Here is a 55,561-nt window from a genome sequence, read left to right on the forward strand (position 1 = left end):
CGGTGAAATATTTCATCTCGCGCCGGGTACCCAGGAAGCCGGCCAGCGAGGTGCGGTTGGGCAGCAGGTGCTTGCCCAGAAGCGCGAAATAGACGATGCCGGCCAGCGTGATGGCGATGCCGACAGGCGCGATCTCGAAGATGGTAAAGGGCACCATGCCCTGCTCGCGCGCCACGCCGTCGACCAGCAGGTTGGTCGAGGTGCCGATCAGCGTCATCATGCCGCCCAGGATGGTGAAATAGCTCAGCGGCATCAAGAGCTTGGAAGGCGAGAACCCCAGCCGCAGCGCCAGCTGGATGAAGATCGGGATCATCACCGCCACCACCGGCGTATTGTTCATGATTGCCGAGGCCAGGATCACGAACAGGAACAGGGCGCCGATGGTGAAACGCGGATGGCTGGTCGCGCGCAGGGTGACGAGGCGCGACATCATCTCCAAGGCACCGGTGCGCAGAAGCCCGCCCATGATCAGGAACATGAAGGCGATGGTCCAGGGCGCGGCGTTCGACAGTACCCCGGCCGCATCCTTGATCGGCAAGAGGCCCAGAAGCATCATCACCGCGGCAGTGCCGATGGCGACGACTTCGGGCGGGTGCTTTTCACGGACGAACTCGATGAACATGATGGTCACGATGATCAGCATCGCCACCGCCGCATTGGTTCCGGTCAGTTCAAAGCCCAGCATGCAATCCTGTCCCGTGCGCCGTTAAATCACGGCCCTTTCGATGGGTAATAGAATTATTTTCCCCGCCGCCGCAAGCAAAAGCGCGGGGCGCGCGCGCCCATCAGGCGGGAAGCTGCGTGGCGCCCAGCCTGCCGCCCTGGCGCAGCGGCTGCACCGCGACCGCCTTGCCCGTGCGGTCCTCGGTGGTGACCAGCACGCCCGACAGCGTCGCCTCGCCCTCGGCCGGGGTGAAGCGTTCCGAGGCCATGCCGGTCAGGAAGCGGCGCAGCGGTTCGGCCTTTTCCATGCCGATCACGCTGTCGTAGTCGCCGCACATGCCGGCATCGGTCTGGTATGCGGTGCCGCGGTTCAGGATCATCGTGTCGGCGGTCGGCACATGGGTATGGGTGCCCACGACCAGGCTGGCGCGGCCGTCGCACCAATGGCCCATGGCCATCTTTTCGCTGGTGGCCTCGGCATGGATGTCCACGACCGACGCCTGCACCAGCCCGCCCAGCGGATGCGCGCGCAAAACCGCGTCGATGGCCGAGAAGGGATCGTCGAAGGGCCGCTTCATGAAGACCTGGCCCAGCACCTGCGCGACCAGCACCTTACGGCCGCGCGTCGCCTCGAAGACCCGCGCGCCATGGCCGGGCGCGACCTTGGAATAGTTCAGCGGCCGGATAATGCGCGGCTCGGTCTCGATGAAGGACAGCATTTCCTTCTGGTCGAAGGCATGGTCGCCCAGGGTGATGCAATCGGCGCCGGCTTCCAGGATCAGCTTGGCATGGCCGCCGGTCAGCCCCATGCCGCCCGAGGCGTTTTCGCCGTTCACCACGGTGAAATCGACGCCCAGCCGTTCCTTGAGAGGGCCGAGCCCTTCCGCAATCGCGCGCCGGCCGGCGCGGCCCATCACATCGCCAAGATAGAGAATCCGCATGGGACAGCGTTAGGCGAAAGCCGGGGCACGCTCAAGCCCCGGCGGTGGCAGGAGGGCTCTTACCCCAGCCATGCGCCGAAGGCCGCGCCTGCCAGCGCGACGACGGCGCCCAGCGCCATGCCCGCGGCAAGGCCCGGACGCCGGCGCGGCTCGGGCGGCGGCGGCGGTTCGCGCAGCAGCTCGGGCATGCGGCGCTCCAGGTATTCCGGCAGAAGCGGCGCAAAGCGGCCCAGCACCTGCGCCGCCCGCGTCAGGTCGCGCACCGCCGCATGGGGCCCCAGATTGTCGCGGATATAGCTTTCCACCACCGGCTTGGCGACCTCCCACATGTTGATCTGCGGATCGAGCGAGCGTGCCACGCCCTCGACCACGACCATGGTGCGCTGCAGCAGGATCAGCTCGGTCCGGGTCGCCATGCCGAAGCGTTCGGTCACTTCGAACAGATAGGCCAGCAGGTTCGCCATCGAGATGCGGCTGGCATCGGCACCGAAGATCGGCTCGCCCACGGCGCGCAGGGCGCGGGCGAATTCCTTGATGTCACGGTCGCGCGGCACGTAGCCCGCCTCGAAATGCACCCGCGCGACGCGCTCGTAGTCGCGGCGGATGAAGCCCATCAGGATCTCGGCATAGACGTGGCGGGTATATTCGTCGATCTCGCCCATGATGCCAAAGTCATAGACGATGATGTCGCCGTTCCTGGCCACCTTCAGGTTGCCCTGGTGCATGTCGGCGTGGAAATAGCCGTCGCGCAGCGCATGGCGCAGGAAAAGCTGCAACACCCGCGCGCCAAGCGTCGGCAGGTCATGTCCGGCCGCCCGCAGCGCCGCGACATCGCCCATCGGCACGCCTTCGGCCCAGTCGGTCGTCAGCACGCGCCGGGCGCTGAGGTGCCAATAGGGGGCGGGCACCGCCATCCCCTCGTCGCCCGCGGTGTTCTCGGCAAATTCCGAGGCCGAGGCGGCTTCCAGCCGCAAATCCAGCTCTCCGGTCACCACCGATTCGAAATGGGCGACCACGTCGCGCGGCCTCAGCCGGCGGGTCGATGGCGACAGCCGCTCGATCATGCCGGCGGCGAAATGGAAGGCGTCGATGTCGCGGCGGAAAGCGGCTTCGATGCCGGGGCGCAGCACCTTGACCGCGACCTCGCGGCCGTTGTCGATGCGCCGCGCGCGGTGCACCTGCGCGATCGAGGCCGCCGCCACCGGTTCGGAAAACTCGCTGAACAGCGTCTCGACCGGCCGGCCCAGCTCGGCGGCGACGGTACGGCGGGCCTGGTCTTGCGCAAAGGGTGCCAGCCGGTCCTGGAGCATGGAAAGCTGGTCGGCCAGTTCCACCCCCACCACATCGGGCCGGGTCGACAGGATCTGGCCGAATTTCACGTAAGCCGGCCCCAGCGCGGTGATGGCGCGGGTGACGGGCGGCAGCGCCGGGTCGCCCTTGTAGCCGAGCCAGGCGAAGGGCCAGCCCAGGATGCGGGCGGCGACGCGGATGCCCGCGGGCGCGTTCGCGGCGTCCAGCGCGACCTTCATTGCGCCCGTGCGCTCGAAGGTGGCGCCGGTGCGGATCAGGCGCCAGATGTTGTGGGGGCCGCGCATCGTTACAGCTTCCAGCCCGAATGCAGCGCCGCGATGCCCATGGACAGGTTGCGCCATTGCACGCGGCCGAAGCCCGCCTCGCGGATCATCGCGGCAAAGGTTTCCTGGTCGGGGAACTTGCGGATCGATTCGACCAGGTACTGGTAGCTGTCGCGGTCGTTGGCGACGATCTGGCCCATCACCGGGATCACGTTGAAGCTGTAGCGGTCATAGAGCCATTGCAGCATCGGCACCGGCATCTGGCTGAACTCCAGCACCATCAGCCGGCCGCCGGGACGCAGCACGCGCCGCGCTTCGGCCAGGGCATCGGGGATGCGGGTAACGTTGCGGATACCGAAGCTGATCGTGTAGCGGTCGAAGCTGTTGTCGGCAAAGGGCAGTTGCATCGCATCGCCCGTGACCCAGGCGAGATGCCCGGCCAGCTTGTCGGCCTCGGCGCGCTTGCGGCCCTCGACCAGCATCGACTCGGTCATGTCGCAGACGGTGACGCGGGCGCCCGGCGCGCGCTCCAGAAAGCGAAAGGCGATGTCGCCGGTGCCGCCCGCCACGTCCAGCAGATGCTGGCCGTCGCGCGGCGCCAGCCAGTCCATCATCGCGGTCTTCCAGAGGCGGTGGATACCGCCGCTCATCAGGTCGTTCATCACGTCATAGCGCGAGGCCACGCGCGAGAAGACGCCATGGACCAGCCCGGCCTTGTCCGTCTCGGCCACGGTGCGAAAGCCGAAATGGGTTTCCTTTGGCTCGTCAGGGGTCATGTCGCTTGTCCATCCGTCGTTTCGCGCCCAGATAGTCCGAAAGCGCGCCGCGCGCCATAGCAAGGCCGCGGCGGCACCATGCGACGAACGGGAAGAAAATGCCAGAACTGCCAGAGGTCGAAACCGTCCGGCGCGGCCTTGAGCCGCATCTTGAAGGCCGCGTGATCGCCCGCGCCGAAGCCCGCCGTCCCGACCTGCGCTGGCCGCTGCCGCCCGACCTGGTGCAGGTGCTGACCGGCGCGCGGGTCGTCGCCTTGCGGCGGCGCTCGAAATACATCCTGGCCGAGCTGGAGCATCGCGGCAGTCTGCTTTTGCACCTGGGCATGTCGGGCCGGATGCTGATCGAGGACGAATCACAGGGCGCGTTTCACCGCGACCCGGCCATCCTGCCGCGCCACGACCATGTGGTCTTCTGGACCGACCGGGGCACCCGCATCACCTTCAACGACGCGCGGCGATTCGGCATGGTCGACCTGGTGGCGCCGGGCGCGACCCATCCGCTGCTGGCGCATCTGGGGCCCGAGCCGCTGTCGGACGCCTTTACCCCCGAGGCGCTGGCGGCCGCCCTGGCCGGGCGGCGCATGCCCATCAAGGCGGCGCTGCTCGATCAGCGGATCGTGGCCGGGCTGGGCAATATCTACGTCTCCGAGGCGCTCTATCGCGCCGGCATCGACCCGCGCCGCCTGGCCGGGACGGTCTCGGCACCCGAGACGGCGGCGCTGGTCGGCCATATCCGCGCCGTGCTGGAGGAGGCGATCGCCGCCGGGGGGTCATCCTTGCGCGACCACCGGCAGGCGACGGGCGAGCTGGGCTATTTCCAGCACGCCTTCCGCGTCTATGGCCGCGAGGGCGCCCCCTGCCCGGCACCGGGCTGCGCCGGCGTGGTGCAGCGCATCGTGCAATCGGGCCGGTCGAGCTTTTTCTGCCCGCTCTGCCAGCAGTGAAGCGGCCTTCGGCCGCTGCCTCCGGCGGGGATATTTGGGCAAGAAAGAAGCGGCGCTGGCCTTGGCCTCGCGCTTTTGTTACGAGTCGCGGTCAACTTGCTTGCGAAAGGCGAAGAGTCGATGGCTTACCAGACCCTCACCGTCGAGATCGACGATTATGTGGCGCTGATCCGGCTGAACCGGCCCGAGGCGCTGAATGCCCTGAACGCGCAGCTTCTGGGCGAGTTGGGCGATGCGCTGGCCGAGGCAGACCGGAACGAGAAGGTGCGCTGCATCGTCCTGACCGGCAGCGAGAAAGCCTTTGCCGCCGGGGCCGACATCAAGGAAATGGCCGGCAAGAGCTTTGTCGACGTCTATACCGACGACCTGTTCGGCGCCGAGATCGACCGCATCACCGCCACGCGCAAGCCGATCATCGCCGCCGTGTCGGGCTATGCGCTGGGGGGCGGGTGCGAACTGGCCATGGCCTGCGACTTCATCCTCTGCGCAGACAATGCCAAGTTCGGCCAGCCGGAGATCAACCTGGGCGTCATCGCCGGCATCGGCGGCACCCAGCGGCTGACCCGTTTCGTCGGCAAGTCCAAGGCGATGGAGATGCATTTGACCGGCCGGTTCATGGATGCGGCCGAGGCCGAGCGTTCCGGGCTGGTCAGCCGCGTCGTGCCGGCCGCGAAGCTGATCCCCGAGGCGCTGGCCGCGGCCCGCAAGATCGCCGAGAAGGGCCAGATCGCCGTCATGGCCGCCAAGGAGGCGGTGAACCGCGCCTATGAGACCACGCTGCGCGAGGGCATCCTGTTCGAGCGCCGCAGCTTCCAGGCGCTGTTCGCGACCGAGGACCAGAAGGAGGGCATGGCCGCCTTTTTGGAAAAGCGCGAGCCGCAGTTCCGCGACCGCTGATTTGGCGCTTGGCATCAAGGCCGGTCCGCTGTATAGGGCCGGGCTACATGCGCGTGGGCCCGCTTAAGGCAAGAATCATGACCGTCCGTTTTCGCGGACGGCGCCATGGGCTTTGCGCGACCGAGACATGAAGAACAGATAGGACCGCACCCATGGCCAATACGCCCCAGTCGAAGAAACGCGCCCGCCAGATCGAGCGCCGCACCGCCGTCAACAAGGCCCGCCGCTCGCGCATCCGCACCTTCCTGCGCAAGGTCGAGGAAGCCATCGCCGGCGGCAATGCCGAAATCGCCCGCGAGGCGCTGAAGAACGCCCAGCCCGAACTGATGCGCGGCGTGACCAAGGGCGTCATCCACAAGAATACCGCCGCGCGCAAGATGTCGCGCCTCGCGGCCCGCGTTAAGGCCCTGGGCACCGCCTGAGCCGCTGCGGCATTTTCGCAACTATCGGTGGAATACGCCAGGGGCGCGCTCTATCCAGGCGCGCCCTTCCGCATAAGGAAACCGTGGTTTTTTCCCGGTTTTACAGCAATTTCCGCAAGGGCGTCATCTTGCCGTCACGTTGCGAGATTCGATCAGGCAAAGTGACTGTCAAGCGCGAAGATCGGTTGCTGGCCGGGCGGGGTTCTTGCTAGCTTGTTCCCTGCGATTCACCGTCGCGCCTGGGGGACATGCCCTGAACCGTCGGCCGTGCCGCCGACAGGCAGGGTGGCAGCAGGATCGGACAAGATCCGCTACCGATGAAGCGCAAGCCGGCTGCCACCGGCCTGTGCCGCGTGTCTGCAAGTTTCGGCCGCAAGATGGCCCATGCGTCGCCTTGGCGGCGGGGTCTTCTTGTTGCCGAAACGTATTGCGTTCAGGCCGTGACGTCCGAATCGCCTCACGCCGGAAAATGCCGGCGGCATGTGGGGACAAGAGACGGAACTGGGCGAGATGGACAGACTTTGGGGGCAGGCGCGTGAAGAACTTCAGAAGATCGTCGGAGCCGACAGTTTCTCGACCTGGATCGAGCCCCTGCGCCTGACCGGCGTCGAGGACGGCACCGCCACCATCGCCTGCCCGACCCGTTTCCTGTCCGACTGGGTCTCGCGCCATTACAGCGACGACATCCTGAAGGTTCTGGACCGCATGGGCGGCCCCGTGCAGCGCCTGAGCTTCGAGACCCGCAGCCAGACCGCCCGCCAGGTTGCGGCCCCCGCCGTCAAGTGCCCCGCCCCCCGTCCCGCCGGCGAGGAGGAGCTGGCCGCGCCGCTCGACAGCCGCTTCACCTTCGAGAACTTCGTCGTCGGCAAGCCCAACGAGCTGGCCCATGCCGCCGCCCGCCGCGTGGCCGAGGGCGGTCCCGTCACCTTCAACCCGCTTTTCCTTTACGGCGGCGTCGGCCTGGGCAAGACCCACCTGATGCATGCCATCGCCCGCGAGATCCAGATCCGCCAGCCCGAGGCGCGGGTGCTTTACCTGTCGGCCGAGCAGTTCATGTATCGCTTTGTCCAGGCGCTGCGCGACCGCACGGTGATGGATTTCAAGGAACTGTTCCGCACCGTTTCGGTGCTGATGGTCGACGACGTGCAGTTCATCGCCGGCAAGGATTCCACGCAGGAGGAATTCTTCCACACCTTCAACACCCTGGTGGACCAGGGCAAGCAGATCGTCATCTCGGCCGACCGCGCGCCGGGCGAGATCAAGGACATGGAGGAGCGCATCAAGTCGCGCCTGCAATGCGGCCTGGTCGTGGATCTGCACCCGACCGATTACGAGCTGCGCCTGGGCATCCTGCAAAGCAAGACCGACAGTTTCCGCGCCCAGTATCCCGGCTTGCAGATCGCGCCGGGCGTGCTGGAATTCCTGGCCCATCGCATCACCTCGAACGTCCGGGTACTGGAGGGCGCGCTGCAGCGGCTTTTCGCCTTTGCCAGCCTGATGGGGCGCGAGATCACGCTGGACATGACCCAGGAATGCCTGGCCGACATTCTGCGCGCCAACGACCGCAAGGTCTCGATCGAGGAGATCCAGCGCAAGGTTGCCGAGCATTACAACATCCGCCTGGCCGACATGATCGGGCCCAAGCGGGTGCGCACCGTTGCCCGGCCGCGGCAGATCGCCATGTACCTGTCCAAGCAGATGACCTCGCGCAGCCTGCCCGAGATCGGGCGCCGCTTCGGCGGGCGCGACCATACCACCATCATGCATGGCGTGAAGAAGATCGAGGAGCTGCGCAGCGCCGACCGCAGCCTGGCCGAGGATATCGACCTGCTGCGCCGCCTGCTGGAGGCGTGAACGCATCCGCTTGACCTTGCGCGGGATTGTGCCACATTGGCGCCCCGCGTCGCCGGGTGCGGGAGAGGCCAGAACGACATAAGGGTTGACCATGAAATTTTCGATCGAACGTGCCGATCTGGTGAAGGCCGTTTCCCAGGCCCAGTCCGTCGTCGAACGCCGCAACACCATTCCGATCCTGGCCAATGTGCTGATCGAAGCCACGCCCGAAGGCGTCAGCTTCCGCGCCACCGACCTGGATACCGAGATCGTGGACCGCGCCGCGGCGCAGGTCGAGCGGCCCGGCGCCACCACCGTCTCGGCCGGGATGCTCAACGACATCGCCCGCAAGCTGCCGGACGGCGCGCTGGTGCAGCTTAGCCTGGATGCCGCCTCGGGACGGCTTTCGGTGCAGGCGGGACGGTCGAACTTCAGCCTGGCGACGCTGCCGCGCGAGGATTTCCCGGTCATGTCCTCGTCGGAATACAGCGCGAATTTCTCGGCCCCCGCGGCGGTTCTGCGCCGGCTGTTCGACAAGTCGAAATTCGCCATCTCGAACGAGGAGACCCGCTATTACCTGAACGGCGTCTACATGCATGTCGCGCAGGCCGAGGACGGGCCCAGCCTGCGCTGCGTCGCGACCGACGGCCACCGGCTGGCCCGGATCGACGCGCCGCTGCCCATGGGCGCCGAGGACATGCCGGGGGTGATCGTGCCGCGCAAGACCGTGGCCGAGCTGCGCAAGCTGCTGGACGACGACGAGGCCGAGATCGCCGTCTCGGTCAGCGAGACCAAGGTGCGCTTCGCCACGCCCACCATCACGCTGACCTCGAAGGTGATCGACGGCACCTTCCCGGATTATTCCCGCGTGATCCCCGCAGGCAACGCGCGCAAGCTGGAAGTCGATGCCGGCGATTTCGCCAAGGCGGTGGACCGGGTGGCCACCGTCAGCAGCGAACGTTCGCGCGCCGTCAAGCTGTCCCTGGACGAGGACCGGCTGGTGCTGTCGGTGAATGCCCCCGACGCCGGCGCGGCGGACGAGGAACTGCCGGTCGCCTATGCCGACGAGCCGCTGGAGATCGGCTTCAACGCCAAATACCTGCACGAGATCGCCAGCCAGATCGAGCGCGAGAACGCGGTGTTCCTGTTCAACGGCTCGGGCGACGCGGCGCTGATCCGCGAGGGCGGCGACACCAGCGCGGTCTATGTCGTCATGCCGATGCGCGTGTGACGCTGACCCGGCTGCACCTGACCCAGTTCCGCAGCTGGGCCAGGCTGGAGATCGAGGCCGACCGCCGCCCCGTCGCCATCCATGGCCCGAACGGGGCGGGCAAGACCAATATCCTGGAAGCCATCTCGATGCTCTCGCCCGGGCGGGGCATGCGCGGCGCCGCGCCCGGCGACCAGGCCCGCAAGGGGCCGGATGTCGGCTGGCAGATCCGCGCCCGGATCGGCGAACAGGAGGTCGCGACCCGCGCCCTGCCCGGCCAGCCGCGCGAGGTGGTGATCGACGACAAGCCCGCGACCCAGCTGGCGCTTGGCCGGCTGATGCGGGTGATCTGGCTGACCCCCGCCATGGACCGGCTGTGGACCGATGCGCCCGAACAGCGGCGGCGTTTCCTGGACCGGATCACGCTCAGCTTCGCGCCGGGCCATGCCGAGGATGCGCTGGCCTATGACAAGGCCATGCGCGAGCGCAACCGGCTGCTGCGCGACGAGGTGCGCGACGCCGGCTGGTATCGCGCGCTGGAGACGCAGATGGCCGAGGCGGGCGCGGCGCTGACGCGCAACCGGCTGGAGGCCATCGCCCGGATCATGGCGGCGCAGGATGGGGCCGGGACCACCTTTCCCTCGGCCAGCCTGGCCCTGCTGCCGGGCGAAGGCGCGGCCGACGACCCCGACGCACCGAGCATCGCCGCCCGCCTGGCCGAGGGGCGCAACCGCGACATGGCGGCCGGCCGCACGCTGAACGGCCCGCATCGCGCCGATCTGGGCGCGCATTGGGGGCCGCAGGCCATGCCCGCCGCGCTATCCTCGACCGGCGAGCAAAAGGCGCTGCTGCTGTCGCTGATCCTGGCCAATGCCCGCGCGCTGGAGGGTGAAAGCCCGGTGCTGCTGCTGGACGAAGTCGCGGCGCATCTGGATGCCGACCGCCGCGCAGCACTTTACGACGAGATCTGCGCTCTCGATGCGCAAGCCTGGCTGACCGGGACCGGGCCGGAGCTGTTCGAGGCGCTGCGCGGCCGGGCACAGACCCTTGCGGTCGCGCGCGAGGGCGACATGTCGCTGCTGATCGGGGACGGCATGTGAGGGGCCGGACCCCATGCGGACGGCCCTCAATCTGCCGGCCCGGCTGCCCCGGCGCGATGGACAGCCAGGCGCGAGAACGGGCTCTCCGTCCCGGCCGCCGAGGGGTCGCCGAGGTTCTTTTGGGTATTTGTCAAACGGTGAAGCGCATCAGGCGTCGAGATCGATCCAGACCGGGACATGGTCGCTGGGCTTGTCCTTGGCGCGTTCGTCGCGGTCGATGCCGACGTCGATCAGCAGGTCGGCGGCTTGCGGCGACAGCAGCACATGGTCGATGCGGATGCCGTTGTCCCTTTGCCAGGCGCCCGCCTGGTAGTCCCAGAAGGTGAAGGGACCGCGCGTGCTGCCCGGATGGCGCAGACGCACCGCATCGGCCCAGCCGTCAAAGAGGATGCGGCGCAACGCGGCGCGGCTTTCGGGCTGGAACAGCGCATCGTCCAGCCATTTTTCCGGGAAAGCGGCGTCGCGGGGTTCGGGGATGACGTTGTAATCGCCCAGCATCACCGCCGGCATCTCGGTCGCCAGCAGCGCCTTGCCCCGCGCGCGCAGCCGCTCCATCCAGGCCAGCTTGTAGTCGAATTTCGGCCCCGGCTGCGGGTTGCCGTTCGGCAAATAGAGCCCGGCGATGCGCAGCGCGCGATGGCCGACCACAGTCGCCTCGATATAGCGGGCCTGCTCGTCCGTCTCGTCGCCCGGCAGGCCGCGGCTGACATCCTCCAGCGGCAGCTTGGACAGGATGGCGACGCCGTTGAAGCCCTTTTGCCCGTGGGTTTCGATATTGTAGCCCAAGTCGGCGATGGGTTCGCGCGGGAAGCCCTCGTCCTGGGTCTTGATCTCTTGCAGGACCACGACATCGGGCTGGGCGTCGGCGAGCCAGCCGGTCAGGGTCTCGATACGGGCGCGGACGCCGTTGATGTTGAATGTCGCGATCTTCATGCGCGCGAGACTAGCCGGCCCTGCGCGCCCGCGCCAGACCGGATCGAAAACCCGCGGTCAGATCGAAAACGAGGTGCCGCAGCCGCAGGACGAGCTGGCATTGGGGTTGTCGATGGTGAAGCGGGCGCCGATCAGCTCGTCGGCGAAATCGATGGTGGCGCCGGCCAGGAAAGGCAGCGAGACCGGATCAACCACGACGCGCTGGCCGGCACCGCTGAGCACCAGGTCGTCCTCGGCCGCCTCGTCCAGGCGGATGTCATACTGGAACCCCGAGCAGCCGCCGCCCGCGACCGCGACCCGCAGGGGCCGGGCAGGGCCGCCCTCGTTGATTTCGGCCAGGCGCGCAAACGCGCGTTCGGTGACCCTGGGGGGCAGGTTCAGACCTGTGTTCATGGGGCGTTCCCGTTTCCGTCGTCCGGCATGGAATATAGGGTTCGCCGCGAAGCCCCGCAAGGAAGCGACAAGATGATGGCACCCTATGCCTGCCAGCCCGAAGACAGCCGCGGCCGCCGCTGGCCCGAGCGCATGTCCACCTTTCGCAGCCCCTGGCAGCGCGACCGCGACCGCATCATCCATTCCAGCGCCTTCCGTCGGCTGAAGCACAAGACCCAGGTCTTTGTCGAGCACGAGGGGGATTACTACCGCACCCGCCTGACCCATACGATCGAGGTGGCGCAGGTCGCCCGCACCATCGCCGGCGCGCTGGGGCTGAACACCGACCTGGCCGAGACTGTGGCGCTGGCGCATGACCTGGGCCACCCGCCCTTCGGCCATACCGGCGAAGATGCGCTGGCGGCGCTGATGGCGCCCTATGGCGGCTTCGACCACAATGCCCAGGCGCTGCGCATCGTGACCCGGCTGGAACGGCATTATGCCGATTTCGACGGGCTGAACCTGACCTGGGAAAGCCTGGAGGGCATCGCCAAGCACAACGGGCCGGTGACGGGCGAGCTGCCCTATGCGCTGGCCGAGGTGAATGCAGAATGGGATCTGGAGCTGCATACCAATGCCAGCGCCGAGGCGCAGGTGGCCGCGGTGGCCGACGACGTGGCCTACAACCACCACGACCTGCATGACGGTCTGCGCGCGGGGCTGTTCACCGAGGCGGATCTGGCACAGCTGCCGGTGGTCGGCGAGGCCTTTGCCGAGGTCGATGCGCTGCATCCCGGACTGGAACCGATGCGGCGCCGACACGAGGCGCTGCGCCGCGTCTTCGGCGTGATGGTCGAGGATGTGATCGCGGTCGCGCAGAACCGCCTGGCCGGCCTGCAACCGCAAGGCGTCGACGACATTCGCGGCATGGAGGGGCCGATCATCCGCTTTTCCAAGCCGCTTTACCAGAATCTCAAGGCGATCAAGCTGTTCCTGTTCCAGCGCATGTATCGCGCCCCCTCGGTGGTGGTCGAGCGCCGGCGCGTGACCGAGATGCTGAACGGGCTGTTCCCGCTGTTCCTGGCCGATCCGTCGAAAATGCCGCAGAACTGGTTCGAGGCCGCCGAGGCCGCCGGGGACGAGACCGGGCGCGCGCGGGTGGTCTTGGATTACGTCGCCGGCATGACCGACCGCTTCGCCATCCAGGAGGCGCAGCGCCTGCTGGGCTGAGCGCGGGGCCTGTCCGGCCGGCTGCGCGCCGGCCGGCGCTTTCTGTTCCCGTCCTTCGTCGGGCGGCGGGCTTGCGATTGAACCCGCGCAAGGGATCGCGCGTTCGGCCAGCAGGTCACGGCAGAAAAGGAGAACGGCGATGATCGTGAATTCCGGTTCGGCGAAATGGGAAGGCGGGCTCAAGGACGGCAAGGGGGTGCTGTCCACCAAGTCCGGGGCGCTGAGCAGCCAGCCCTATGGCTTCAACACCCGCTTCGAGGGCCTGCCCGGCACCAACCCCGAGGAACTGATCGGCGCGGCCCATGCGGCCTGTTTCAGCATGGCTCTGTCGGCGATCCTGCAAGAGGCGGGGATCGGCAATGTGCGGATCGAGACGACCTCCGAGATCGGGCTGGCCAAGGAGGGCGACGGCTTCGCCATCAAGACAGCGCATCTGAACACCCGGATCTGGGGCGACGGCGACAGGGCGGTGATCGAAGAATGCGCCCGCAAGGCCGAAAAGGGCTGCCCGGTCAGCAGGGTGCTGAATGCCGAGGTGACGATGGACGTGACGGTGGGGTAAGGTCGGCCATGCCATGCGGCGCGGCTGTGCGCCGCATGGTCGCGGTCATTGGCTCCACCGGCATGCCGCGGGCCTGCGCCCGGAGCCGCCTTACGATTCGACCAGAAAGGACAGGCCGTCCCTGGCATCCCAGAACTGGAACCTTGCCGAACGCGCGGGCGTCTTGACGGTGATTACCGAATCGGAATGCGCCTGGACCGTGCCGCCGTTCCGGGCAGCGTAAGCCTCGGCAAGCGCCCTCAGCTCGGCCTTACCGTTCGGCGCCTTACCTTGCGACGACGTGACCATGCAGCCATTGCGGCGCGTGTCGAATTGTACGCCGATGTCCTCGGCATTCCGGTCCAGGCTGACCTTGAGCGCGCCGAGCGGTGGAATCGGGCTCGCCTTGTAATAGACATTGGCGAGGTCCACCCCATCCGGCTTGCCGCCAATGCTAGCGATGCAGAACTGATCGAAGCGTTGGGCGGCAAGGCTCATGATCCTGGTGTCGAGCCTTGCAGCCGCCGACGGCGGCGCAACGCTGGGGGCTTCACCGCAAGCCGCCAGCATCAGGGTCAGCGTAAAGGCGGCAAGCAAGCGATTGCGATACATGAAACGACCTCACTGATTAAACAAAGCAGACATAATAGCGGGTTGGCGCGACATGCAAGCTGCGACGTAAGTGCCGGAACTCGACAAGATGCCTATCGAGAAGGCCAGGGCTCTTTCTGGACCGTCACCAATCTTTGGCGATAAAGGCTTACACCATCATTTCCTTCGTCGCCGTCAGCTTCAATTCGGGGTGGTCGCGCCCGACGCGGTCGATGTCCCATTGCAGGCGGGTCAGGTAAACCAGGTCGCCGTCGTGGTCCTGCGCCATGTGGCCCTTGTTGGCATTGGCAAAGGTCTCGACCTTATCCTTGGGCCCGGACACCCAGCGGGCGCTGGTGAATTGCGAGGATTCGAAGCGCACCGGCAGGCCGTATTCCAGCTCGATCCGGCTCGCCAGCACCTCGAATTGCAGCGCGCCCACCACGCCGACGATGAAGCCCGAGCCGATCATCGGCTTGAACACCTTGGCCGCGCCCTCCTCGGCGAATTGCATCAGCGCCTTTTCCAGATGCTTGGCTTTCATCGGATCGCCCGCGCGCACGGTCTGCAGCAGTTCCGGCGCAAAGCTCGGGATGCCGGTGAAGCGCAGCGCCTCGCCCTCGGTCAGCGCATCGCCGATGCGCAACTGGCCGTGGTTGGGGATGCCGATGATGTCGCCGGCCCAGGCCTCCTCGGCCAGTTCGCGATCGGCGGCCAGGAACAGCACCGGGTTCGATACCGCCATCGGCTTTTTCGAGCGCACGTGCAGAAGCTTCATCCCCCGCTCGAAATGCCCCGAGGCCAGGCGGACGAAGGCCACACGGTCGCGATGCTTGGGATCCATGTTGGCCTGCACCTTGAAGACGAAGCCGGTCACCGGCTTTTCCTCGGGCGCGATCTGGCGCTCGGCGGCGTTCTGCGGCTGCGGCTGCGGGCCGAACTCGCCGATGCCGGTCATCAGCTCCTTGACGCCGAAGCTGTTAATGGCCGAGCCGAACCAGATCGGCGTCATGTGCCCTTCCAGAAAGGACTTGCGGTCGAAGGCGGGCAAGAGTTCGCGCGCCATCTCCAGCTCTTCGCGCAGCTTCTCCAGCAGTTCGGCGGGGACGTGATCGGCCAGCTTCGGGTCGTCCAGGCCGGAAATCTGGATCGACTCGGCCACCTTGTTGCGGTCGGCGCGGTCCATGATCTCCAGCCGGTCGTGCAAGAGATCATAGGCGCCGATGAAGTCGCGGCCCATGCCGATGGGCCAGCTGACCGGCGCCACGTCGATGGCCAGGTTTTCCTGGATCTCGTCGATGATCTCGAAGGTGTCGCGGCTTTCGCGGTCCATCTTGTTGCAGAAGGTCAGGATCGGCAGGTCGCGCAGCCGGCAGACCTCGAACAGCTTGCGGGTCTGGCTTTCGACGCCCTTGGCGCCGTCGATGACCATGATCGCGGCGTCCACCGCCGTCAGCGTGCGATAGGTATCCTCGGAGAAATCGCTGTGGCCGGGCGTGTCCACCAGGTTGAAGCGATAGGGCCCGAAATCGAAGCTCATGGCCGAGGCGGAAACCGAGATCCCCCGGTCCTGCTCCATCTTCATGAAGTCCGAGCGGGTGCGCCGCGCCTCGCCCTTGGCGCGGACCTGGCCGGCCATCTGGATCGCGCCGCCGAACAGCAGGAACTTCTCGGTCAGCGTGGTCTTGCCCGCGTCCGGGTGCGAGATGATCGCAAAGGTGCGGCGGCGGGCGATTTCGGGCGGAAGATCGGGACGGTTCATCATGCCCCGCGCTTTAGCGCGCGGCGCGCGCAGTCTCAAATGGAATCGCGGCTCAAACGGAATCCGGCCTCAGACGAATTGTTCGCGGATCAGCCGTTCCTCGAGCCCGTGGCCGGGATCGAAAAGCAGCCGGTGCCGGATGGTGTTCTCGGAACGGATCTCGACCCAGAGCACCGAGTCGACGCCGCGCGAATCGGCATCGGCCATCACCGGGCGCTTGTCGGGGTCGAGCACGTCGATGCGCACCGTCGCCGACTTGGGCAGGATGGCGCCGCGCCAGCGCCGCGGCCGGAAGGGCGCGATGGCGGTCAGCGCCAGCACATCCGAACCGAGCGGCAGGATCGGCCCGTTCGCCGAATAATTGTAGGCGGTCGAGCCGGCGGGGGTGGAGAGCAGCGCGCCGTCGCAGATCAGCTCCTCCATGCGCACCCGGCCGTTCACGCTGATGCGCAGCCGCGCCGCCTGCGGGCCGGCGCGCAGCATGCTGACCTCGTTGATCGCCAGCGCGCAATGCTCGTGCCCGTCGGTGGTGCCGGCGGTCATGGCCAAGGGGTTGACCACGGTTTCCTCGGCGGCGCGGATGCGGCCGGGCAGATCGTCCTCGCAATAGGCATTCATCAGAAAGCCCACCGTGCCCCGGTTCATGCCATAGACCGGCAGGCCGCGGTTCTGGTGCATGACCGACAGCATCAGCCCGTCGCCGCCCAGCGCCACGATCACCTCGGCCTCGCGGATCGGCACATGGCCGTAGCGCGCCGACAGCGTCTCGGCCGCGGTCACGGCGGTTTCGGTACTGGAGGCGATGAAATGCATCTTCATGCGGCCATCATGGCCAGCCGCCGGGCGGAAGCAAGTCCCGGCGACGCATGGGATATCTACCATCAAGGCGTCGCATCCGTCCTAGCGGGGCGCGGCGAAAGGCGCTAGAAGGCCGGCGAGCCGCTTTTTGCATGAGGACCAGATGACCGATACCGGATTCTTCACCGAGACGCTGGACAGCCGCGACCCCGACATCTTCGGCGCCATCCGCAAGGAACTCGGCCGCCAGCGCGACGAGATCGAGCTCATCGCCTCGGAAAACATCGTCTCCAAGGCCGTGCTGGAAGCGCAGGGCTCGGTGCTGACCAACAAATATGCCGAGGGCTATCCGGGCAAGCGCTATTACGGCGGCTGCCAATATGTCGACATCGTCGAGACCCTGGCGATCGAACGCGCCAAGGAACTGTTCGATTGCGCCTATGCCAACGTCCAGCCGAACTCGGGCAGCCAGATGAACCAGGCGGTGTTCCTGGCGCTGTTGCAGCCGGGCGACACCTTCATGGGGCTGGACCTCAATTCGGGCGGGCACCTGACGCATGGCTCGCCGGTCAACATGTCGGGCAAGTGGTTCAACGTCGTCAGCTACGGCGTGCGCCAGCAGGACCAGCTGCTGGACATGGACGAGATCCGCAAGTCGGCGCATGAACACAAGCCCAAGCTGATCCTGGCCGGCGGCACCGCCTATTCGCGCGTCTGGGACTGGGCCGAGTTCCGCAAGATCGCCGACGAGGTCGGGGCCTGGCTGATGGTCGACATGGCCCATATCGCGGGCCTGGTGGCCGGCGGCCAGCATCCCTCGCCGCTGCCGCATGCCCATGTCGTGACCACCACCACGCATAAATCGCTGCGCGGCCCGCGCGGCGGCATGGTGCTGACCAACGATGCCGAGATCGCCAAGAAGATCAACTCGGCGGTGTTCCCCGGCCTGCAGGGCGGCCCGCTGATGCATGTCATCGCCGCCAAGGCCGTGGCCTTCGGCGAGGCGCTGCGCCCCGAGTTCAAGGACTATGCCGCGCAGGTCGTCGCCAATGCCCGCGCCATGGCGGACGAGCTGATGAAGGGCGGCATCGACATCGTCTCGGGCGGCACCGACAACCACCTGTGCCTGGCCGACCTGCGCCCGAAAGGCGTGACCGGCAAGGCGACCGAGGCGGCGCTGGGTCGCGCCCATATCACCTGCAACAAGAACGGCGTGCCCTTTGACCCGGAAAAGCCCTTCGTGACCTCGGGCATCCGGCTCGGCGCACCCGCCGGCACCACCCGCGGCTTCAAGGAAGAGGAGTTCCGCCAGATCGCCCGCTGGATCGTCGAGGTCGTCGACGGCCTGGCCGCCAATGGCGAGGAAGGCAATGCCGAGGTGGAGGCCCGCGTCAAGGCCGAGGTCGAGGCGCTTTGCGCCCGTTTCCCGCTTTATAACGGCATGTGATCCCGGCGCGGGGCGGGTTCACCCGGACCCGCCCCGCCCAGCGCCCTGCCCGACGTTGCGGGCGGGGTCTTGATGCGCACGGGACCAGCCGTTGCGGCTCTGCTCCGGGCTTGTCGCGGGGAACAGGTGCAGGTCGGAGCAAGGCCGCATCGCATGACCCGCGGCGCCGATATTCCGGCGCTGGATATTCCGGCGCCCCCGGCCGTCGCTGGTGCGGCTCCATGATGGCCGCATTCCCTGCCTGGGGTCGCTTCCGGCGCGCTTGACCGCTGCGCCGCTCCAGCCGCCAAGCAACCCGTCGGCCCGGCGCGGGTATGGAGGCTGCTGCGATGCCGGGCCCATATCACGACGGAGCCGGCAGCCGCGCTTTTCCGGAATGCCGGCAACAGCTGGCTCCCGCACGGCGCATCCCTGTGGCGGCCTTCAGATCAGCCCGCGCCGCATCATGATCCAAATGGCGACGGCACCCAGCAGCAACAGGCCGAACAGCACGCTTGCCGCGATGCTGGCCGCCCCGCCCCGCAGCCGCATCCCCTGGCCCAGCGGCCGCAGATAGGCCGTCAGCGCCTTATGCGCATGCTCCAGCCGCGCGAAATCCACCTGGCGCGCCAGCTTGGGCTGGCCGGCCTTGCGATCGGCCTCGGCCAGGATGCGCGCCTCGCGCCGCAGCCGCCGCGGCAGCGCGGCGCCGCGCTTGCGCAGCATGCTTTCCAGATCGGCCTGCTGGCCGCGCCTGAGACCGCCGAACCGCGCCGCCATCAGGCTGGCCACCTCGTCCGCCATCGGCCGGATGCTTTCGATGCCCATCGCCCCCATCCCGTTTTCGCCAAGGCTAGCGCCTCTGGCGCCGCTTCGCCAGTGCCGCTAGGGTGCGCGCATGATGCTGAACATGACCATGACTGGAATGGATTCGGATCGGCCGCCGGTGCTGCTGGCGCATGGGCTGTTCGGATCGGGGCGCAATCTCGGCGGTCTTGCGCGACGCCTGGGCGAAAGCCGGCGGGTGATCTCGGTCGACATGCGCAACCATGGCGACAGTTTCCACGACCCCGACCATGGCTATGCCGCGCTGGCCGGCGACCTGGCCCAGGTGATCGCGGCGCAGGGCGGGCGGGCGGATGTGCTGGGGCATTCGATGGGCGGCAAGGCCGCGATGATGCTGGCGCTGACGCAGCCCGACCTGGTGCGCCGCCTTGTCGTCATGGACATCGCCCCCTTCGCCTATGGCCACAGCCAGAGCGGGCTGATCGACGCCATGGAGGCGGTGGACCTTGCCGGGCTTCGCCTGCGCTCCGAGGCCGATGCGCGGTTGGCCCGGCATGTCGCCGATCCGGGCGTGCGGGCATTTCTGCTGCAATCGCTGGACTTGAAGGCCGATCCGCCGCGCTGGAAGTTCAACCTGCCGGCGCTGCGGGACCAGATGCCCCAACTGGTCGGCTGGCCGGTGGCGCCCAGGGGCGGTTTCACCGGTCCCGCGCTGTTCCTGGCGGGCGAAGATTCGGATTACTGCCGCGCGCCGCAGCTCGAGGCGATCCGCGAATATTTCCCCCAGGCCGAGATCCGCCTCATTCCCGGCGCGGGGCATTGGCTGCATGCGGACCGCCCGGCCGAGGTCGCCGAGGCGGTGGCGGCATTCCTGGACTGACCGGCCGCCGCGCGAATCTCAGCCGCCGGGACAGCGCAGCGACAGCCGCGCCTCGCCGGTATCGCCGGGGATGCGGCTGCGCAGGCTGTTCGGAACCGCCTGGCATCCGGTCGTCCGCTCGGCGGCGATCACCATCAGCTCCGGCACCGCCGCCCGCGCATCCCGGCCAAGATATCCCAGGCGGATCACCTCTGCCTGGCTGGCGTCGTGGAAGACGGCAAAGCGGATGCCCTCCAGCGTGATGTCATGCCGCTGGGCACCGAAAAACTGCGGTGCGGGCGAGGCACAGGCGGAAAGGAACAGCACAAGAAGCAGAATCACACGCATGGCACCTGTCTAGCGGCCACCGGTTAAGAAACCCTTAATGGGCGGGGAACCGCGGCCAAGGGCAGGCGTTGATCCCAAGGGAAAACCCGCAGGAGATTGAATATGCGTAAAATTATTCACGTTTCGCCCCTGCTTGCGCTGCTGGCCCTGGCCGCCTGCCAGACGGTGCAGGGCGCCGGGCGCGACCTGCAAAGCGCCGGGCAGGCGATCAGCCGGGAAAGCCAGGAAGCCCAGGCGGGCATGTGAACCGCCTCAGGCGGCGCTGGCGCAATCCCCGCAAACCGGCGTGTCAGGCAGCAGGTCCAGCCGCGCCGGCGCAATGGTGGTTCCGCAGCCGGTGCAAATCCCGTAATCGCCGCTTTCCATGCGGCGCAGGGCTGCCTCGATACGCGCCACCTCGATGCGCTGAACCTTGCCGAGCGCCTGCAAGATATTCTCTTGCGCGCCGCCCGCCCTGCGCGAATCGGGGGCCGGGGCAACCCGCAGCGCATCCCCGATGCAGGCAAGATCGGCAAGAAGGGCCTTGCGGCGCATCAGCAGCATGGTCTTGCGCATATCTGGAACCATGGATTTTCCCCTCTTGACCGTCTTCCTTCTGCCCCGGTCGCGCCGCGCCCGATATGACTTGCGTCAAGTTGTCACGGTGCCGCGACCGCCGCGGCAAAGCGGCCATCCCCTGCACGGGACGAAATCGGCCGGGATCCGCCGGCGGGGTCGCCGATTTCAAGACATTCCTTGCCGATCGGTCGCCGGCAGGCCCGGCTCCGGCTTGAGCGGCCTGTCGAGCAAGCTAGGCTTTGCCGGCAACGAGCAGGAAAGAAGAAAGGAACAAGGATGCGTCGGATGATCACGGTCGGCCTTTGCCTGGCCGGAATGGCAGTCGCGGGTTGCGAAACGATGCAGGGCGCGGGGCGCGACATGCAGACCGCGGGGCAGTTGCTGAGCGAACAGGCGGCCAACAGCCAGGTGCAGATGGGGCAACCGGCCCCCTATGGGGCCGCGCCCGCCCCCTATGCACCGCCGGAAGCGGCACCCGCGCCCTATTGACCGGCAAGCGCCCCGCGCCAGGCCGTCCCTGCGGGGCGTTCCGGGCCTTGGCGCTACAGGCTAGGGCGTGCCGGTTTCCGTGCCGGCCAGCCGCGACAGGAGCCGGTCCAGGACGCCGGCCTCCGGCCCCAGTCCGGCCAACAGCTTGGCCCGGAAGGCCTGGGCGATGCGCCCGAGCCGCGCCATCAGCGCCCGGCCCTCGGGCGCCAGCTCCAGCACGACCGGGCGGCGGTCGGCCGCGTTTCCCGATTTGCGCACCCATCCCGCCTCTTGCAGCCGCGACGCGGCTGAGTACCGACTTGTCCAGGTGCACACGGGCATGGATGCGCGCACGCTGACCGCGCCGCAATGGGCCAGATGCGCCAGCAGCCGCCATGCGGTCATCAAGTGGTGCGGCCGGTTCCACGAGACCTGGATCGACCACAGCCCGCTGGACGTGGTGGCCTGGCACGGCAATTACTGCCCCTGCAAATACGACCTGCGGACCTATGCGCCGGTGGGTGCGGTGCTGTTCGACCATCCCGACCCGTCGATCTTCACCGTGCTGACCGCGCCCTCGGGGCAGGAGGGGACGGCGAATATCGACTTCGTGCTGTTCCGGGAACGCTGGCAGGTGGCCGAACACAGCTTCCGCCCGCCCTGGTATCACAAGAACATCATGTCCGAGCTGATGGGCAATATCCACGGCATCTATGACGCCAAGCCGCAGGGCTTCGCGCCGGGCGGCATCAGCCTGCACAATTGCATGCTGCCGCACGGCCCGGATCGCGACGCCTTCGAGGGGGCCTCCAACGCGGAACTGAAGCCCGAGAAGCTGGACGACACCATGTCCTTCATGTTCGAGACCCGCTTTCCCCAGCACCTGACCGAATTCGCCGCCCGCGAGGCCCCGATGCAGAAGGACTATATCGAGGTCTGGAAAAAGCTGGAGAAGAAGTTCGACGGCACGCCGGGCGGGAAGTGAAAGCCCAAAGCCAAGCGGGATACCTTAAGTACAGCTTAACAATCTATCAATAATCCATACAAGACTCGGGATAGGGCGCATTGCTAGGTTTCTTCCACGGCACGAGCCGATGGGAGGAACTCATGACAGTTGCCAGCCGCGCTTCTGCGGCGTCCAACGTTTCGTTGGCGCTGCGGGCATGGAATATTCGTCGCAAGGCCCTGCTGATGGGCGAGGTGCAGAGACAGGGCTATATCGGCCAGGCGCTCGGCGTGGCCGATGTGCTGGCCGCATCCTATTTCCACGCGTTGAAATACGATCCGAAGGATCCGGAATGGGAAGGCCGCGACCGCTTCCTGCTGTCGATCGGGCATTACGCCATCGCGCTTTACGCCGTGCTGATGGAAGCCGGCATCCTGCCCGAGGAAGAGCTTGAAACCTACGGCATGGACGATTCCCGCATGCCGATGTCGGGCATGGCCTCCTATACGCCGGGGATGGAGATCACCGGCGGTTCCCTGGGCCATGGCCTCGGCATCGCCGTCGGCATGGCGATGGGGCTGAAGCGCAAGAACAGTTCGGCCTTCGTCTACAACCTGATGTCGGATGGCGAGCTGGGCGAGGGATCGACCTGGGAGGCGGTGATGTCCGGCGTCCAGCATAGGCTGGACAACCTGATCTGCCTTGTCGATTTCAACGACCAGCAGGCCGACGGAAAATCGACCGCCGCGCTGGCCCAGGGCGACGAGCGTGCCAAATGGGAAACCTTCGGCTGGCACGCGCAACGGGTCGACGGCAACGATCTGGATGCCGTGGTCGCCGCCTTCGATGCGGCGCGGTCCACCGACCACCCCGGCCCCCGCGTGATCATCTTCGACACCACAATGTGCAAGGGCGTCGATTTCCTGGAGAAGCGCGAGATCACGCATTTCGTTCGCGTCGAAGCCGATGAATGGGCCAAGGCCCTGGCCGTTCTGGAAGAGGGGAAACCGCAATGACGCTGGCATCCATGAAGCGCAAATACGAACCGCGCAAGCTGCCCGAGGGGCCGCGCGTGGCGACCACGGCGATGATCGCCTCGCTGGCGGCCGAGGGCTATGACACCGTGGCGGCACCCTTCGGCCATGCGCTGGTCGAGGCGGCGAAGCGGGACGACAGGATCGTCGGCCTGTCCGCCGACCTGGCCAAATATACCGACCTGCACATCTTCGCGCAGGCGATGCCCGACCGTTTCTACCAGATGGGCATGGCCGAGCAGCTGCTGATGTCGGCCGCCGCCGGGTTGGCGCGCGAGGGCTTCAACCCCTTTGCGACGACCTATGCGGTCTTTGCCAGCCGCCGCGCCTATGACTTCATCGCCATGGCCATCGCCGAGGAGAACCTGCCGGTCAAGATCGTCTGCGCCCTGCCGGGCCTGACCACCGGCTACGGCCCCAGCCACCAGGCGACCGAGGATCTGGCGATCTTCCGCGGGTTGCCGAACATGACCGTCATCGATCCCTGCGACGCCGACGACATCATCGGCATGGTGCCGCAGATCGCCGCCCATGACGGCCCGGTCTACAGCCGGCTGCCGCGCGGCAAGGTGCCCTCGGTGCTGACCCGCCACAAGCCGGACTACAGGTTCCAGTTGGGCAAGGCGCAGGTGATCCGCGAAGGCAAGGACGTGCTGATCGTCTCGACCGGGTTCATGACCATGCGCGCGCTGGATGCCGCCGAGGCGCTGGCCCGCGATGGGGTCGATGCGGCGGTGCTGCATGTGCCGACGATCAAGCCGCTGGATACCGAGACGATCCTGGTCGAGGCCCGCAAGGGCGGGCGGCTGGTGGTCACGGCCGAGAACCACACCGTCGTCGGCGGCCTGGGCGAGGCCGTCGCCACCACGTTGCTGCGCAATGGCGTCACGCCGGCCTTCCGCATGATCGGCCTGCCGGACCAGTTCCTGGAGGCCGGCGCCCTGCCGACCCTGCACGAGATGTACGGCCTGACGGTCGGCAAGATCGCCGAACGCATCAAGGGCTGGCTGTAAGCCTGCCTGTCACTCAATCACGGAATCAATCAGGAGGAGAAGGCCATGGGCCTGCTGGAAGGAAAATTCGCGGTGGTGACGGGCGCGGCTTCGCCACGCGGCCTGGGCAAGGCCACGGCACAACTCTTTGCCGAACATGGCGCCACCGTCGCCATTCTGGACCTCGATGCCGATCAGGCCAGGGCGGCTGCAGCGGATCTGGGCGAAGGCCATGTCGGGCTGGCCTGCGACGTGACCGACCTCGACGCCTGCAGACGCGCGGCGGACGCGTTGCTGCAACGCTGGGGCCGCATCGACGTGCTGGTCAACAATGCCGGCATCACGCAGCCGCTGAAGGTGATGGATATCGCGCCCGGAAACTATGACGCGGTTCTGGACGTGAACCTGCGCGGCACGCTCTACATGAGCCAGGCGGTCATTCCCGCCATGCGCGAACGGAAGGCGGGCAGCATCGTCAACCTGTCCTCGGTCTCGGCGCAGCGTGGCGGCGGCATCTTCGGCGGGCCGCATTACTCGGCGGCCAAGGCCGGCGTGCTGGGCCTGACCAAGGCCATGGCGCGCGAACTGGCGCCGCAGAACATCCGCGTGAACGCGGTCTGCCCCGGCTTCATCGCCACCGACATCACCGCCGGCAAGCTGACGCCCGAGATGATGGACGGCATCCTTGCCGGCATCCCGATGGGCCGCGCCGGCGAGGCGCGCGATGTCGCGGGCTGCTGCCTGTTTCTGGCCTCGGATCTGGCGTCCTATTGCACCGGAACCGAGGTCGACGTGAACGGCGGCTCGCTCATCCACTGAAGGACCGGCCTGCCGCGAGGGGGCGGCAGGCCCATCATCTGCTCATTGGGAGGAACCACCATGAACTGCACCATCCTTGGGGCAATCCTGTCCAGCACCGTCTTTGCCGGTGCCGCCGCCGCCGACACCATCATCCTGGCCCATGCGCAGCCGCCGGGCAATCCGCGCTCGCTGGCGGCCGAGTTCTTCGCCGAAAAGCTGTCGGCCTGCACCCAGGGCCGCATCACCGTCAACGTGGCGGGCGCCGCGACGATGGGCGACGATGTCGAGGCGCTGACCTCGACCTCGGCCAATGTGATCCAGATCACCGCCAACAGCCAGGGCGCCACGGCGCAGATCGTGCCCGAGTTGAACGTGATCGGCCTGCCCTTCCTGTTCGCCGATGCGCCCAGCGCCTGGAAGGCGATCGACGGCGAGATCAGGGCGCAGATCGACGAAAGGGCGCAGAATGCCGGGCTGAAGCTGCTGGGCTTCTGGGACAACGGCATCCGCCATGTCAGCCACCTGTCCCGGTCGATCACCACGCCGGCCGACCTCAAGGGCGTCAAGATCCGCACGCCGCCCGACGACATGACCATCGCGATCTTCAAGGCGCTTGGCGCGAACCCGGCGCCGCTGACCTTCGCGGAACTGCCGACCGCGCTGCAATCGGGGGTCTTCGAGGCGCAGGAGAACCCGCTGACGAACATCTATTCGTCCAAGCTGCACGAGATCACCAGACATATCTCGCTGACCGGCCATAAATACGAGACCTCGCCGCTGCTGGCCAGCATGGCCTGGTGGGCGTCGCTGTCGCCCGAGGATCAGGATTGCGTCCAGACCTCCGCCGACGAGGCGACGGCGTTCCAGAGGCAGACTGCCGAAGAGCAGGAGGTGGAGGTCCGCCAGAAGCTGGAGGCCGAGGGCGCCATCGTCACCGAACTCGAAGATCGTCAGGCTTTCATCGACGCGACGGCGGGGGTCTATGACGAATATCGCGCCCGCTTCCCGGAACTGGTCGATGCGATCATCGCCGAGTCCGCAAAATGACCGGCGCGCTTCATCCCGACACCGCCGGAAAGGAGGGACGCCCGGCGCCCCCCGTCCTGCGCGGCATCGTCGCGGCACTGGACATGTCGGGGCGGCTGGTCTGCGTCGCGACCCTGATCGTGCTTTTCGTGGGGCTGATGGCCAATGTTGTCCTGCGCTATGTCTATGGCCAGGGGCTGGATTGGGCCTATGAAATCCATGCCATCCTGCTGCCCTGGATGATCGCGGGCGGGGTGGTGATCGCCACCGTCCACAGCCGCAACATCGCCATCACCATCCTGCCGGACCTGCTGTCCGACAGCGGCCGCAGGGTGCTGTTCATCCTCGTTTCGGTGCTGACGCTGCTGATCTCGGTCTTCGTGGTCTGGTCCGCGTTCCCGATCATCCGCGCAGCGCAATACCAGCGTCTCAGCGCCCTGGGCGGGATCAGCCAGCTTTGGGGCTATGCCAGCCTCGTCTACGGCTTCGGCGGCATCGCCGTGATCTGCGCCTGCGACCTGATCGCCGCGCTGATGGGGCGGACGCTGCGCTATGTCGAAACCGCTTCTAGCCTGAGCTGAGGAGGGCCCGGAATGACCCCGATTCTCGTGATCGCATTCTTCGGCCTGATGGCGCTGTCCGTGCCGGTGGCCCATGCCATGCTGGGCGGCACCGCGCTGGCACTGCTGGCGGACGGCAAGCCGCTGGCGGTGATCGCGCAGCGCCTTTACGCGCCGACGCAGGCGTTTCCCATGCTGGCGATCCCCTATTTCATCCTTGCCGGCTCGCTGATGATGCACGGCAAGTTCGGCGAATACCTGGTCAATATCGCGCGGCTGATCGTCGGGCGCTATCGCGGCGGGCTGGGGCAGGTCAGCATCCTCGGCTCGGTGATGTTCGGCGGCGTCTCGGGCTCGGCGGTGGCCGATGCCTCGGCCATGGGCAATGCGCTGATCCCGGTGCAGGTGCGCGACGGCTATCCCGCGCCTTTCGCGGCGGCCATCAACGCCTCGTCCTCGACCATCTCGGTGCTGATCCCGCCCTCGATCCCGCTGATCCTCTACGGGCTGGTGGCGAATGTCTCGATCGTGGACCTGTTCGTCGCCGGCATCCTGCCGGGCCTGCTGCTGGCTTGCGGGATGATGGGCATGGTCTGGTATATCGCCAAGCGTCGGGGCCTGCCCGCCGCGCCGCTGCCCGGCGGGCTCCGCGCCTTCAGAAGCCAGATCGTCTTCGCCCTGCCGGCGCTTCTGATGCCGATCTTCATCATCGGCACCCTGCGCTTCGGCATCGCCACGCCCACCGAGGTCAGCGTCATGGCCGTCGCCTATGCGCTGCTGATCGGCATCTTCTTCTATCGCGACGTGACGCCCCGGCTGATCTGGAATGCCCTGGTCGATACCGGCATGATGACCGGCGCAGTGATGCTGATCATCATGGCCTCGGGCACGATCCAGTGGATCCTGACCGCCGAGCAGGTGCCGCAGAACCTGGCCGGCTTCGTCTCGGCCCAACTGACGCAGCCCTGGATGGTGCTGATCGCGCTGAACCTGGTGATGCTGGTCGTCGGCATGTTCCTGGACCTGCCCGCCGCGGTGCTGCTGCTGGCGCCGCTGTTCGTGACCATCGGCAACACGATCGGGCTCGATCCGGTGCAGCTGGGGCTGATGATGGTGATCAACCTGTCGATAGGGCTTTACACGCCGCCGGTCGGGACGACGCTGTTCATCTCGATGGCCATTGCGCGGACGGGGATCGGCCAGACCACCAGGGCGCTGCTGCCCTTCTATCTGGTGGCCCTGATACTGCTGCTGGCCTTTACCTTCATCCCGGCCCTGACGATCTACTGAGCGGCCGGAAACCGGGAATGCCGGGCGTCATCGCCCGGCATTCCCTCATCGCTCCTCGGACGTGACGAAGGCCGCCCGGCGCTCGAAGCGGGTCCGGTGCCCGCGTTCCTCCAGCCAGGCCCGCGCCTCGCGCATATGCTGGCGGCCCCTGTCCTTGACCCAGTCCGAGAACAGCCGCACCGCCCGGCGCCCCACATGGCGATGCGGGCAGACGATCCAGTATCCCGGAAACTCGATCACCTCGAACGCGGTCGAGAAGGGCACCAGATCGCCGCGCCGCAATTCCTCGAAGGCCAGGGTCATGCTGTCGAGGATCACCCCGCCGCCGTCCATGGCCATCTGCACCGACATGCTGGAGCGGTCGAAGCGGCAGGGATAGGACATCGAGGCGCCCTGCACGCCGTGGCGCGGCAGCCAGTAATCCCAGCGGTAATAGGCCTTGACGCTGTCGATCAGCCTTGCATGGCGCAATTGTTCGCGCGGGTCGTCCGAGCGTTGGCGCAATTCCTCCAGATAGGCGGGCGCGCACATGGGAAAGACGAAATCATGCACGATGCAGGCGGTATGCAGCCCTTCCCAGTCGCCCTCGCCATAGCGCAGGTCCATATCGACGACCTCGGTGTCGAATTCGGTGAAATTGGGCGTCGCATCGACGCGGACATCCCATTCCGGGTGCCGCTTGCAGAAATCGGCAAGCCGGGGCGCCAGCCAGCGCACGCCGAAGGACGGGCTGACCCGGATCGAAAGATTGTGGGTTTCCCGCTGCCGGACGATGGCGGCCCGCACCTCGCGGATGGACTGGAAGGCCTGCGTGGCGGTCTGGAACAGGCGCTCGCCGTCGATGGTCAGCCGCAGATGGCGCCTTTCGCGGTGAAACAGCTTCACGCCCAGGTTCTGCTCCAGCAGCTTGATCTGCTGGCTGACCGCCGAGGCCGATATCTGCAACTCCTCGGCCGCGCGCATGACCCCGCCCAGCCGGGCGACCGCTTCGAAATGGACCATCGAGGACAGGTTGAGTTCGCGCACCATGCCCTGAATGTTAGGGCATCTTAAGCAACTGCGTAAGCAAGCTTCCGTCCGCCGCGGCAGAACGGCATCGGCACCCGCTTGCCGCGGGCGCCGCGACCGATCCTGGCCTGGCCAACGGGACGCATGGCCTCAGGCCGCCGGCAGGCCGACCCCGCCGGCCGCGGCCGCGCTCAGCGCCACGAAATTCAGCGCCTGCTGGCGGATGGCGGCGGCCAGTTCCTGGCGGGCCGACAGCAGGCTGCGCTCGGCATCCAGCACCGGGAAGAAATCCGCCTCGCCCAGCTCATAGGAGCTGCGGGTCAGGTTCACCGTCTCGCGCGCGTTCTCGACCAGCCGCGATTGCGCGGCGACGGCGCGCGCGTCGCGGTTATAGCCGGCCAGGGCGTTCTCGACCTCCTCGACCGCGCCCAGCACCGCGGCCTGCCAGGCCAGCCGCGCCTGCTCGGCCCGTGCCTCGGCGGCCGAAAGCCGGGCCTGGTTCGCCCCGCCCGAGAACAGCGGCAGCGAGATCTGCGGCCCGAAGCTCCAGCTTTTGCCATTGGTCGGCGTGATCGAACCCGACAGCGTCAGCCGCGGATAGAAGGCCGCCCGTGCCTCGCCGACATCGGCGGCGGCGGCGGCCAGGTTGCGCTCGGCCATGCGCACGTCGGGGCGCACGCGCACCACATCGGCCGGCACGCCGACGCTGGCGCTGTAGCGGGCGCGCGGCTGGCCGCCGCCCCGGCGCAGCTCGGCCGCCAGATCGGCGCTGCGCCCGGCCGTCAGCGTGGCCAGCCGGTTCACCGACTGGTCGAAACCGACCTCCAGGCCGGGCAGCGCCGCCTCGGCCTGCGCCACCAATTGCTCGGCCTGCAACACCTCCAGCCGCGAGACGCTGCCGAAGGCGTCCTGGGTGCGGGTCATCTCCAGCGTGCGGCGCCGGCTTTCCAGGCTTTGCCGGGTCAGCGCCAGCGCCTCCTGGTAATAGCGCGCATCGACATAAGCCGAGGCGATGGCGCTGGCCACGGTCAGCCGCGCCACCTCGGCCGAAAGATAGGCCGCGTCCAGCCGGGCCGAGGCGCCCTGCCGCGCCGCGCGGGTCGAGCCGAACAGGTCGACCAGCCAGGACACGCCCAGCGTGGCCGAGTCGCTTTCGAAGACGCCGCGCTCATCGCGGCTGCGCGCGGCCGAGCCCTGCGCATCGACCTGCGGCAGGTCGCTGGCCCCGACCAGCCGGGCATTGGCCTGGGCCTCGCGGATGGTGGCGACGGCGGTCTGCACGTCCAGGTTGCGCTTGAGCCCGGCGGCGATCAGCGCGTCCAGCCGCTTGTCGCGGAAGGCCGCCCACCAGGCATTCGCCGCGGCACGACGGGCCGGGGAATTGGCGGCGAACTCGGCCGCCAGTTCGGCACGGGGCGCGGCATAGCGGACCGGGTTGCAGGCGGCCAGCGCAAGGCTGGAGACGAGCCCGCCCAAGAGGCCGCGGCGGGAGAAAGGCAAGGTCTGGGTCATCCGAAACTCTCTGTTGGGTGGCCCGGATTCCGGGCGCGAAAGGAACGGCAGGGACGGTTATCCACCGCCCCTGCCATGGGCTGCGACGCGACTCAAGCGGCCGTATCGCCGCGGATCGGCGCGGGCTTGCGGCCGCCGGTCGCCCGGCTGAACAGGCCCAGCACGAAGACGAAGAACACCGGCACGAAGAACACCGCCAGCACCGTGGCCGCAACCATGCCGCCGATGACCCCGGTGCCGATGGCGTTCTGGCTGGCCGCCGAGGGGCCGGTGGCGATGGCCAAGGGCACCACGCCCAGCGTGAAGGCAAGCGAGGTCATCAGGATCGGCCGGAAGCGCAGCTTGGCCGCCGTCACCGCCGCGTCGATCAGGCTTTGCCCCTGCTGGCGCAGATCCTTGGCAAATTCCACGATCAGGATGGCGTTCTTGGCCGATAGCCCGATGATCGCGATCAGGCCGACCTTGAAATAGATGTCGTTGGGCATGTCGCGCAGCATGACCGCGACGACGCAGCCCAGCACGCCCAGCGGCACCACCAGCATCACGGACAGCGGGATCGACCAGCTTTCGTAAAGCCCCGAAAGCAGCAGGAAGACGAAGAGGATGCTCATCGCGTAAAGCAGCGTCGCCTGCGACCCGGCCTGGATCTCCTCCAGCGACTGCCCGGTCCATTCATAGCCGAAGCCCTGCGGCAGTTCCGCCGCCAGCCGCTCCATCTCGGCCATGGCGGCACCGGAACTGTAGCCTAGCCCGGCCGCGCCGGCGATGCGGATCGCGGGATAGCCGTTATAGCCCACGACCTGCGATGGCCCCTGCTCCCATGTCACGCTGGCAAAGGAGGAAAACGGCACCATGCCGCCACCCGCATTGCGCACGGTCAGCTTCAGGATGTCTTCGGCCTGCATGCGCGAGTCGTCCTCGGCCTGCATGACCACGCGCTGCATCTTCCCGGCATTGGGGAAGTCGTTGATATAGGCCGAACCCAGGTATTGCGAGATCGTCGCCGAGATGTCGGCGAAGGTCACGCCGAAGGCATTGGCCTTTTCGCGGTCGATGGTGACGAAGACCTGCGCGGCCGAGGGCAACCCCTCGATGCGCAGCCCGGTGGCGATGCCGTTTTCCTGCGCCTTGGCGATGATCTGCTGGGCGGCGGCCAGCAGCGCCTCCTGCCCCTGCCCGCCGCGGTCCTGCAGGCGGAAGCTGAAGCCGCCGGTGGCGCCGAAGCCGGGGATCGGCGGCGGCGACAGCGCGAAGGCCTGCGCGTCCTGGTAGCCGAACATCTGCATGTTCGCGGCATTGGCGATATCCTGCGCCGATTGCTCGCGCTCGGCCCAGTCCTTGAAGGTGACGAACATCAGCCCGGCATTGGGCCCCTGCCCCGAAAAGCTGAAGCCGCGGATCGCGACGGTATTCTCGACCGCCTCGTTGCCCTGGAACATCTGCGTCGCGGTGGCCAGCACCTCGTCGGTGCGGTTGGAACTGGCCGTGGCGGGCGTCTGGATGTCGGCGATGATGAAGCCCTGATCCTCGTTCGGCAGGAAACTGGTCGGCAGGCGCAGGAAGCCCATGGCCGTGGCCGCGACCAGCACCAGATAGAACCCCATCATCACCAGCCGCCGCCGCGTGACCAGCCCGACCGCGCGGGTATAACGCTCGGTCAGCCGGTCGAAATTGCGGTTGAACCAGCCGAAGAAGCCCTTCCTTTCGTGATGGCCGCTGATCGGCTTCAGGAAACTCGCGCAAAGCGCCGGGGTCAGCGTCAGCGCCAGGAAGGCCGAGAACAGGATCGACACCACCATGGTCAGCGCGAATTGCCGATAGATGATGCCCGACGAGCCGGGAAAGAACGCCATCGGCACGAAGACCGCCGCCAGGACCAGCGTGATGCCGATGATGGCGCCCGAGATCTGGCCCATGGCCTTTTCCGTCGCCTCGCGCGGCGGCAGCCCTTCGGTCGCCATGATGCGCTCGACGTTCTCGATCACCACGATGGCGTCATCGACCAGGATGCCGATGGCCAGCACCATGGCGAACATGGTCAGCACGTTGATCGAGAATCCCGCCGCCAGCATGACCGCCACCGTCCCCATCAGCGCAATGGGCACGACGATGGTCGGGATGATGGTATAGCGGAAATTCTGCAGGAACAGGAACATCACCACGAAGACCAGCGCCACCGCCTCGACCAGCGTGTGCAGCACCTTCTCGATGGATGCCTCGACGAAGGGGGTGGTGTCATAGGGGATGGTATAGCTGACGCCGTCGGGGAAGAACCGCGACAGCTCCTCCATCTTCTGGTGCACCGCTTCCGAGGTGTTCAGCGCGTTGCCGGTGGCCGAAAGCTGGATCCCCAGCGCCGCCGCCGGCTTGCCGTCGATGCGCGAGGCGAAGCTGTAGGTTTCCGCGCCCACCTCCAGCCGGGCCACGTCGCGCAAGAGCACGGTCGAGCCGTCGGGATTGGCGCGCAGCACGATCTTGCCGAACTCGTCCACGTCGTCCAGCTGCCCCTTGATCAGCACGGTCGCGGTCAGCTGCTGGCCGATGGGATTGGGGTCGGCGCCGACCTTGCCGGCCGCCACCTGCGCGTTCTGCGCCCGCACCGCCGCGACGATCTCGGCCGAGCTGAGGTTCAGCCCGGTCATCTTGGCCGGATCGACCCAGATGCGCAGCGCCCGTTCCGGGGCAAAGACCTGCGCCCGGCCCACGCCCTCGATGCGGCGGATCTCGCCCACCACGTTGCGGTTCAGGTAATCGCCCAGCGCGATGTCGTCCATCGTGCCGTCATCCGAGGTCAGCGCCACCATCATCAGGAAGCCGGTGCCCGCCTCTTCGATCAGCACGCCCTGATCGACCACGCTTTGCGGCAAAAGCGGCTCGACGCGGGCCACGGCGTTCTGCACGTCGACCTGGGCGCGGGCAATGTCGGTGCCCGGCTCGAAGGTGGCGGTGATCGACATGGCCCCCGAGGAATCCGAGACCGATTCGTAATAGGCCAGGCCCTCGACGCCGTTCAGTTCGTCCTCGATGGGCTGGGCAACGGCGCGGTTGATCTCGCCCGGTGCAGCGCCGGTATAGGCGGTCGAGATGGTGATCTGCGGCCAGGCCACCTGCGGATATTGCGCGATGGGCATCATCGGCAGCGCCAGCACCCCGGCAATGACGATGAAGATCGAGATCACCCAGGCCAGCACCGGCCGGTGAATGAAGAACCGTGCCATCGCCCTACTCCTGTATCGGGGCCGATGCGGGCGCTTCGGCCGCCGCGGCTGCGCCGGCCGGCACCGCCGGCTGGGCGGCCGCGTCCACGGGCTGCGGCACCACCTTGGCATCGGGGTAAAGCTTCTGCGCCCCCGCCACCACGACCCGGTCGCCCGGCTCCAGCCCGCTTTCCACCAGCCAGCGGTTGCCGGCGGTCTGGCCCAGGGTCACGTCGCGGCGCTCGACCGTCTCGTCATCCTTCAGCGCATAGACATAGGCCTGGCCCGACTGGTCGCGCTGCACCGCCATCTGCGGCACGGTCAGGGCGTTGTCGCGCATGGCCTGCTCGATCCGCACCCGGACATAGAGGCCGGGCAGCAACTCGCCCTCGGGGTTCGGGAACTCGGCGCGCAGGGTGATCTGCCCGGTCGAGCTGTCGACGCTCGCCTCGGAAAACAGCAGCTTGCCGGGATGGGCATATTCGCTGCCGTCGTCGAAGATCAGCCGCACCGCCGCCTCGTCGGCCGAGATCATGGCCAGTTGTCCCGCCGCCAGCGCCCGGCGCAGCCCGAACAGTTCCGAGGAGGACTGGGTGAAATCCACATAGACCGGGTCGAGCTGCTGGATGGTCGCCATGATGTCGGTCTGGGCATTGACCAGCGCGCCCTCGGTCACAAGGGCGCGGCCGACCACGCCGGCGATGGGCGCCGTGACCTCGGTATAGGAACGGTTCAGCTGCGCCTCCTGCAGCGCGGCGCGGGCGATGGCGACATCCGCCTGGGCCTGGGCCAGCGCGGTGGCGGCATTGTCCAGATCGACCCCCGCCGTCACCTTGCGCTCGCGCAGGGCACGGGCGCGCTTTTCCTGGTCGGCGGCGTTCAGCGCCGTGGCCTCGGCCCGGGCCAGCGCGCCCTCGGCGCTGGCGACGCGCACATCATAGGGGGCGGGGTCGATGCGATAGAGCACGTCGCCGGCTTCGACCTTGCCGCCCTGCTCAAAGACGCGCTCGACGACGATGCCGCCGACGCGGGGCCGCACCTCGGCGGTGCGGGTTGCAGCCACGCGGCCGGGCAGTTCGTTCACCACCGGCAGCGCCTCGGGCGTCATCAGCTGCACGCTGACCTGGGGCGGCGGCAATTGCTGCGCGGCCGCCGGGGCGGCCGCCGTCAGGCAGCAAAGCACAAGCCCGGCGCAGAGGCCGGGGGACAGTCTCATGGTCATGGTTCTTTCCTGGGAAGGCTGAATGGTTCGGGGAGGGGTCAGTCTCCGGCTGCGCCGGGGTCGCTTTCCGCGACCGCCATCAATTCATCAAGGATCTCATCGCGGGTCTCCTGGTCGAAGCGGTGGAAGCCGAAATATTCCAGGAAGGCCATGCCGTGCAGCGTCAGCAGCGCCATCAGCATCCGCCGCCGGTCGGCCGCCTGGGCCGCCACCGTCTCGGCATCGCCGGCCAGCTTTTCGCGCATGATCTCGCGGCATTCGGCATGTTCGCCCATGCTGGCGCTGATGAGCAGCGCCATGTCCAGCTCCTCGTCGGTCGGCACGCGGCGGTATTCGTCGATCAGCGCGCGCAGCCGGGCGTTCGGCTCGCCCTCGCGCCGGGCGCGGATCTCGACGAAGCGCGCCTGATGCTGGGCCATCTTGTGGCGGATGAAGGCAGCCAGCAGCCCGGCCTTGCTTTCGCAATCATAGACCACGCTGGACTTGCTGATCCCGGCCTCCTTGGCCACGGCGTCGATGCTGAGCCCGGTAATGCCCGAACGCCGCGCCACCCGTTCGATGGCGCCCATCAACTCGTCGCGGTCGATCGTGCGCTTGCGTCCCATATTCGCCACCAGAATTTCAATACGGTCGTTCGTTTATAATTCAGGCCATCTTCTGTCAACCGCTTCCCGGCAGAAACACCATGGCCGGGAGCCTTACCGGATCAGCTCCAAGTCGTCCGACCTGCCTGCCCGCTGTGCAAGGCTTGTCATGGCAGAACCCCAGGCGCCCCCGGATCAGGAAGGGCGCGCACGCCGCCATCGCCCGCGCGTTGCAGCCTCATGGTGCGCCAGACGCGACGCCGCGGCCCCTGTCGGCACATGTCTGTGCCTTGGCCGAGACTCACCCGAGCCGCTTGCGACAGCCGCGGCGGGCACGGTCTGTTTATGCCATCCGTTCCTGGTTCATGCCGCGCAACCGCACCGGAGGACAAAACCCCGCGTCCCGGCTCAACCCTCTCTGGCTGCCAAGGACCGAGTTCGCCTCGGCCTTGCCGCCATCGCCGGTCCAGATCGCCATCCGCAGGGCCTGCAGACTGGCGTTCTGAAACCGGCAAGATCCGGGGCTGAACCGCGGCCCCGGATCAGGGGGGTCATGTCCTGTGACATGGGCTCATTCTCTCCAGTTCGGGATAGCGCCGGTTCAGGGCAGCACGGATATGCACAGGGATCTCAATCTTGACCAGTTTCTCCAGGGCCACGAAGACCGAAATGAAACTGGCCTCGAAACACGGGAGTTCCTGCTGGATGCCCCGCACATGCATAGCGACGGATGTGGTCCCGATCCGCGTCGGCGCGACATGGCACAGCAAGGGCGCGCGCGGCGTGATTGGGCGCGAAAAGGCGTAATCCATCTTGACGAAAGGCATCCCGTAGCCGTGATCGACATTCATTTCGTACCAGCTTTCGCCATCCAGGAGATCGTCCCAGAATGCCTCCAGCGCTTCGAGCGCGAAGTCGGCGATCTTGCCGGTATAGGCAATGCGCGCAGGGTCGCAGTCGCCGAAACCAACGCGGCGGGACCAGATGAAATTCGCTGCCATGCTTTTGTCCTACATATTCGGGTAGTTCGGCCCGTCTCCGCCCTGTGGGGTTGTCCAGTTGATGTTCTGGGAGGGATCCTTGATGTCGCAGGTCTTGCAATGCACGCAGTTCTGGAAGTTGATCTGGAAGCGCGGGCCGCCCTCGCCCTCCAGCACCTCATAGACCCCGGCCGGGCAGTAGCGCGTCGCCGGCTCGGCATAAAGCGGCAGGTTCACCGAAATCGGGATCGAGGCGTCCTTCAGCTTCAGGTGGCAGGGCTGGCTTTCCTCGTGGTTGGTGAAGGAGAACGCCACATTGGTCAGCCGGTCGAAGCTCAGCTTGCCGTCCGGCTTCGGATAGTCGATCGGCTGGAAATCCGCCGCCTTGCCAGTGGCCTCGGCATCGGTCTTGCCGTGCTTCCAGGTGCCCAGCGGGTTCCAGCCGGTCAGGTTCGCCACCCACATGTCGAAGCCGCCCAGCGCCAGGCTGGCCCAGAGCCCCAGCTTCGACCAGAGCGGCTTGACGTTGCGGACCGGCTTCAGGTCGCGGGCGATGGGGCCGGAACGCAGGTCGGCCTCGTAATCGGTCAGCTCGTCGCCCGCGCGGCCGGCGGCGATGGCGGCGGCTGCTGCCTCGGCCGCGGCGATGCCCGAGAGCATGGCGTTGTGGTTGCCCTTGATGCGCGGCACGTTCACCAGCCCGGCCGAGCAGCCCAAGAGCGCCGCCCCCGGCACGGTCAGCTTCGGGATCGATTGCCAGCCGCCCTCGGAGATGGCGCGGGCGCCATAGGCGACGCGCTTGCCGCCTTCGAGCAGCTCCGCGACCAGCGGGTGATGCTTGAAGCGCTGGAACTCCATGTAGGGATAGAGATACGGGTTGGCATAGTTCAGGTGCACGACGAAGCCGACCAGCACCTGGTTGCCCTCAAGGTGATAGATGAAGCTGCCGCCGCCGGCATTCTTGCCCAAGGGCCAGCCCATCGTATGCGTCACCGTGCCGGGCTTGGCCTTGGAGGGCTCGATCTCCCAGATCTCCTTCATCCCGAGGCCGAATTTCTGCGGCTCGTGGCCGGCCGAGAGGTCGTATTTCGCGATGAGTTCCTTGGCGAGGCTGCCGCGCACGCCTTCGCAGATCAGCACGTATTTGCCGCGCAGTTCCATGCCGGGCTCGTAGGCCGGGCCGGGGGTGCCGTCGGCGTTGAGGCCCATCTCGCCGGCGACGACGCCGACGACGCGCTCGCCCTCATAGACCAGTTGCGAGCAGGCCATGCCGGGGAAGATCTCGACCTCCAGCGCCTCGGCCTCAGCGGCGAGCCAGCGGCAGACATTGCCCATCGAGACGATGTATTTGCCGTGGTTCGACATCAGCGGCGGCATCGGCCAGTTCGGCACCCGGACCTGGCCATGCGGGCCGAGGATGTAGAAGTTGTCCTCCTTCACCTCGGTGCTGACCGGGGCACCCCGGTCCTTCCAGTCCGGGATCAGCCGGTCGAGGCCCGAAGTGTCGAGCACCGCGCCCGAGAGGATATGCGCGCCGATCTCCGAGCCCTTCTCCAGCAGCACCACGGAAAGCGCGGGGTTCAGCTGCTTGAGCCGGATCGCCGCCGACAGCCCGCTCGGGCCGCCGCCGACGATCACCACGTCGTAATCCATCGACTCGCGTTCAATTTCGGACATGGCTCGGCCCCCTTGGCTGGCTGATGGTGGTTGCGGTGCGCAGGGTCCGGGGGCTCTGCCCCCCGCGGCCCCGTGGCCCCTCGATGGGGCCGCGGGGTCGCTCCCCCCGGGGTATTTGCGGAAACGGTGAAAGCGCTCAGAGCTTGCCGGTGAGTTCGGGCACCACGGAGAACAGGTCGCCCACCAGGCCGTAATCGGCGATCTGGAAGATCGGCGCCTCCTCGTCCTTGTTGATCGCCACGATCACCTTGCTGTCCTTCATCCCCGCCAGGTGCTGGATCGCGCCCGAGATGCCCACCGCGACATAGAGCTCGGGGGCGACCACCTTGCCGGTCTGGCCGACCTGCCAGTCGTTCGGGGCATAGCCGCTGTCCACCGCCGCGCGGGAGGCGCCCACCGCGGCGCCGAGCTTGTCGGCCAGCTCTTCGATGATCGCGAAGCTCTCCTTCGAGCCGAGGCCGCGGCCGCCCGAGACCACGCGTTTCGCCGAGGTCAGCTCGGGACGGTCGCTCTCGGCCACCTCGTCGGCCACCCAGGAGGACAGGCCGGGATCGGCGGCCAGCGCGGCCTCGGTGACCGGGGCGTTGCCGCCGATCCCCGCCGCGTCGAAGCTGGCGGTGCGGATGGTGAAGACCTTCTTCGCGTCCTTCGAGCGCACCACCTGGATGGCGTTGCCGGCATAGATCGGCCGCTCGAACGTGTTCGCGTCGAGGATGGCCGAGACGTCCGACAGCACCATCACGTCGAGAAGCGCCGCAACCCGCGGCATGACGTTCTTGGCGTCCGTGGTCGCCGGCGCGGCGATGTGGTCGTAATCGCCGGCCAGGCCCAGGATCAGCGCCGCGGTCGGCTCGGCCAGGCGGTGGCCGTAGAGCGGCGCTTCCGCCACCAGCACCCTGGCGACGCCGGCGATCGTCGCGGCCTCCTCGGCGGCCGCTTTCGCCGAGGCACCGGCGCAGAGCACCGTCACCTCGCCAAGCGCCTTGACCGCCTGCACCGCCTTCGCCGTCGCATCGCGGTTCAGCACCCCGTTCGTCACTTCCCCAAGCAGCAGAACAGCCATCAGATCACCCCCGCTTCTTTCAGCTTGCCCAGCAGCTCGTCCACCGAGCCGACCTTGATGCCGGCCTTGCGGCCCTCGGGCTCGCGCACCGAGACCACCTCGAGACGCGGCGCGACGTCGACGCCGTAATCACCGGCGGTCTTTTCCTCCAAGGGCTTCTTCTTGGCCTTCATGATGTTCGGCAGGCTCGCATAGCGCGGCTCGTTCAGCCGCAGGTCGGCGGTGACCACCGCCGGCAGCGCCACCGCGATGGTCTGGAGGCCGCCGTCGACCTCGCGCGTCACCTTGGCCTTGGCCCCTTCGATCTCGACCTTGCTGGCGAAGGTGGCCTGCGCCCAGCCCAGGATCGCCGCCAGCATCTGGCCGGTGGCGTTCATGTCGTTGTCGATGGCCTGCTTGCCGGCGATGACCAGCTCGGTGCCCTCGGCTTCGGCGACCTTGGCCAGGATCTTCGCCACCGCCAAGGGCTCGATGTCCTGATGCACGTCATCGGCGGCGGTGACGAGAATGGCCCGGTCGGCGCCCATCGCCAGCGCGGTGCGCAGCGTCTCGGCCGCCTGCTTCACGCCGATGCTGACGGCGATGATCTCCTCGGCCTGGCCGGCCTCCTTCAGACGGATCGCCTCCTCCACCGCGATCTCGTCGAACGGGTTCATCGACATCTTCACATTCGCCAGATCGACACCCGTGCCATCCGCGCGAACCCGCGCCTTCACGTTGTAGTCGATCACCCGCTTCACTGGCACGAGGATCTTCATCGGATGCTCCTCAATAGAACGCCTGCAGCCCGGTGATCGCGCGGCCCAGGATCAGGGCATGCACGTCATGGGTGCCTTCGTAGGTGTTGACGGTTTCCAGATTGACCATGTGCCGGATCACCTGGAATTCCTCGGAAATCCCATTGCCGCCATGCATGTCGCGGGCAACCCGCGCGATCTCCAGCGCCTTGCCGCAGTTGTTGCGCTTGACGACGGAGATCATCTCGGGCGCGGCATTCGCAACGTCGAGCAGGCGCCCCACCTGCAAGGAAGCCTGAAGGCCCAGGCTGATCTCGGTCAGCATATTTGCCAGCTTGAGTTGGTAGATCTGCGTGTTCGCCAAGGGCTTGCCGAACTGCTTGCGGTCGAGGCCATATTGTCGCGCGGCATGGAAACAGAACTCGGCTGCGCCCAGCACCCCCCAGGAAATGCCGTAGCGGGCGCGGTTAAGGCAGCCGAACGGACCCTTCAGCCCCTCGACATGTGGCAGAAGCGCGTCCTCGCCCACCTCCACACCGTCCATCACGATCTCGCCGGTGATCGAGGCGCGCAGGCTTAGCTTGCCGCCGATCTTGGGCGCCGACAGGCCCCTGGTTCCCTTGTCCAGCACAAAGCCGCGGATCTTGCCGCCATGCGCCTCGGACCTAGCCCAGACCACGAAGACATCGGCGATGGGGCTGTTCGAGATCCACATCTTCGTGCCGTTGAGAACATAGCCAGCCGCGGTCTTCTTCGCCGTGGTCTTCATCCCGGCGGGGTCGGATCCCGCATCGGGCTCCGTCAAGCCGAAGCAGCCGATGAACTCGCCCGAAGCCAGTTTGGGAAGATATTTGCGGCGCTGTTCCTCGGATCCGTAGGCATAGATCGGATACATCACCAGAGAGGCCTGCACCGACATCATGCTGCGATAGCCGCTATCGACCCGCTCAACCTCGCGCGCGATCAGGCCGTAGCTGACGTAGTTCGCGCCGATGCCGCCATATTCCTCGGGGATGGTGACGCCCAACAGGCCCATCGCGCCCATTTCACGGAAGATTTCGGGGTCGGTTTCCTCTTTCGCGAAAGCTTCGATCACACGCGGCTGCAGCTTTTCCTGCGCATAGACCCGGGCGGCATCGCGGATCGCCCGCTCGTCCTCCGTCAGCTGCCCATCCAGCCGGAGGGCGTCCTCCCAGTCGAAACGCGACAGTTCAGGGACGTCCTTCGGGCTGGGTTTCGGTCTATCGGTCATCAGAAATCCTCCGGGAATCAAACACGTTCGAGAAGCAGTGCCGAGCCCTGGCCGACGCCGATGCACATCGTGACAAGGGCGTGGCGGCCGGTGCCCTGCGACAGATCGAAGGCGGCGGAACCGGCGATGCGGGCGCCCGACATGCCCAGCGGATGGCCAAGCGCGATGGCGCCGCCATTGGGGTTCACGCGGGGGTCGTCGTCCGCAAGGCCCAGGCTACGGGTAACGGCCAGCGCCTGCGCTGCGAAGGCCTCGTTCAGCTCGATCAGCGCCACCGCCTCGATGCCGATCCCGGCCTTTTCCAGCAGCTTGCGCACCGCAGGCACCGGGCCGTAGCCCATCACGCGTGGCGCGACACCGGCCGAGGCGCCACCCACGACGCGCGCGCGTGGCGTCAGGCCGTGGCGCTTCACCGCCACCTCCGACGCCACGATCAACGCCGCCGCACCATCGTTCACGCCGCTGGCGTTGCCGGCAGTGACCGACCCGTCAGGCCGGGTGATCGGCTTCAAGCGGGTCAGATCCTCAAGCGTGGTGGCGCGGGGGTGTTCGTCCTGAGTCACTTCGGCCGTCTTGCCGCGCCCGAGCGCAACGGTCACCGGCAGGATTTCCTGCGCCAGCCGGCCGCTCGCCTGCGCCGCAGCGGCTTTCTGCTGCGAGCGCAGGGCGAAGGCGTCCTGATCCTCGCGGCTGATCGCGTGATCGTCGGCCAGGTTCTGCGCAGTCTCGGGCATGGAGTCGGTGCCGTATTGCGCCTGCATCCGCGGATTGACGAAGCGCCATCCGATGGTGGTGTCATGGATTTCGTGCGCGCGGCTCCAGGCACCCGGCGCCTTGGGCAGCACGAAAGGCGCGCGGGTCATGCTTTCGACGCCCCCGGCGATGGCCAGATCCATGTCGCCCGACTGGATCGCGCGGGCGGCAGCCGCGACGGCCTCGAGCCCCGAGCCGCAGAGGCGGTTCACCGTCACCCCCGGCACGGTTTCCGGCAGGCCCGCCAGCAATAGCGCCATGCGCGCGACGTTGCGATTGTCCTCGCCGGCCTGGTTGGCGCAGCCCAGCCAGACCTCCTCCACCGCCGCCGGGTCGAGGCCCGGATTGCGCGCCAGAAGCGCCGCCAGCGGCAGCGCGGCCAGATCGTCGGTGCGCAGCGGGGCCAGCGCCCCGCCATAGCGGCCGATCGGCGTGCGGATATAATCGCAGATGAAAGCGTCGGTCATCGGATCCTCACAATTCTTCGGGGGTCTTGCCTTCGGCCGCGGCGCGGGCCAGCAGGTCGGGAACGCTCCAGGACAGTGGGTCTTCGGCGGCATAACCTTCGATCCGCCGCAGGATTTCAGACAGGCCGACGCGGCCCGCCCAATGCATCGGCCCGCCGCGCCAGCGCGGAAAGCCGTAGCCGTGGATCATCACGAGGTCGATGTCGGCCGCGCGTTCAGCAATCCGTTCGCCAAGGATACGGAAGCCCTCCTCGACCATCGCGGCAGTCGCACGGGCCACGATCTCCGCGTCGGTGAATCGACGCCGTACAATCCCCGCCCGCGCGCTTTCCTCCACCACGATCCCGTCGATCAGCGCCGAGGATACGGCCTTGCCGCCCGTATGGTCATACCAGCCGGCGCCGGTCTTGCGGCCCAGGCGGCCGGTCTCCTCGACGATGCGGTCGGCGATGGGGATGTAGCGAAAGCCCGGCATGGTCTTCCAGCCCAGCCGCTTGCGGTTGGCATAGGCGATGTCCAGCCCCGACAGGTCCTGCACCTCGTAAGGCCCCATCGCCAGGCCGAAGCCGCGCATCGCTGCGTCGATCTGCGCCGGCAGCGCGCCCTCGATCAGCATCACGTCGCAGCACTGGCGATAACGGGTCAGGATGCGGTTGCCGATGAAGCCGTCGCAGACCCCGGCCAGCACCGGAATCTTCCTCAGCCGCGCCGCGAGCCGCAGGGCGGTGACAAGGGTTTCCGGCCCGGTGTCCCGCGCCCGGATCACCTCGACCAGCTTCATCACATGCGCCGGGCTGAAGAAATGCAGGCCGAGGAAGCGCGTGGGATTGCGCAGCCCCTCGGTGATCCGGTCAGGGTCCAGATACGAGGTATTGGTTGCCAGGATCGCGGTTTCCGGCAGGGCCGCATCCAGCGCGGCAAAAACCTGCCGTTTGATCGACAGATCCTCGAACACGGCCTCGATGGCAATGTCCACCGGGGGCAGATCGTCATAACCGGCGCGGAAGGTGAACAGCCGCTCCATGTCCGAAGCGGCCCGTTCCGCACTGGCCTTGCCACGCTTGACCGCATCGTCGAACAACCGCGCGATATTGGCACGGGCGCGTTCCACAGCGGCGGCGTCGGTCTCAACCAGCGTGACGGTGACGCCAATACCGGCCAGGGCATAGGCAATGCCCGCGCCCATCGTGCCGCCGCCCACAACCACGGCCGAACGGACATCCGCCCCCTGGGCCTTGCCCTGCCCCATTGCGGCGCGTTCGGCAAAGAAGACATAGCGCAAGGCAGCGGCCTGATCGCCGGTCTTCAGATCCAGAAAGTTCTGGCGTTCCAGCGCCAGCCCCTCGGCCAAGGACAGGCGCACGGCAGCTTCGATCAGGTCGATGGCCCTTTGCGGGGCGATCTGCTGCGGGCTGCGCCGGGCGGCCTGCTTTCGGGCAGCCTCGATGGCGACGGGATCGCAGGCGGGCGCGGGCCGCGCGCCGGTCGCGGGACGATCCGGCAGGGCCAATATCCGCGCCGCGGCCACAGGATCGTCGGTCATGGCATCGACGAGGCCGATCCGCAGCGCCTCGGCCGCACCGATCACCCGGCCCTCGGGGATCAGCGACAGCGCCTGCTCCAGCCCGACCAGCCGCGGCAACCGCTGCGTGCCGCCTGCGCCGGGGACCACGCCCAGCGTCACCTCGGGCAGGCCCAGGGTCGCGCGGGGCGCCGCCACCCGCGCGGCGCAGGCCAGCGCCAGTTCCAGCCCGCCACCCAGTGCCGCGCCGTTGATCGCGGCCACGACCGGCACCGGGAAGCTCTCGATCCGGTTTGCGATATCGGGCAGATGCGGTGGCCGCGGCGGGGCCGAGAACTCTTTCGCATCCGCCCCGGCGACAAAGGTTTTTCCCGCGCCGGTCAGCACCACGCGCGCGACGCCGGCGGCTTCCGCCCGGTCCAGCGCCATCATCAGCCCCGCGCGCACCGCGCGCGAGGCGACGTTCACCGGCGGGTTGTCGATGGTGATCAGTGCGATATCGTCGGCAAGGGAAAGGTGAACCGCGTCGCTCATGTCTGCCTTTCAGAGATGCGGGTGGATGCCGCCGGAGACGGCCATGATTTCGCCGGTGACAAAGCGGGCCGCGTCCGAGGCGAAGAAGGCCACCGCTTCGGCGATTTCCTCGGGTTCGGCCATGCGGCGATTGAAGGCCAGCGCGGTCAGCCGCGCCGCCTCGGCCTCGGGCATGTTCTGCGTGACCGAGGTGCGGGTCAGCCCCGGCGCGACGGCGTTGACGGTCACGGCGGGGGCCAGTTCGGCCGCAAGGCTGCGTGTCAGCGAGGCGATGGCGGCCTTGGCGGCTGCGTAATCCACCTGCCCCGCCTCGCCGCCGAACACCACCGTCGCGAAGTTGACGATCCGGCCGAACCTGCGCTCAACCATCCCCGGCGCGAAGGCCCGGATCAGGTGGAAATTGCCCATCAGGTTCAGCTCGAAGGTCGAGCGGAACTGCGCCTCGTCCATTTCCAGGAACGGAGTGTAGAGCCGGGGCGAGCGGATGCCGCCCACGGTATTGACCAGCACATCGGCGCCGCCGAAGCCTTCCTGCGCCAGGGCGCAGAACGCCTCGGCCTCAGCTGCGGCGGTAATGTCGCAACGCAACGAAACAATGCGCGCGGCAGGATATTCGGTGCCCAGAAGCGCCACGGTTTCCGCCAGCCGTGTGCCCGAGATGTCGGTCAGGGCCAGAGCCTCTGCCCCGTCCTGCAACAGCCGCCGGGCGACGGCGCGACCCATCGGGCCGCCTGCCCCTGTCAGCACGACACGCGGTCCCGCGATACGGGTCATTTCTTCATGGCCTCGTATTCGGCCCGCAGTTCGTTGCGCAGCGCAAATTTCTGGATCTTGCCCGATGCGGTCGAAGGCAGGCGGTCGCGAATTTCCAGCCGCTCGGGGAAATACTGCTTGGCCAGATGAAGGCCGGACAGGAAGTTCACCATCGCCGGGAGGTCGATGCTTTGGCCGGGCTTCGGCACGATGAAGGCGCAAGCACGCTCGCCCAGCCTTTCGTCCGGATAGGCAACGATGGCGACCTGCTGCACGGCCGGATGCTTGTAAAGCAGCGCCTCGACCTCGACGACCGGAATATTCTCGGCGCCCCTGATGATCACGTCCTTGGAACGGCCGCAGATCCGGATATAGCCCTGCTCATCCATGCGCGCGATGTCGCCGGTATCGAACCAGCCCTCGGCATCGGTAGCGTTCCATTGCGGACGCTTGAGATAACCGGCGAAGTTCGAACAGCCGCGCACGAACAGTTCTCCCTCCTGCCCCGGGCCCAGCGGCATGCCGTCGGGGTCGCGGATCTGCAGCTCCATCCCCGGCAGGGCAAAGCCGTCGGTCTGGACCGAACGCTCGTCAGGATCCTCGGGCGCGACCACCGTGACGGCGCCGTTCTCGGTCATGCCCCAGGCCGAAATGACCTTGGCGTCCAATATCCGCTGCGCCCGTTCGACCAGGGGTCCGGGGATCGCGGTGCCGGCGCAAAGGAAGATGCGCAGCGAGGAAGGATCGGTGGCACCTTCCTCGACCGCCGAGGTCAGGTCCATCAGGAAAGGGGTCGAGGCCATGGTGAAGCTGACCCGCTCGTCCTGGATCAGCCGTGCGGCAAGATCCTTGTCCCAGCTGTCCATCAGGATCATGCGGGCGCACAGCATCACCGGCATCAGGAACCCATACATGAAGCCGGTCTGGTGCGCCATCGGCGAGAACATCAGCACGGTGTCATCCGCGCCCAGATGCAGCCGGTCGGCATAGGCCACCAGGTTGGAATACATCGTGTTGGCCGTATGCATCACGCCCTTCGGCTCGCCCGTGGTGCCCGAGGTGTAGATCAGCTGGCAAACGTCGTTCGCATCGCCCCGGTCACGAGCCGAGACGGCGCGCAGATCCGCGCCCACCTCCAGCGCCGGATCCAGCAACAGCGCATCGAAGCTGTTCGGTCCATCGCCGCCGGCAACGATGACATGGCGCAGGTCGGGCAGATCGGGGCGCATGCTCTCGGCCATGGTCTCGTGGTCGAAGCCGCGAAACAGTTTCGGCACCACAAAGGCCTTGGCCTCGCCATGCTTCAGCATGAACAGCAGCTCGTGTTCGCGAAAGATCGGCATCACCGGATTGAAGACCACGCCCAGCTTGCGGCAGCCGATGTAGAGCGCGACGAGCTCCCAGCTGTTGGAAAGCTGGCAGGCCAGCACGTCGTCGCGGCCAAGGCCGAGCCTGCGCAGCCCCGCCGCCACGCGCCAGGACAGCGCGTCAAGCTCGGTCCAGGTCAGGTCGCGGCGGTCGCCGGTCGCTGTCACGATGCTGGTCAGCGCCACCGCCTGCGGCTTTTCGCGCAGACAATCCTCGAAATAGTCGAGCAGCGTCTTGCCGGGCCATAGACCCTCGGCCTCCATCCGGGCGCGGCGCGGTTCGATCAGGACGGCATCGAATTTCATGGGTTCTTCCTCCCCTTTTTCTCCCGGCTCAGCCGGTGACGGCCTTGCCGGCCCGCTCGCGGGCGATGATGTTCTTCATGATGTGCGCGGTGCCGTCGCCGATCTGCAGGCCCAGCACGTCGCGCAGCCGCTGCTCGAACGGCAATTCGTTGGAATAGGCGGCATGGCCATGGATCAGCAGGCAGGCATGGATCGCCTCGTAGGCCAGCAGCGGCGGCCACCATTTCGCCATCGCAGCCTCCGCCACATGCGGCAGACCGTTGTCCTTGAGCCACAGCGCGTTCAGCGACAGCAACCGCGCCGCCTCGACCTTGGTGTCGAAATCGGCAAGCTGGTGGGTGATGCCTTGGAAGGCGGCCAGCGGTTTGTCGAAAGCCCTGCGCCCGCCGATATAGTCCCAGGTCTCGTCCAGCGATTGCCGCGCGGTGCCCAGGCATTGCAGCCCGATCAGCGAACGCGAGAAGTCGAAGCCCTGCATGACCTGGACGAAGCCCTTGCCCTCCTCTCCCAGCAGGTGATCGGCGGGCACGCGCACGTTGTCGAAGAAGATCGAGCCGCGGCCGATGGCGTGCTGGCCCAGGTCGGTGAAGCGGGTGGTGGAAATGCCGGGCGTGTCCATCGGCACGAAGACGGCGGAAATGCCGCGCGCCCTGTCCTCGGGCCTGCCGGTGCGGGCAAAGACCACCGCGCCTTTCGCCTGATCGGCGCAGGAGATCGAGGTCTTTTCGCCGTTGATCACATAATGGTCGCCGTCGCGTTCCATCCGCAAGCCCAGGTTCGCGGCATCCGAACCACCACGCGGCTCGGTCAGGGCGATGGCGACGATCAACTCGCCCCCGATCAATTTGGGCAACCATTCGCGCTTGATCTCGGGATTGGCGAAATTCGCGAGGATCTGCCCGTTCAGCGAGGCGAGGATGTTGACATAGCCCATGTTGAAATCGCCCCGGGCGATTTCCTCGATGATGACGCCGGAATAGATGGCGCCGGAGCCGAGGCCGCCGAATTCCTCGGGCAGTTCCGGCGCGATCAGGCCAAGGCCGCCCATCTCGCGCAGAAGATCGGGGCCGAAGCCGCCCGCCTTCTCACGCGCCTGATAGCCGGGGGCCAGTTTCTCGGCGGCGAACTTGCGGGCGAGGTCGCGCAGTGCGTTCAGTTCCTCGGTGTCGAAGATGGTGGGATACATGGGCTGCCTCATTGAACCATCAGATATTTGCGGGTGATTTCCGGGTCGGCATAGAAGCCGTCCACGCTGCCGTTCCAGACCATCATGCCCCGGTCGATGACATAGACCCGGTCGGCGCAGCGACGGATCGTGTTCAGCGCCTGTTCGGACACGATCATCGACACCCCCTCGCGTTTCAGCGCGACGATGGCGTCGACCACCTCCTCGGCGATCTTGGGCGCCAGCCCCTCATGCGGCTCGTCGAGCAGCAGAAGCTTCGGGCAGGTCAGCAGCGACCGGGCGATGGACAGCATCTGCTGCTCGCCCCCGCTCATCACCCCTGCCTTGCGGTGACGATAGTCGTGCAATTGCGGGAACAGGCGGAACACCTCGTCCACCGTCCAGCGGCGGCGGCCGGCGGCGGCGGCGACCGGCCGCGGCACGTTCAGGTTTTCCAGTACCGAAAGCGAGGCGAAGACGCGCCGGTCCTCGGGCACATAGCCCACGCCGCGGCGGATCACCTCATGCGGGCGCATCCCGGCCAGCGGGGCACCGTCGAAGACGATCTCGCCCCCGTCACGGCAATCTGGTCACGGACGATGGACTTCATCGTCGAGGATTTGCCGACCCCGTTCCGCCCGATCAGGCAGACCACCTCGCCAGGCGCGACCTCCAGGTCGATCCCGTGCAGAACCTCGGCCTTGCCATAGGCGGCGTGCAGGTCTGAAATGCGCAGCATCATCAGTGCCCCCCTCCCAGATAGACGGCCTGCACCTCGTCATTGGCCTTGATGTCCTCGGGGCTGCCCTGGGCCAGGATCGCGCCGCGCACCATGACGGTGACGCGCCGGGCGATCTTCATCACCACGTCGATGTCGTGTTCGACGAAGATCAGCGTCTTGCCGGTGGCATCGACCCGTTCGGCCACCATCTCCATCAGGAAGTGGCGTTCCTTGATCGACATGCCGGCGGTGGGCTCGTCCAGCAGCAGCAGGTCCGGGTCAGCGGCCAGCGCCATGCCGAATTCCAGCCGCTTGCGGTCGCCGAGGCTCAAGTCCGCGACCGTATCCCGCGACCGTTCGGCCAGGCCCACGGTTTCCAGCATGGCGTGGGCACGGTCGATCTTTTCGGCATAGACCCGGCCCGAGAGCGAGGCCCATTTGCCCGAAGCGATGACGTAAGCCGCCATCATGTTTTCCAGCACCGACATGTGCAGAAAGGCGCGGCTGATCTGGAAAGTGCGGCCGATCCCCCTTTTGGCCAGCCGCGCCGGCGGCAGCGCCAGGATGTTCTCGCCCTTGAAGATCATCTCGCCCTCCACCCCCGGCAGTTGCCCGGCGATGCAGGCGATGAAGGTGGATTTCCCCGCCCCGTTCGGGCCGATCAGGGCGTGGCGTTCACCCCTGGGGATGTCGAAGGAGATGTCCTTCAGCGCGATGAAGGCACCATAGGCCTTGCGGATGTGGCGGGCGGAGAGGATCGGCTGCATCAGCGGATCCCCCGAGCATCGCCCGCAGCCGGGCCGAGACACCGGCGAAGCCGGCCGGGGCCACCAGGCAGATCGCCAGCAGGATCAGGCCCAGCACCAGTTCCCATTCGTGGATCACCTTCGAGACGAAGGTGGCCAGCAATTCGTAGATGATGCCGCCCCAGATACCGCCGGCAAAGCTGTTCAAGCCGCCGATGACGACCATGATCAGCCCGTCCAGCGTGATGCCCAGACCGGCATAGTCGGGGAAGGCCGCGCCATGCAGCACCGAATAAAGCGTGCCCGCGACCCCGGCGAAAAAGGCGGCGATGACGAAGGCCACCAGCTGCACCCGCCGCGCACCCAGGCCAAGCGCCTCGGCCCGGTAGCGATCCTGCCCCACGGCGCGGATCGACAGGCCGAGCGGGGATTTCACGATCCCCCACAGCGCCAGCAGGCAGAGCGTGACCACCGCCAGCACCGCCGTCGCATAGCCCTTTTCGGAAAGGCCAAAGCGCGGGATCATGAAACCGGTGATGCCGGTATCGCCGCCGGTGAAGTCATACCACTGGAACAGCACGGTATAGGTGATCTGCGCGCAGGCCAGCGTCAGCATCGCGAAATAGATCTGCGTCAGCCGCACGCAGAGCGCGCCGAAGACCAGCCCGCCAAGTGCCGCGGCCAGCGGGCCGATAGCCAGCGCCAGTTCCGGCGGCACCCCGCCCCGCACAACGGCCAGGGTGAAGCCATAGGCGCCAAGGCCGAAATAGGCGGCATGGCCGAAGCTGACCATGTGGCCGAAGCTCATCAGCAGGTTCAGCGACGAGGCGAACAGCGCCATGATCATGATCTCGGTCATCATGGTCGAGGTCGAGGTCGACGCCATCCAGTTGATCGCCAGGACCGCGGCCAGCGCCGGGACCACGAATTGCCAGCTGACGGTGGCACGGGCCACCCTGGCCCAGAGGGTTTTCAGATCCTGCGCGGTCATCGTGCCGGGCCTCCCTGACGGCCCATCGAGCGGGCGATGAGAACGGCGGCCATGATCAGGAAGATCAGGACCATCGACAGGCGGGGGAAATACATCACCCCGATCGCCTTGGTGACGCCGACCACCAACGCACCGGCCAAAGCGCCGTACAGGTTGCCCAGCCCCCCGATCACGCAGACGATGAAGGCCGAGACGATGATGGTGGTGTCGAGCAGGTAATTCACCTCGCCATAGGGCGCGCTCAGCCCCCCGGCCAGACCGGCAAGAAACGCCCCGGCGGCAAAGACCGCGGTGAAGATCAGCTTCTCGTTCACGCCCAGAAGCGCGACCATGCCGCGGTCATCGGTGCCGGCGCGCAGAAGGATGCCCGCCCGGGTGAAGTAGATCACCCAGATCATCGCCAGCACCACGATGAGCCCGGCGGCAAAGATCGCGATGGGGAACAGCGGGAAATAGGTGTCGCCCACCACCAGCGCCCCCATCAGCGCATCGGGCATCTGCACCGAGACGCTGTTCGCGCCCCAGGTCATGCGCACCAGGTCGCGGATGATCAGCACCAGCGCCACGGTGACGATCAGCTGCAGGATACCATCCTTGCCGTAGATGCGGCGCAGCACAGTCGTCTCGAACAAGACGCCCAGGGCCGAGACGGCCGCCGCCGAAGCCGCCACGGCGACGAAAAACCCCCAGAGCGTGCCCGGCGCGATCAACGGCACCAGCTCATAGGTCAGGAACGCGCCCAGCATGTAGAAAGAGCCATGGGCGAAGTTGATGATGCGGGTGACGCCGAAGATCAGCGTCAGGCCCGAGGCGATCAGGAAAAGCGTCATGCCTTCCATGAGCCCATTGACGAGCTGGATCAGAACCATCTGGATTTCCTCTGGCTGGTCCCGGCGGATCATCCCGCCGGGACGGGTTCGCAGAGTGGCCTACCTGGCAGCTCCACGGGCCTGGAGGATCAGATCCTCGGCAGGCATCAGCGGCGCGCCCTCGAACTTTTCCACCTCGGTCAGGATCGGGAAATCGTAGCCCTCGACCTTGGCCGCCTTGCCGACATAGACCGGCGCGTTCATCTGGCCGTCCAGCGCGCGGATAGTCAGGCCCTTTTCGCGCAGCCCGTCGAAGCTGACCTGCGGCAGCGCGGCGATGATCGCATCGGCTTCGACGGTGCCGGCCTTTTCGGCCACGGCGGCATAGAAATGCAGCCCGTCATAGGCATTGATCGCCCAGTCGGTCGGATATTCGCCATAGGCGGCGCGATAGGTCTCGATGAAGGCGGTTACCTCTGGCGACTGTTCCAGCGCAAAGAACGGTGCGCGGGCGATGCCATAGACGTTGTCGGCGGGCATCGAGGCGCCTTGCGATTGCAACGTGTCCACCGTCATCAGCGTCACGAGATTGGTCTTCTGGAAAAAGCCGAACCCCTGCCCCTGCTTCAGCGTCGCGCCCAGCGAGGGACCGAACAGCGGGGCGAAGACCGCATCGGGCTGCTGCGCCAGCGTGGCGGTGATATAGGGCGCCATCGCGGTCTCGCCGACCTTGGCATAGATCGGATCGGCAAAGGCGATATCGGGGCGCAGCTCCTTCAGTCGCTCGGTGAAGGCCGCGACCGAGGTATGGCCCCATTCGTAGTCGGAACCAAGCGCCGAGATCTTCTTCCATTCGGGCTTCTTCGCCACATATTCGGCCGCAGCATAGGCCTCCATCGTGGCATTGGCCTGCACCTGCCAGAAATAAGGCTGGTAGAGTTCGATATTGGCCCGCTGGGTCGAGCCGATGGCGGCATAGAACGGCACTTTCAACTCGGCCGAGACCGCGCTTTCCGCCAGCATCACCGCTGAAGAACAGACACCGGTCAACACGTCGATCCTGTCCTTGGTGATCAGGTCGCGCGCGACCTTGGCGCCCTCGTCGGGCTTGGTCTGGGTGTCGCGCACAATCAGTTCGACCGGACGGCCCAGGATGCCGCCAGCCGCGTTGATCTCCTCGGCGGCGATCTTCGCGCCGTTCAGCCCGTCCTCGGACAGGGCAGCGCAGGCCCCGGTAAGGTCGGCGGCAAAGCCGACCTTGACCGGCCCGTCCTGCGCCCCGGCAGATGTGGCCAGGGCTGCCAGCACCGCAGCGACAACGGTTTTCTTGTTCTTCTCAAGCATGAACTCCTCCCCAAGTTGCTTGATAACCATTTATTTATCTTGAGAATTTTCGGAAATCTGGCTTGCGCTTCTCCTTGAACGCAATGCCGCCTTCCTTGCTTTCTTCGGTGTCGTAGTAGAGGCTGAGCGCATACATCCCGAGCCCTGCAATGCCGCGCTGATGCTCGGTGTCGATGTTGAAGCTGCGCTTGGCGATGGCGATGGCGGTGGGCGATTTCTCCATGATCTCGGCGCACCAGCGGTCCACCTCGGCGTCCAGCTGGTCATCGGGGACAACCGTGTTCACCAGGCCCATCGCCAGAGCCTCGGCCGCCTTGTAGCGACGACACATGTACCAGATCTCGCGCGCCTTCTTCTCGCCCACCACGCGGGCCAGGAAGGCGGTGCCGAAACCGGGATCGACCGAGCCGACCTTGGGTCCGACCTGGCCGAACTGCGCGCTTTCCGCCGCGATGGTGAAATCGCAGATCGTGCACAGCACGTTGCCGCCGCCCACGGCAAAGCCGCGCACCTTGGCGATCACCGGCTTGGGCACGTCGCGGATGATGGAATGCAGATCCTCCATCGGCAGGCCGATGGTGCCGCGCCCGTCATACTGCCCCTCATGGGCGGATTGATCGCCGCCGGTGCAGAAAGCCCGCTCCCCGGCGCCGGTCAGCACGATAACCCCGATGGACTTGTCCCAGCCGGCCTTGTTGAAGGCGTGGATCAGTTCCTCGCAGGTCTGGCCGCGAAAGGCGTTCATCCTGTCGGGGCGGTTGATGGTGATGGTGGCGACGCCGTCCTTCACCTCATAGATGATGTCTTCATAGGTCATGGCTTTCCCTTTCATCCGTGCATGGTCAGGCCGCCCGAGACCGAGATCACCTGACCGGTGATGAAGGCCGCGTCGTCGCTGGACAGAAACAGGATCGCGCCTGGCAGATCTTCGGGCTTGCCCAGCCGCCCCAGCGGGACAGCCTTGGCAAATGCCACGCGCAGCTTTTCCTTGTCGCCGGCCGCTTCCATGAAGTTTTCCAGCATCCCGGTTTCGGTCACGCCCGGACAGACGGTGTTGAAGGTGATGCCGTGGCGGGAATGTTCGCGCGCCAGGGTCTTCATGAAGGCGATGACCCCCGCCTTGCAGGCGCCATAGACGGATTCCCCCGACGAACCGCCCCGGCCGGCGTCCGATCCGATCGACACGATGCGTCCGCCGGCACCGCGAGCAACCATCGATTCCAGCACCGGCTTGGTGATGTTCAGCACCGTGCGCAGGTTGATATCGATGATCTTGTTCCAAAAATCCGGGCCGGATTTCAGGAACGGCGTAAACAGATCCCAACCTGCATTGTTCACCAGCACATCGATGGGGCCGAACTCGGCCTCGACCCGGGCGACAGCGGCGGCGGAGGCATCGTAATCGATCAGGTTCACCACCATCGCAGTAGCCTCGCCTCCAACCGCGCGGATCGCTTCGACGACCTGACCGGCCGCCTCGGCACCGACATCGGCCACGACGACCCGGGCCCCCTCCTCGGCGAAGCGCAGGCAGGTGGCCGAACCGATGCCACCACCGCCGCCAGTTACGACAACTACTTTCCCTTTCAGGCCACGCAAAGCGATCTCCTTCCTGACTTCAGGCCACAGGGTCTCGGCCAGAGAAATCGCATTTTCTTGCGATATTTCTGTTGAATTGCCTTGTCCGAATCCCTGGACGGCCTCCCTGGCAGCATCCTGCAGCAGTCGCAAATTTATGTCAATATATTTACTTTATTTTGCCGCATCGGCACGGCTTGACCTTGGCCCCGACTGCGGCCAGATTGGCGGCATGGCGAAAAGTGGCAGGAAAATCGGGAATCTGGGATCGGGGCTGAGCAATCGGCTCTTTTTCCGCCTCTACCAATGCGCCAACATGTTGCACAAGACCGGCACCCGGGCGCTGGACGAGCACCACGTCACCACGCAGCAATGGGCGGTGCTGGGGGCGCTGACCCGCCCCGCCTTCGAGAACGGCGTCCCGGTGGGCGATCTGGCGGCCTTCCTGCTGGTCAGCCGGCAGAACCTGACCGGTGTGCTGACGCGGCTGGAGGCGATGGATTACATCGAGCGCGCGGTGGACCAAAACGACAACCGCTCGCGCCTGATCCGCCTGACCGACAAGGGCCGCAGCCTGTGGGACGAGGACATGCGGCCGGTGATCTCGGATTACTACGACAAGGCGCTGCGCGGCTTCTCGACCGAGGATCGGATCCACATGATCCATTACCTCGACAAGATGCTGCGCAATTTCAAGGATATCGACACGGAGGCCGGGCCGGACAGGAAGGCGGCGGAATAGCCCGCCGCCCCGGCCACGCTAGAGACCGGCCCGCGCCCGCGCCTCTGCCGCCATCGCCTTGGCGATGATGATCTGCTGGATCTGCGTCGTGCCCTCGTAGATGCGGAACAGCCGCGCGTCACGATAGAGCTGCTCGGCCCGGTATTCGCGGATATAGCCATTGCCGCCATGCACCTGCACGTTGCGGTCGGCGATCCGGCCCACCGCCTCCGAGGCGAACATCTTGGCGCAGGAGGCCTCGACCCCGACATCCCGGCCATCGTCGCGCTTGCGCGCCGCGTCCAGCACCATGCAGCGTGCCGCATAGGCATCGGCGCGGGAATCGGCGAACATCGCCTGCAGCAGCTGGAAATCCGCCAGCGGCCGGCCGAACTGCCGGCGCGCGACGGCATAGTCCAGCATGTCGTCGATGATCCGCTCGGCCAGGCCGACACAGGCCGCCGCGATATGCAGCCGCCCCTTGTCCAGCACCTTCATCGCCGTCTTGAACCCCTGCCCCTCGACCCCGCCGATCAACGCCGAGACCGGCACGCGGCAATCGTCCAGGATCACGTCGCAGACATGGGCGCCCTGCTGGCCCATCTTCTTTTCCGGCTTGCCCAGGGACAGGCCGGGCGTGTCACGCTCGACCGCAAAGGCCGAGACGCCGGCAGCGCCCTTCTGCCCGGGATCGGTGCGCGCCATGACGGTGAACAGCCCGGCGTGGGGGGCGTTGGTGATGAAACGCTTGGTGCCGTTCAGCACATAGAAGTCGCCGTCCCTCCGGGCCGTCGCCTTGACCGAACCGGCGTCCGAGCCGACATCCGGCTCGGTCAGCGCGAACGAGCCGATCAACTCGCCCGAGGCCAGC

The 55,561-nt window shown here is 66.9% G+C and carries 56 protein-coding genes and 1 pseudogene (2 of these 57 running past the window's edge); 20 read left to right on the plus strand and 37 right to left on the minus strand.

Annotation, left to right across the window (positions count from 1 at the left end; translation table 11 throughout):
* From ESD82_RS06840 to ubiE, 4 genes are all read right to left on the minus strand, one after another.
* Window positions 1-685, minus strand: partial view of an SLC13 family permease gene (locus ESD82_RS06840; RefSeq protein ID WP_147428702.1) — the start only. Its footprint begins 1,094 nt before the window's first position; the window shows 685 of its 1,779 coding nt (coding positions 1-685); its start codon is at window positions 683-685; the stop codon falls past the left edge of the window.
* Window positions 686-785: 100 nt separating this feature from the next.
* Window positions 786-1,604 (minus strand): TIGR00282 family metallophosphoesterase, encoded by an 819-nt coding sequence (locus ESD82_RS06845; protein ID WP_024843475.1) that lies wholly within the window; start codon window positions 1,602-1,604, stop codon window positions 786-788.
* Between the two features lie 59 nt (window positions 1,605-1,663).
* Complete coding sequence (gene ubiB / locus ESD82_RS06850; protein WP_147428701.1) at window positions 1,664-3,199, minus strand: 2-polyprenylphenol 6-hydroxylase; 1,536 nt, start codon at window positions 3,197-3,199, stop codon at window positions 1,664-1,666.
* A gap of 2 nt (window positions 3,200-3,201) precedes the next feature.
* Complete coding sequence (gene ubiE / locus ESD82_RS06855) at window positions 3,202-3,954, minus strand: bifunctional demethylmenaquinone methyltransferase/2-methoxy-6-polyprenyl-1,4-benzoquinol methylase UbiE (protein ID WP_024843473.1); 753 nt, start codon at window positions 3,952-3,954, stop codon at window positions 3,202-3,204.
* Window positions 3,955-4,052: 98 nt separating this feature from the next.
* On the opposite strand from ubiE, the gene mutM reads away from it, so the two are divergent.
* From mutM to recF, 6 genes are all read left to right on the plus strand, one after another.
* Window positions 4,053-4,898 (plus strand): bifunctional DNA-formamidopyrimidine glycosylase/DNA-(apurinic or apyrimidinic site) lyase, encoded by an 846-nt coding sequence (gene mutM / locus ESD82_RS06860; protein ID WP_147428700.1) that lies wholly within the window; start codon window positions 4,053-4,055, stop codon window positions 4,896-4,898.
* Window positions 4,899-5,018: 120 nt separating this feature from the next.
* Entirely contained in the window at window positions 5,019-5,795 is a 777-nt protein-coding gene (locus ESD82_RS06865; RefSeq protein ID WP_024843471.1) for an enoyl-CoA hydratase, read from the plus strand.
* Window positions 5,796-5,947: 152 nt separating this feature from the next.
* Window positions 5,948-6,217 carry a 30S ribosomal protein S20 gene (rpsT, locus tag ESD82_RS06870; RefSeq protein WP_024843470.1) on the plus strand — a complete coding sequence of 90 codons (270 nt, stop codon included), beginning with the start codon at window positions 5,948-5,950 and terminating at the stop codon, window positions 6,215-6,217.
* A 510-nt stretch (window positions 6,218-6,727) separates the two neighbouring features.
* The gene (dnaA, locus tag ESD82_RS06875; RefSeq protein ID WP_147428699.1) at window positions 6,728-8,071 is read left to right on the plus strand and encodes a chromosomal replication initiator protein DnaA; all 1,344 of its coding nucleotides are present in this window, start codon (window positions 6,728-6,730) and stop codon (window positions 8,069-8,071) included.
* Between the two features lie 91 nt (window positions 8,072-8,162).
* Window positions 8,163-9,281, plus strand: a complete 1,119-nt coding sequence (gene dnaN, locus ESD82_RS06880) for a DNA polymerase III subunit beta (protein WP_024843468.1) — start codon at window positions 8,163-8,165, stop codon at window positions 9,279-9,281.
* A complete protein-coding gene (recF, locus tag ESD82_RS06885) occupies window positions 9,278-10,360 on the plus strand; it encodes a DNA replication/repair protein RecF (protein WP_147428698.1) in 1,083 nt (360 codons plus the stop codon). Before dnaN ends, recF begins: the two co-directional genes overlap by 4 nt.
* A gap of 147 nt (window positions 10,361-10,507) precedes the next feature.
* Here the strand turns inward: recF and xth are convergent, their stop codons facing one another.
* Window positions 10,508-11,293: an exodeoxyribonuclease III gene (gene xth, locus ESD82_RS06890; RefSeq protein WP_147428697.1), complete on the minus strand. Its 786-nt coding sequence runs from the start codon at window positions 11,291-11,293 to the stop codon at window positions 10,508-10,510.
* 57 nt (window positions 11,294-11,350) lie between these two features.
* Entirely contained in the window at window positions 11,351-11,686 is a 336-nt protein-coding gene (locus tag ESD82_RS06895) for a HesB/IscA family protein (protein WP_177209337.1), read from the minus strand.
* Between the two features lie 72 nt (window positions 11,687-11,758).
* Between ESD82_RS06895 and ESD82_RS06900 the strand changes: the two genes are divergently transcribed.
* Together ESD82_RS06900 and ESD82_RS06905 are read left to right on the plus strand one after the other, a co-directional pair.
* On the plus strand, window positions 11,759-12,895 hold the full coding sequence (locus ESD82_RS06900) for a deoxyguanosinetriphosphate triphosphohydrolase (RefSeq protein ID WP_024843464.1): 1,137 nt from the start codon (window positions 11,759-11,761) through the stop codon (window positions 12,893-12,895).
* 139 nt (window positions 12,896-13,034) lie between these two features.
* On the plus strand, window positions 13,035-13,457 hold the full coding sequence (locus tag ESD82_RS06905) for an OsmC family protein (protein ID WP_024843463.1): 423 nt from the start codon (window positions 13,035-13,037) through the stop codon (window positions 13,455-13,457).
* Between the two features lie 90 nt (window positions 13,458-13,547).
* On the opposite strand, the gene ESD82_RS06910 is transcribed toward ESD82_RS06905, so the two are convergent.
* The 3 genes from ESD82_RS06910 to ESD82_RS06920 form a co-directional block, all read right to left on the minus strand.
* On the minus strand, window positions 13,548-14,048 hold the full coding sequence (locus tag ESD82_RS06910) for a hypothetical protein (protein WP_147428696.1): 501 nt from the start codon (window positions 14,046-14,048) through the stop codon (window positions 13,548-13,550).
* A gap of 148 nt (window positions 14,049-14,196) precedes the next feature.
* Window positions 14,197-15,792, minus strand: a complete 1,596-nt coding sequence (locus ESD82_RS06915) for a peptide chain release factor 3 (RefSeq protein ID WP_147428695.1) — start codon at window positions 15,790-15,792, stop codon at window positions 14,197-14,199.
* 66 nt (window positions 15,793-15,858) lie between these two features.
* Window positions 15,859-16,608 (minus strand): NAD kinase, encoded by a 750-nt coding sequence (locus tag ESD82_RS06920; protein WP_024843460.1) that lies wholly within the window; start codon window positions 16,606-16,608, stop codon window positions 15,859-15,861.
* 142 nt (window positions 16,609-16,750) lie between these two features.
* On the opposite strand from ESD82_RS06920, the gene glyA reads away from it, so the two are divergent.
* Window positions 16,751-18,034 carry a serine hydroxymethyltransferase gene (glyA, locus tag ESD82_RS06925; RefSeq protein WP_024843459.1) on the plus strand — a complete coding sequence of 428 codons (1,284 nt, stop codon included), beginning with the start codon at window positions 16,751-16,753 and terminating at the stop codon, window positions 18,032-18,034.
* 423 nt (window positions 18,035-18,457) lie between these two features.
* On the opposite strand, the gene ESD82_RS06930 is transcribed toward glyA, so the two are convergent.
* A complete protein-coding gene (locus ESD82_RS06930) occupies window positions 18,458-18,841 on the minus strand; it encodes a hypothetical protein (RefSeq protein WP_024843458.1) in 384 nt (127 codons plus the stop codon).
* A 73-nt stretch (window positions 18,842-18,914) separates the two neighbouring features.
* Here ESD82_RS06930 and ESD82_RS06935 point away from each other — a divergent pair, with 73 nt between their 5' ends.
* Window positions 18,915-19,679 carry an alpha/beta fold hydrolase gene (locus ESD82_RS06935; protein ID WP_167521724.1) on the plus strand — a complete coding sequence of 255 codons (765 nt, stop codon included), beginning with the start codon at window positions 18,915-18,917 and terminating at the stop codon, window positions 19,677-19,679.
* Between the two features lie 18 nt (window positions 19,680-19,697).
* Here ESD82_RS06935 and ESD82_RS06940 read toward each other — a convergent pair whose 3' ends face one another.
* Entirely contained in the window at window positions 19,698-20,000 is a 303-nt protein-coding gene (locus tag ESD82_RS06940; RefSeq protein ID WP_374328306.1) for a hypothetical protein, read from the minus strand.
* Window positions 20,001-20,108: 108 nt separating this feature from the next.
* Here ESD82_RS06940 and ESD82_RS06945 point away from each other — a divergent pair, with 108 nt between their 5' ends.
* Window positions 20,109-20,252: an entericidin A/B family lipoprotein gene (locus ESD82_RS06945; RefSeq protein ID WP_024843455.1), complete on the plus strand. Its 144-nt coding sequence runs from the start codon at window positions 20,109-20,111 to the stop codon at window positions 20,250-20,252.
* Between the two features lie 6 nt (window positions 20,253-20,258).
* On the opposite strand, the gene ESD82_RS06950 is transcribed toward ESD82_RS06945, so the two are convergent.
* Window positions 20,259-20,573 (minus strand): TraR/DksA family transcriptional regulator, encoded by a 315-nt coding sequence (locus tag ESD82_RS06950; protein ID WP_024843454.1) that lies wholly within the window; start codon window positions 20,571-20,573, stop codon window positions 20,259-20,261.
* Window positions 20,574-20,840: 267 nt separating this feature from the next.
* On the opposite strand from ESD82_RS06950, the gene ESD82_RS06955 reads away from it, so the two are divergent.
* Window positions 20,841-21,053 carry an entericidin A/B family lipoprotein gene (locus ESD82_RS06955; RefSeq protein ID WP_024843453.1) on the plus strand — a complete coding sequence of 71 codons (213 nt, stop codon included), beginning with the start codon at window positions 20,841-20,843 and terminating at the stop codon, window positions 21,051-21,053.
* 60 nt (window positions 21,054-21,113) lie between these two features.
* On the opposite strand, the gene ESD82_RS21965 is transcribed toward ESD82_RS06955, so the two are convergent.
* Window positions 21,114-21,311: a MarR family winged helix-turn-helix transcriptional regulator gene (locus tag ESD82_RS21965; protein WP_208852036.1), complete on the minus strand. Its 198-nt coding sequence runs from the start codon at window positions 21,309-21,311 to the stop codon at window positions 21,114-21,116.
* A 124-nt stretch (window positions 21,312-21,435) separates the two neighbouring features.
* Between ESD82_RS21965 and ESD82_RS06965 the strand changes: the two are divergent.
* From ESD82_RS06965 to ESD82_RS06995, 7 genes and pseudogenes are all read left to right on the plus strand, one after another.
* Window positions 21,436-22,017 (plus strand): annotated as a pseudogene (locus tag ESD82_RS06965) (homogentisate 1,2-dioxygenase domain-containing protein); the annotation flags it as partial.
* Between the two features lie 122 nt (window positions 22,018-22,139).
* Complete coding sequence (locus ESD82_RS06970) at window positions 22,140-22,994, plus strand: transketolase (RefSeq protein WP_147428693.1); 855 nt, start codon at window positions 22,140-22,142, stop codon at window positions 22,992-22,994.
* On the plus strand, window positions 22,991-24,025 hold the full coding sequence (locus tag ESD82_RS06975; RefSeq protein WP_147428692.1) for a transketolase family protein: 1,035 nt from the start codon (window positions 22,991-22,993) through the stop codon (window positions 24,023-24,025). The genes ESD82_RS06970 and ESD82_RS06975 overlap by 4 nt, the downstream gene beginning before the upstream one ends.
* A gap of 45 nt (window positions 24,026-24,070) precedes the next feature.
* On the plus strand, window positions 24,071-24,823 hold the full coding sequence (locus ESD82_RS06980) for an SDR family NAD(P)-dependent oxidoreductase (protein ID WP_147428691.1): 753 nt from the start codon (window positions 24,071-24,073) through the stop codon (window positions 24,821-24,823).
* Window positions 24,824-24,883: 60 nt separating this feature from the next.
* A complete protein-coding gene (locus ESD82_RS06985; protein WP_024845912.1) occupies window positions 24,884-25,852 on the plus strand; it encodes a TRAP transporter substrate-binding protein in 969 nt (322 codons plus the stop codon).
* Window positions 25,849-26,412 carry a TRAP transporter small permease gene (locus tag ESD82_RS06990; RefSeq protein WP_024845911.1) on the plus strand — a complete coding sequence of 188 codons (564 nt, stop codon included), beginning with the start codon at window positions 25,849-25,851 and terminating at the stop codon, window positions 26,410-26,412. The genes ESD82_RS06985 and ESD82_RS06990 overlap by 4 nt, the downstream gene beginning before the upstream one ends.
* 12 nt (window positions 26,413-26,424) lie before the next feature.
* Entirely contained in the window at window positions 26,425-27,681 is a 1,257-nt protein-coding gene (locus ESD82_RS06995) for a TRAP transporter large permease (RefSeq protein ID WP_147428690.1), read from the plus strand.
* A gap of 45 nt (window positions 27,682-27,726) precedes the next feature.
* On the opposite strand, the gene ESD82_RS07000 is transcribed toward ESD82_RS06995, so the two are convergent.
* From ESD82_RS07000 to ESD82_RS07110, 23 genes are all read right to left on the minus strand, one after another.
* A complete protein-coding gene (locus tag ESD82_RS07000; protein ID WP_024845909.1) occupies window positions 27,727-28,710 on the minus strand; it encodes a LysR substrate-binding domain-containing protein in 984 nt (327 codons plus the stop codon).
* A gap of 129 nt (window positions 28,711-28,839) precedes the next feature.
* On the minus strand, window positions 28,840-30,201 hold the full coding sequence (locus ESD82_RS07005) for an efflux transporter outer membrane subunit (protein WP_024845908.1): 1,362 nt from the start codon (window positions 30,199-30,201) through the stop codon (window positions 28,840-28,842).
* A gap of 92 nt (window positions 30,202-30,293) precedes the next feature.
* Entirely contained in the window at window positions 30,294-33,419 is a 3,126-nt protein-coding gene (locus ESD82_RS07010) for an efflux RND transporter permease subunit (protein WP_147428689.1), read from the minus strand.
* Window positions 33,420-33,423: 4 nt separating this feature from the next.
* On the minus strand, window positions 33,424-34,620 hold the full coding sequence (locus ESD82_RS07015) for an efflux RND transporter periplasmic adaptor subunit (protein WP_024845906.1): 1,197 nt from the start codon (window positions 34,618-34,620) through the stop codon (window positions 33,424-33,426).
* A 38-nt stretch (window positions 34,621-34,658) separates the two neighbouring features.
* Entirely contained in the window at window positions 34,659-35,225 is a 567-nt protein-coding gene (locus tag ESD82_RS07020; protein WP_024845905.1) for a TetR/AcrR family transcriptional regulator, read from the minus strand.
* Window positions 35,226-35,755: 530 nt separating this feature from the next.
* Entirely contained in the window at window positions 35,756-36,205 is a 450-nt protein-coding gene (locus ESD82_RS07030; RefSeq protein ID WP_024845904.1) for an acyl-CoA thioesterase, read from the minus strand.
* A 9-nt stretch (window positions 36,206-36,214) separates the two neighbouring features.
* Window positions 36,215-37,861, minus strand: coding sequence for an electron transfer flavoprotein-ubiquinone oxidoreductase (locus ESD82_RS07035; RefSeq protein ID WP_147428688.1), 1,647 nt, complete (start codon window positions 37,859-37,861; stop codon window positions 36,215-36,217).
* A 136-nt stretch (window positions 37,862-37,997) separates the two neighbouring features.
* Window positions 37,998-38,924 carry an electron transfer flavoprotein subunit alpha/FixB family protein gene (locus ESD82_RS07040; RefSeq protein ID WP_147428687.1) on the minus strand — a complete coding sequence of 309 codons (927 nt, stop codon included), beginning with the start codon at window positions 38,922-38,924 and terminating at the stop codon, window positions 37,998-38,000.
* Window positions 38,924-39,682, minus strand: coding sequence for an electron transfer flavoprotein subunit beta/FixA family protein (locus tag ESD82_RS07045; protein ID WP_123130335.1), 759 nt, complete (start codon window positions 39,680-39,682; stop codon window positions 38,924-38,926). The genes ESD82_RS07040 and ESD82_RS07045 overlap by 1 nt, the downstream gene beginning before the upstream one ends.
* Window positions 39,683-39,692: 10 nt before the next feature.
* Window positions 39,693-40,913, minus strand: a complete 1,221-nt coding sequence (locus ESD82_RS07050) for an acyl-CoA dehydrogenase (RefSeq protein ID WP_024845480.1) — start codon at window positions 40,911-40,913, stop codon at window positions 39,693-39,695.
* A 17-nt stretch (window positions 40,914-40,930) separates the two neighbouring features.
* Window positions 40,931-42,133, minus strand: coding sequence for a 3-oxoadipyl-CoA thiolase (gene pcaF, locus ESD82_RS07055; protein WP_024845479.1), 1,203 nt, complete (start codon window positions 42,131-42,133; stop codon window positions 40,931-40,933).
* 7 nt (window positions 42,134-42,140) lie between these two features.
* Entirely contained in the window at window positions 42,141-44,189 is a 2,049-nt protein-coding gene (locus ESD82_RS07060; RefSeq protein ID WP_147428686.1) for a 3-hydroxyacyl-CoA dehydrogenase NAD-binding domain-containing protein, read from the minus strand.
* Between the two features lie 9 nt (window positions 44,190-44,198).
* On the minus strand, window positions 44,199-44,912 hold the full coding sequence (locus tag ESD82_RS07065) for an SDR family NAD(P)-dependent oxidoreductase (protein ID WP_024845477.1): 714 nt from the start codon (window positions 44,910-44,912) through the stop codon (window positions 44,199-44,201).
* A 47-nt stretch (window positions 44,913-44,959) separates the two neighbouring features.
* On the minus strand, window positions 44,960-46,615 hold the full coding sequence (gene aliA, locus ESD82_RS07070) for a cyclohexanecarboxylate-CoA ligase (protein ID WP_024845476.1): 1,656 nt from the start codon (window positions 46,613-46,615) through the stop codon (window positions 44,960-44,962).
* 28 nt (window positions 46,616-46,643) lie between these two features.
* A complete protein-coding gene (gene aliB, locus ESD82_RS07075) occupies window positions 46,644-47,801 on the minus strand; it encodes a cyclohexanecarboxyl-CoA dehydrogenase (protein ID WP_147428685.1) in 1,158 nt (385 codons plus the stop codon).
* An 8-nt stretch (window positions 47,802-47,809) separates the two neighbouring features.
* Entirely contained in the window at window positions 47,810-48,316 is a 507-nt protein-coding gene (locus tag ESD82_RS07080; protein ID WP_208852037.1) for an ABC transporter ATP-binding protein, read from the minus strand.
* Window positions 48,298-48,522 carry an ATP-binding cassette domain-containing protein gene (locus ESD82_RS21970; protein WP_208852038.1) on the minus strand — a complete coding sequence of 75 codons (225 nt, stop codon included), beginning with the start codon at window positions 48,520-48,522 and terminating at the stop codon, window positions 48,298-48,300. The genes ESD82_RS07080 and ESD82_RS21970 overlap by 19 nt, the downstream gene beginning before the upstream one ends.
* Window positions 48,522-49,268: an ABC transporter ATP-binding protein gene (locus ESD82_RS07085; RefSeq protein ID WP_024845473.1), complete on the minus strand. Its 747-nt coding sequence runs from the start codon at window positions 49,266-49,268 to the stop codon at window positions 48,522-48,524. The genes ESD82_RS21970 and ESD82_RS07085 overlap by 1 nt, the downstream gene beginning before the upstream one ends.
* Window positions 49,177-50,238 (minus strand): branched-chain amino acid ABC transporter permease, encoded by a 1,062-nt coding sequence (locus ESD82_RS07090; RefSeq protein WP_151208812.1) that lies wholly within the window; start codon window positions 50,236-50,238, stop codon window positions 49,177-49,179. Before ESD82_RS07090 ends, ESD82_RS07085 begins: the two co-directional genes overlap by 92 nt.
* Window positions 50,235-51,107, minus strand: coding sequence for a branched-chain amino acid ABC transporter permease (locus ESD82_RS07095; protein ID WP_167521706.1), 873 nt, complete (start codon window positions 51,105-51,107; stop codon window positions 50,235-50,237). Before ESD82_RS07095 ends, ESD82_RS07090 begins: the two co-directional genes overlap by 4 nt.
* Before the next feature lie 60 nt (window positions 51,108-51,167).
* Window positions 51,168-52,391 carry an ABC transporter substrate-binding protein gene (locus tag ESD82_RS07100; protein ID WP_167521707.1) on the minus strand — a complete coding sequence of 408 codons (1,224 nt, stop codon included), beginning with the start codon at window positions 52,389-52,391 and terminating at the stop codon, window positions 51,168-51,170.
* A 34-nt stretch (window positions 52,392-52,425) separates the two neighbouring features.
* Entirely contained in the window at window positions 52,426-53,208 is a 783-nt protein-coding gene (gene badI, locus ESD82_RS07105) for a 2-ketocyclohexanecarboxyl-CoA hydrolase (RefSeq protein ID WP_024845471.1), read from the minus strand.
* An 11-nt stretch (window positions 53,209-53,219) separates the two neighbouring features.
* Complete coding sequence (locus ESD82_RS07110; protein WP_322789424.1) at window positions 53,220-54,122, minus strand: SDR family NAD(P)-dependent oxidoreductase; 903 nt, start codon at window positions 54,120-54,122, stop codon at window positions 53,220-53,222.
* A 163-nt stretch (window positions 54,123-54,285) separates the two neighbouring features.
* On the opposite strand from ESD82_RS07110, the gene ESD82_RS07115 reads away from it, so the two are divergent.
* Window positions 54,286-54,711 (plus strand): MarR family winged helix-turn-helix transcriptional regulator, encoded by a 426-nt coding sequence (locus tag ESD82_RS07115; RefSeq protein ID WP_244314469.1) that lies wholly within the window; start codon window positions 54,286-54,288, stop codon window positions 54,709-54,711.
* Window positions 54,712-54,729: 18 nt separating this feature from the next.
* Here the strand turns inward: ESD82_RS07115 and ESD82_RS07120 are convergent, their stop codons facing one another.
* Window positions 54,730-55,561, minus strand: the 3' portion of a protein-coding gene (locus tag ESD82_RS07120; RefSeq protein ID WP_147428682.1) for an acyl-CoA dehydrogenase family protein. The gene runs 335 nt beyond the window's last position; 832 of the gene's 1,167 nt are visible here — the last part of the coding sequence; its start codon lies off the right edge, out of view; the stop codon is at window positions 54,730-54,732.

The sequence above is a fragment of the Paracoccus pantotrophus genome, from assembly GCF_008824185.1.
Classification (GTDB): domain Bacteria; phylum Pseudomonadota; class Alphaproteobacteria; order Rhodobacterales; family Rhodobacteraceae; genus Paracoccus; species Paracoccus pantotrophus.

Coding starts and splice junctions, on each gene's coding strand:
- xth (WP_147428697.1), bottom strand. CDS start 11,293: ATGAAGATCGCGACATTCAACATCAACGGCGTCCGCGCCCGTATCGAG.
- ubiE (WP_024843473.1), bottom strand. CDS start 3,954: ATGACCCCTGACGAGCCAAAGGAAACCCATTTCGGCTTTCGCACCGTG.
- ESD82_RS07005 (WP_024845908.1), bottom strand. CDS start 30,201: ATGACCCAGACCTTGCCTTTCTCCCGCCGCGGCCTCTTGGGCGGGCTC.
- ubiB (WP_147428701.1), bottom strand. CDS start 3,199: ATGCGCGGCCCCCACAACATCTGGCGCCTGATCCGCACCGGCGCCACC.
- pcaF (WP_024845479.1), bottom strand. CDS start 42,133: ATGACCGACGCTTTCATCTGCGATTATATCCGCACGCCGATCGGCCGC.
- ESD82_RS06985 (WP_024845912.1), top strand. CDS start 24,884: ATGAACTGCACCATCCTTGGGGCAATCCTGTCCAGCACCGTCTTTGCC.
- ESD82_RS07010 (WP_147428689.1), bottom strand. CDS start 33,419: ATGGCACGGTTCTTCATTCACCGGCCGGTGCTGGCCTGGGTGATCTCG.
- ESD82_RS07060 (WP_147428686.1), bottom strand. CDS start 44,189: ATGAGCGACGCGGTTCACCTTTCCCTTGCCGACGATATCGCACTGATC.
- ESD82_RS07015 (WP_024845906.1), bottom strand. CDS start 34,620: ATGACCATGAGACTGTCCCCCGGCCTCTGCGCCGGGCTTGTGCTTTGC.
- ESD82_RS06845 (WP_024843475.1), bottom strand. CDS start 1,604: ATGCGGATTCTCTATCTTGGCGATGTGATGGGCCGCGCCGGCCGGCGC.
- ESD82_RS07100 (WP_167521707.1), bottom strand. CDS start 52,391: ATGCTTGAGAAGAACAAGAAAACCGTTGTCGCTGCGGTGCTGGCAGCC.
- ESD82_RS06930 (WP_024843458.1), bottom strand. CDS start 18,841: ATGGGCATCGAAAGCATCCGGCCGATGGCGGACGAGGTGGCCAGCCTG.
- rpsT (WP_024843470.1), top strand. CDS start 5,948: ATGGCCAATACGCCCCAGTCGAAGAAACGCGCCCGCCAGATCGAGCGC.
- ESD82_RS07090 (WP_151208812.1), bottom strand. CDS start 50,238: ATGACCGCGCAGGATCTGAAAACCCTCTGGGCCAGGGTGGCCCGTGCC.
- dnaN (WP_024843468.1), top strand. CDS start 8,163: ATGAAATTTTCGATCGAACGTGCCGATCTGGTGAAGGCCGTTTCCCAG.
- ESD82_RS07040 (WP_147428687.1), bottom strand. CDS start 38,924: ATGGCTGTTCTGCTGCTTGGGGAAGTGACGAACGGGGTGCTGAACCGC.
- aliB (WP_147428685.1), bottom strand. CDS start 47,801: ATGTATCCCACCATCTTCGACACCGAGGAACTGAACGCACTGCGCGAC.
- ESD82_RS06895 (WP_177209337.1), bottom strand. CDS start 11,686: ATGAACACAGGTCTGAACCTGCCCCCCAGGGTCACCGAACGCGCGTTT.
- ESD82_RS07115 (WP_244314469.1), top strand. CDS start 54,286: ATGTTGCACAAGACCGGCACCCGGGCGCTGGACGAGCACCACGTCACC.
- ESD82_RS06910 (WP_147428696.1), bottom strand. CDS start 14,048: ATGTATCGCAATCGCTTGCTTGCCGCCTTTACGCTGACCCTGATGCTG.
- ESD82_RS06975 (WP_147428692.1), top strand. CDS start 22,991: ATGACGCTGGCATCCATGAAGCGCAAATACGAACCGCGCAAGCTGCCC.
- ESD82_RS06920 (WP_024843460.1), bottom strand. CDS start 16,608: ATGAAGATGCATTTCATCGCCTCCAGTACCGAAACCGCCGTGACCGCG.
- ESD82_RS06955 (WP_024843453.1), top strand. CDS start 20,841: ATGCGTCGGATGATCACGGTCGGCCTTTGCCTGGCCGGAATGGCAGTC.
- ESD82_RS07045 (WP_123130335.1), bottom strand. CDS start 39,682: ATGAAGATCCTCGTGCCAGTGAAGCGGGTGATCGACTACAACGTGAAG.
- ESD82_RS06995 (WP_147428690.1), top strand. CDS start 26,425: ATGACCCCGATTCTCGTGATCGCATTCTTCGGCCTGATGGCGCTGTCC.
- ESD82_RS06970 (WP_147428693.1), top strand. CDS start 22,140: ATGACAGTTGCCAGCCGCGCTTCTGCGGCGTCCAACGTTTCGTTGGCG.
- ESD82_RS07020 (WP_024845905.1), bottom strand. CDS start 35,225: ATGGGACGCAAGCGCACGATCGACCGCGACGAGTTGATGGGCGCCATC.
- ESD82_RS06865 (WP_024843471.1), top strand. CDS start 5,019: ATGGCTTACCAGACCCTCACCGTCGAGATCGACGATTATGTGGCGCTG.
- aliA (WP_024845476.1), bottom strand. CDS start 46,615: ATGAAATTCGATGCCGTCCTGATCGAACCGCGCCGCGCCCGGATGGAG.
- ESD82_RS06935 (WP_167521724.1), top strand. CDS start 18,915: ATGCTGAACATGACCATGACTGGAATGGATTCGGATCGGCCGCCGGTG.
- ESD82_RS07035 (WP_147428688.1), bottom strand. CDS start 37,861: ATGTCCGAAATTGAACGCGAGTCGATGGATTACGACGTGGTGATCGTC.
- ESD82_RS06905 (WP_024843463.1), top strand. CDS start 13,035: ATGATCGTGAATTCCGGTTCGGCGAAATGGGAAGGCGGGCTCAAGGAC.
- ESD82_RS21970 (WP_208852038.1), bottom strand. CDS start 48,522: ATGATGCTGCGCATTTCAGACCTGCACGCCGCCTATGGCAAGGCCGAG.
- mutM (WP_147428700.1), top strand. CDS start 4,053: ATGCCAGAACTGCCAGAGGTCGAAACCGTCCGGCGCGGCCTTGAGCCG.
- ESD82_RS07095 (WP_167521706.1), bottom strand. CDS start 51,107: ATGGTTCTGATCCAGCTCGTCAATGGGCTCATGGAAGGCATGACGCTT.
- ESD82_RS07030 (WP_024845904.1), bottom strand. CDS start 36,205: ATGGCAGCGAATTTCATCTGGTCCCGCCGCGTTGGTTTCGGCGACTGC.
- ESD82_RS06900 (WP_024843464.1), top strand. CDS start 11,759: ATGATGGCACCCTATGCCTGCCAGCCCGAAGACAGCCGCGGCCGCCGC.
- glyA (WP_024843459.1), top strand. CDS start 16,751: ATGACCGATACCGGATTCTTCACCGAGACGCTGGACAGCCGCGACCCC.
- ESD82_RS07085 (WP_024845473.1), bottom strand. CDS start 49,268: ATGCAGCCGATCCTCTCCGCCCGCCACATCCGCAAGGCCTATGGTGCC.
- ESD82_RS07050 (WP_024845480.1), bottom strand. CDS start 40,913: ATGACCGATAGACCGAAACCCAGCCCGAAGGACGTCCCTGAACTGTCG.
- ESD82_RS06915 (WP_147428695.1), bottom strand. CDS start 15,792: ATGATGAACCGTCCCGATCTTCCGCCCGAAATCGCCCGCCGCCGCACC.
- ESD82_RS07080 (WP_208852037.1), bottom strand. CDS start 48,316: ATGCGCCCGCATGAGGTGATCCGCCGCGGCGTGGGCTATGTGCCCGAG.
- ESD82_RS06950 (WP_024843454.1), bottom strand. CDS start 20,573: ATGGTTCCAGATATGCGCAAGACCATGCTGCTGATGCGCCGCAAGGCC.
- ESD82_RS06980 (WP_147428691.1), top strand. CDS start 24,071: ATGGGCCTGCTGGAAGGAAAATTCGCGGTGGTGACGGGCGCGGCTTCG.
- ESD82_RS06990 (WP_024845911.1), top strand. CDS start 25,849: ATGACCGGCGCGCTTCATCCCGACACCGCCGGAAAGGAGGGACGCCCG.
- badI (WP_024845471.1), bottom strand. CDS start 53,208: ATGACCTATGAAGACATCATCTATGAGGTGAAGGACGGCGTCGCCACC.
- ESD82_RS06945 (WP_024843455.1), top strand. CDS start 20,109: ATGCGTAAAATTATTCACGTTTCGCCCCTGCTTGCGCTGCTGGCCCTG.
- ESD82_RS07065 (WP_024845477.1), bottom strand. CDS start 44,912: ATGGGTCGCGCCGTCGCCCGGCGGCTGTTGCAGGACGGGGCAGAGGCT.
- dnaA (WP_147428699.1), top strand. CDS start 6,728: ATGGACAGACTTTGGGGGCAGGCGCGTGAAGAACTTCAGAAGATCGTC.
- ESD82_RS07000 (WP_024845909.1), bottom strand. CDS start 28,710: ATGGTGCGCGAACTCAACCTGTCCTCGATGGTCCATTTCGAAGCGGTC.